Consider the following 57,671-nt stretch of genomic DNA (forward strand, 5'->3'; position numbering starts at 1 on the left):
GCCTCGGAAGAACCAATGGTGTTGGTGCCAACGGCCTGACCGTTTTTCGGCGCAGGCGCGTGCCACAGATCAGCAACCATGTTTACGCAACGCAGGTCAATTGCTGCAGATTGCGGGTATTCTTCTTTGTCGATCCAGTTTTTATTTATCGACAAATCCATCAATTTATGGACATTTTCATCGTCCCAGGTCTGGCAGAAAGTCGCCAGATTCTGACGGGCGTTACCGTCGAGAAATAATTCATCATTGATAATCTGGAATGCGATGTCATCGCGTATTTCATGCAGCGGAAAACGTTTCGATTCCGCGATAGTGGAAATTGCCTTTGCGCCAAAACGTGAATCTAGTAGTTCTGAGCGGAAATCCGTTAACAACTTCTGGTCCATTTCGAACTCCTTAAATTTATTTGAAGGCAATAAAAAAGTAGGATTTATCTGTAATAGACGCAAGGAGTTGCCGGTGTAATTTAAATAACAAAATCCTAAGAGTGAAATAACGTTATTTATATAATCAGTTATCGCTAATAATATTATATTTATAGCTTATTAAAACAAATGTATATTTTGGCATTTCTTTATTAATTTTTATTTTAATTACAAAAAAGTTGGTGACCTTCTGCATTGTTACACAGGTAGCCGCTACTCTTATTCGTAACAACAATGACATATCCTGATTTCTCAATAGATTACATGAATATTCCGAAAGTGAAGAATGACGGGAAACAACATATATAATATTCTCTTTGAATATTAGTGAGTTATATTTTTTCTCCATTAATAAACGTGATCTACCGCACGCTTTGTCGCCCACCAGGCGGAACGAATGACTACCCTTAAAGGAAAGCCCGATAATTAGCGACGAATTTCGGAGGTCGGATCCTTATGCTCAATCAGAAAATTCAAACCCCTAATCCAGACGAACTGACGATCGAAGTCGATCTCTGTTATGAGCTGGATCCGTATGAATTAAAACTGGATGAGATGCTCGAGGCAGAGCCAGAACCCGAAATGATTGAGGGATTGCCTGCCTCTGACGCGCTAACGCCTGCTGACCGCTATCTCGAACTGTTCGAACATGTTCAGTCGGCAAAAATTTTCCCCGACAGTAAAACCTTTCCCGATTGTGCGCCGAAAATGGACCCGCTGGATATATTAATCCGCTACCGTAAGGTTCGCCGCCACCGTGATTTTGACTTGCGCCGATTCGTTGAAAATCACTTCTGGTTACCGGAAGTCTACTCCAGCGAGTATGTATCGGACCCACAAAACTCACTAAAAGAGCATATCGACCAGCTATGGCCAGTGTTAACCCGCGAACCGCAAGATCACATCCCGTGGTCTTCTCTGCTGGCGCTGCCGCAGTCGTACATTGTCCCCGGAGGCCGTTTTAGCGAAACCTACTACTGGGATTCCTATTTCACCATGCTGGGGCTGGCGGAAAGCGGACGCGAAGATTTACTGAAATGCATGGCCGATAACTTCGCCTGGATGATCGAAAACTACGGCCACATCCCCAACGGCAACCGCACCTACTATTTGAGCCGCTCACAGCCACCGGTTTTCGCTCTGATGGTGGAGCTGTTTGAAGAAGATGGGGTACGCGGCGCACGCCGTTATCTTGATCATCTGAAAATGGAATATGCCTTCTGGATGGACGGTGCAGAATCGCTGATCCCCAATCAGGCCTATCGCCATGTCGTTAGGATGCCGGACGGTTCGCTGCTTAACCGCTACTGGGATGACCGTGACACACCGCGCGACGAATCCTGGCTTGAGGACGTAGAAACCGCAAAACATTCCGGTCGCCCCCCCAACGAAGTGTATCGCGATTTACGTGCGGGCGCGGCTTCTGGCTGGGATTACTCCTCCCGCTGGCTGCGTGACGCGGGTCGTCTGGCGAGTATTCGCACCACCCAGTTCATCCCCATCGACCTGAACGCTTTCCTGTTTAAACTGGAGAGTACCATCGCCAACATCTCGGCGCTGAAAGGTGATAGAGAGACAGAAGCGCTGTTTCGCCAAAAAGCCAGCGCCCGCCGCGATGCGGTAAACCGTTATCTCTGGGATGATGAAAACGGAATCTACCGCGATTACGACTGGCGGCGCGAACAACAGGCTCTCTTTTCCGCTGCGGCCATCGTGCCGTTATATGTCGGCATGGCAAACCACGAACAGGCCGATCGTCTGGCAAATGCCGTGCGAAGCCGTTTACTGACACCTGGCGGGATTCTGGCAAGCGAGTATGAAACCGGTGAGCAGTGGGATAAACCCAACGGCTGGGCACCGTTACAATGGATGGCGATTCAGGGATTTAAAATGTACGGAGATGACCATCTGGGTGATGAGATCGCTCGTAGCTGGCTGAAGACGGTAAATCAGTTCTACCAGGAACACCACAAACTGATCGAGAAATACCATATTGCCGATGGTATCTCCCGCGAAGGCGGCGGCGGTGAATATCCGTTACAGGACGGGTTTGGCTGGACCAACGGTGTGGCACGCCGTTTAATTGGTTTATACGGCGAACCGTAATATTTTTTACAGCCAGCCGCTAATATCCTGCTGGCTGTAAAATTATCCTCTTCAGGAGGAGATATTTAACATCATTGCCGCCTGGGTTCGGTTTTTCACTTCCAGACGTCGATAAAGCGATTCCAGATGCGCCTTTACCGTTCCGGTGCTGATATTTAACGCCCGGCCAATCTCTTTATTCGATTCGCCTGCCGCCAGCATGGTTAAAATTTCCCGCTGGCGGGCGCTTAATGATGCGAGATCTTTCGACTCTTTTTCCGGCGCTGTTCGCCAGTCGCCGGGCAGAAACATCATGCCCATCACCGCACTGTTTACCGCCAATACGAACGTCTCAACGGTTGAATCACGCGGCACAATGGCCATCACATTAAAGTGGATAACCTCCTGCAACCATCGTTTGTTGCAATCCGTCGCCGTGATTAACACTTTAATATCAGGAAATTGCACCACGGTTTTTTGCAATAACCACTGGCAAAATTCACCGTCTTGATCGCCATCCAACATCACTAAGGCTTCGGGATAGCTTTCAAGTCTTTGCCATAGCTCATCTGCCTGACTGACGCCCTGAATACCTACCCCTGGAATACGCTGTTGTAAACTGATTTTCATTCCATGAATAAATATTGACTGCCTGTCAAACATGATTATTTGCATTACTGAATCTCCACCTGAATACGTTAAAAAGACTTAAGTAGTGGAAGGGTATTACCCGAGAGACAAAATAAGAATTCGCCATTTGGCGGTGGCCATTCTACAGAGATGAAACGTAGAAAATAGTTACCGATATAAATAGTTACAGCTAAATGCCCGAAATTACATGTCGAGGGCACTATTTAAAAAATTCTTAAGGAATTCCTTATATTTTGCACCGCATTCAGGCAAGTAAAGTAGATTTATCGCTCGTTTTAATAACGTCTACGGTTAAAGAAAATGATTAGATTGCGCACTAATCCGCAATACGCTGTTTGTGCATTTTATGAAATGAGTCAAAATTATGACCTTCTGCTGGTTATTTCTCTATTCAGGGAACGCTAATCCACCCTTTATTCTCTAAAATATCCTCACTTTCTGCGTTGCACCGTTGTGAAATCATGCATTAGATGTTAGAAAAAACAATAAATAATGCGATATGCGCGTTACTGTTTCGCTGTGAACAACAATCGGTCAAAGAAATGGATAAAATTCACGCAATGCAGTTGTTCATCAAAGTCGCGGAGCTGGAAAGTTTTTCCCGCGCGGCAGATTTCTTTGCTCTGCCGAAAGGTAGCGTCTCGCGTCAAATCCAGGCACTGGAAAACCAGCTTGGCACCCAGCTCCTCCAGCGTACCACGCGGCGGGTACAACTGACGCCGGATGGTATGACCTATTATCAACGGGCGAAAGATGTGTTGAGTAATCTCAACGAACTGGACGGCCTGTTTTTGCAGGATACCACCAGCATCAGCGGTAAATTGCGCGTCGATATCCCGGTCGGAATGGCGAAAAATTTGTTGCTGCCGCGGTTACCCGATTTTCTGTATCAGTATCCGGGTATTGCACTCGAATTAAGCAGCAGCGACCGTCAGGTAGATATTCTTCATGATGGCTTTGATTGTGTGGTTCGCACAGGTACGTTACCCGACGATGGACTCATCACCCGTCCACTCGGCAAACTGACGATGGTCAACTGTGCCAGTCCGCACTATCTGACGCGCTTTGGTTATCCGCAAAATCCCGACGATCTGACTTCACACGCGGTAGTGCATTACACGCCACATCTGGGCGTGCACCCATTGGGTTTTGAGGTTGCCAGTGGTCATGGCGTCCAGTGGTTTAAGTCCGGCGGCATGTTGACGGTAAACAGTAGCGAAACCTATCTCGCCGCCGGTCTGGCGGGGCTGGGGATTATTCAGATCCCCCGCATCGCCGTGCGCGAAGCCCTGCGCGCCGGACGGCTTATTGAAGTGTTGCCCAGCTATCGCGCCGCTCCACTCTCCATTTCCCTGGTTTACCCTCAGCGTCGGGAGCTTTCCCGCCGTGTAAACCTGTTTATGCAGTGGGTTGCAGGCGTAATGAAAGAGCACCTGGACTGACCGACTATACTTTTTAAGACAGACAACGACTGAAGGACTAAAGAGCGGATGACGCAGGAAAACGAGATCAAACGTCCCACCCAGGATCTGGAGCATGAGCCGATTAAGCATCTGGATAATAGCGATAAAGGCGGCAAAGTCAGCCAGGTGCTGGAAACTGTCACCACCACCGCCGAAAAAGTCCAACGCCAACCGATCATCGCGCACCTGATTCGCGCGACTGAACGCTTTAACGATCGACTGGGTAATCAGTTTGGCGCAGCGATCACCTATTTCTCGTTTTTGTCGATGATCCCGATTTTGATGGTGTCGTTTGCCGCTGGGGGTTTTGTGCTGGCTTCGCATCCGATGCTGTTACAGGATATCTTCGACAAAATTCTGCAAAACATCAGCGATCCAACGCTTGCCGCCACGTTGAAAAACACCATCAACACCGCTGTTCAGCAGCGTACTACCGTAGGTCTTGTTGGCCTGGCGGTGGCACTTTATTCCGGCATCAACTGGATGGGCAATTTACGTGAAGCGATTCGCGCCCAGTCGCGTGATGTCTGGGAACGTTCGCCGCAAGATCAAGAAAAATTCTGGGTTAAATATCTGCGTGATTTTATTTCGCTGATTGGCTTGTTGATTGCGCTGATTGTGACGCTCTCAATCACCTCCGTTGCCGGTTCTGCGCAGCAAATGATTATTAGCGCATTACACCTTAATAGCATTGAGTGGCTGAAACCGACGTGGCGATTGATTGGCCTGGCGATTTCCATCTTCGCCAACTATCTGCTTTTCTTCTGGATCTTCTGGCGGCTGCCGCGTCACCGCCCACGGAAAAAGGCGCTAATTCGCGGGACATTCATCGCAGCTATTGGTTTTGAAGTGATTAAAATTGTGATGACCTACACCCTGCCATCGCTGATGAAATCCCCCTCCGGCGCAGCCTTTGGTTCCGTGCTGGGGCTGATGGCATTTTTCTACTTCTTCGCCCGTCTGACGCTGTTTTGCGCGGCGTGGATTGCCACCGCCGAGTACAAAGATGACCCGCGAATGCCGGGTAAAACACAACATTAAAATATGCCGGATGCGGCGCAAACGCTTTATCCGACCTACGAATTTATTCGGTCTGGCTCCCCATGGCCGGGTAAGATGCTCCGGCATCGCATCCGGCTATAACGCGCACATAACCTCCTGAAACTCTTCCCCCTGCGCCTCTTCAGTATCGCTTCAGGAGCAAACAATTTCATGCCAACTCATAAGCCCAGCATATAAATCCAGTTGGTAACTTTTATTTAACCTAAAACCAGTTTTATCGACTATTTATGAAATTATGTGAAGCATTTCATAGAAGAAAAATCACCAGCCTAAACATTATCCCCTTTTTGCCTGGTTTTTAGTCGTTTTCGTGGTTTGTTACACATTGAAATATCACTTTTGCTGTGCGTAATATGGCTATTCGTTAGACAAAAAATAAGAAAAGATTATGCAAGCAACAGCCACAACACTCGACAACGAGCAAGAATACACGCCGATCAACTCGCGTAATAAAGTCCTTGTCGCCTCCCTCATTGGCACGGCCATTGAGTTTTTCGACTTCTACATTTACGCCACTGCGGCCGTTATTGTATTCCCGCATATCTTCTTCCCGCAGGGCGATCCGGCGGCGGCGACACTACAGTCGCTCGCGACCTTCGCTATCGCTTTCGTCGCGCGCCCCATCGGCTCTGCCGTGTTTGGTCATTTTGGCGATCGCGTTGGGCGTAAAGCGACGCTGGTCGCCTCTTTGCTAACGATGGGAATTTCGACGGTGGTCATCGGCCTGCTGCCTGGCTACGCAACGATTGGTATTTTCGCCCCGCTGCTGCTGGCGCTGGCTCGATTTGGTCAGGGCCTGGGATTAGGCGGTGAATGGGGCGGCGCAGCGCTGCTGGCGACCGAAAATGCGCCGCCGCGTAAACGTGCGCTGTATGGCTCCTTCCCGCAGTTGGGCGCACCGATTGGCTTCTTCTTTGCCAACGGCACTTTCCTGCTGCTTTCCTGGCTGCTAACCGACGAGCAGTTTATGAGCTGGGGCTGGCGCGTGCCGTTTATCTTCTCGGCGGTGCTGGTGATTATCGGCCTGTATGTTCGCGTGTCGCTGCATGAGTCGCCGGTGTTTGAGAAAGTCGCTAAAGCGAAAAAGCAGGTGAAGATCCCGCTGGGTACGCTGCTGACCAAACACGTACGCGTTACGGTACTCGGCACCTTTATCATGCTGGCGACCTATACGCTGTTTTACATCATGACCGTCTATTCAATGACCTTCAGTACCGCCGCCGCGCCAGTCGGGCTTGGCCTGCCGCGCAATGAAGTGCTGTGGATGCTGATGATGGCAGTAATCGGTTTTGGCGTGATGGTGCCGGTAGCCGGATTGCTGGCTGATGCCTTTGGTCGTCGTAAAAGCATGGTAATCATCACCACACTGATCATCCTGTTCGCACTGTTCGCCTTTAACCCACTGCTCGGTTCTGGCAACCCGATTCTGGTTTTTGCCTTCCTGCTGCTGGGGTTAAGTCTGATGGGGCTGACCTTCGGGCCAATGGGCGCGCTGTTGCCAGAGCTGTTCCCAACGGAAGTGCGTTACACCGGAGCATCATTCTCTTACAACGTATCGTCGATTCTCGGGGCTTCCGTTGCACCGTATATCGCGGCCTGGCTGCAGACTCACTACGGGTTAGGTGCGGTAGGGTTATATCTGGCGGCGATGGCCGGCTTGACGCTAATCGCTCTGCTGCTGACGCATGAGACGCGACATCAGTCGTTGTAATAAGAGTGAAAAGCCTGATGCGCTACGCTTATCAGGCCTGAATTTCCATACAATGTATTGAATTCGCAAGGATTAGTAGGCCGGATAAGGCGTTCACGCCGCATCCGGCATGAACAAAGCACACTTTGCCAACAATCTAAATCTGTTTAATTGCCGGATGCCAGACATCCGGCAATTATCATCACTTCTTCATCTGCGACAAAATCATCCGGCACTGATTAGCTTCACCTTCTGAAGGTGATATCAACGCCAGTAATGCCGCCGCAGGTGTCACCAGCGTTGCCAGTGCCGCCGCAACAGCACCACGGGCAATCAACGGCCCTGCTTTCACCCCTGCCTGCGGATTTTTGAACGTTCCGCGGACATACAGCGGCGAACGCAGCGTGATAATCCGAATACCTTTGCTCTCTGGATCGACAGTTAAATCCAGTTGCTCCGAAGCAAAACTTGCCGTGCCGGTAACATTAATCAACGCATTCTCAGTATCGAAAGCAAAAATCTGCGGACGCGCCACGCCGTTGGCAATATCCAGATTCGCCGCCGCGCAGTTCACCCGCACCTCGTCATCACCAAAAATCGCACCGACAATGTAGTTACCGACGTTCAAGCCGACAATCTCCATCAGGTTACGGCTCACCAGCCCGTCATTCATCAACAGTTTCAGGTTGCCATTACTATTTCCCAGCAGCGCCGCCACCGAGTTGCCGCTACCGCGTAGTTCAGCATCGCCGTTCATTTCACCCAGTGTTTTCTGCATCAGCGCCACATCCGGCATCAACGCTTTCAGTTTCAGCCGACGAGCCTGAATATCCGCCCGACCCTGCATCGGTTTTTTATCCCCTTCCAGATGAATGTTCGCCGCAATACTGCCGCCCGCCATGCCAAATTTCAGCGGTTGCAGGCGCAGGTCGGCGTTTTTGAGGATGATATGGGTAGAAAGATCGCTAATCGGCAGACTGCTGCCATGCTCAATGCGCCGACCTTTAAAACGGACATCGGCATCCATCGCATCCCATTTATCGGTTTCGAAGCGGTCATATGGCAGCACTTTGCCCGCAGGCTGAACATTCTTTTCGCCCTTCTTCTGTTCAGACCGTTTCGACTTTTCCGCACCTTTCCCGGAACCAACGCCAATCAACGGCCCCAGATCTGCCAGCCGTAACTGCCGCGACTCGACGTCACCTTCCAGTTTTGGTCGTGGTTTGCCGGTGGTGTAGACCAGAGAACCGTGAATATCGCTATCACCAATGCGCCCGTTAAAGCCGCGATAATCAAAGACCGACGATTTTTCAGTGTCGATTTTCGCTACCAGTCGGCCATCGGTTTCAAACGGCGGCGTATCGGGCAACAGAACGCCGGTCAGTTCGTAGAGATCACCCAGCGAATCGCCAGAAAATTTAAGCCGTAAATCGACGCCGCCCATTTTCATTGGGTCATTCACCACGCCATCAAAAGCGACACGGGTGTTACCGGAGCGAAAATCAGCCTGCACCGGAAACGGTGTCCCTTCACCACGCAGCGCTAGCATACCGCCAATTTTACCCGTCCCCATGAGTGGTTCGCCGTTATAGCGCCCTTGTGCTTTCAGGCCAAAAACGTAATCGCCCACCTTTTCTTGATCCGTTTTACCTTTCGATCCGGTCACTTCGCTGAACGGCAACGGCTTGCCTAACGGATCAACGAAAATCTCCAGATCCACTTTGCTTACTTTGTCATCAATAGCGATCCGCCCTTGATCGAACAGAATATTATCCAGCCGAAACGACCACGCCGACGGTTTTGCGTTCGCGTCTTTGTTGTCATCGTTGCCGAGGTTGAACGTCCAGTTGTTGTTCTTTTCAGAGAGGCGAATCAGGCGCGCATCAGGCTTTTCCAGCTTGATCCACGGCAACCAGATCGTTTTGGTCAGCAGCGCCAGCGGAGCCAGCGTCGCTTCTACGCGCGGCAAATGCACCATCGTTACTTCGGGAATATCCGGCGGGTTGCCGAGAATGATGTCTTCTGCGTGCACATGAGGCCACGGCACCCAGCTACGCCAGCCGGTTTCTTGTTTTTGCCGCTCCCACACCACGCCCAGATCGCCACGAATAGCGAAGGGGCGATTCAATTCCGCAGAGACTTTCTGGTTGATGGTCGGTTTGAGACGATTCCAGTCAAAAGTCGCAATCAAAATGATCGCCACGACGACCAACAACAAGAAAGCCCCTGAAATCGCAGCGGTTATTTTGCCTGCCTTGCTCATAGTTCGCTTCCTCATGTTCTTCCTGTGCCAGTCCTAAAGATAGTCCAGCCAGGCGAAAAATGAGGCGGCTTACAGAGCCAGCGCCACTGAATCCAGCGTTTCTATCGGCGCAGGGCGCGAAAGAAACCAGCCTTGTGCAGCGAATGCGGGAGAATTTTGCACATCGCCCCATTCTTCCTCAGTCTCGACACCTTCGACAATCACGCCGCGGCAGTAGCGGTTCATCAAATGCAAAAGCTGGGAAAAGAGCGTGCGGCCTTCCGGAGACTGGCGCAGCATCACAAACAACTCGCGAGCGATTTTGATGTAGTCATAACGCACTTCACTTAGCGCAGAAAAGTTTGCCATCCCGGTGCCAAAATCATCCAGCCACAGCGGGCCAAATTCGCACATTGAGGCAAATGTTGAATCTTTCGGCAGGCGGATGTGTTCCACCAGTTCAAAGCGCAGCCAGGGAAGACGGTCAATCTGGCGTAAAATCTCCGGCCGCTGACGCAGGGCGAGAAGTGTAGGGCCATCAATATTAACCGATGCCAGCAGACCGTGCTCAGCAAAGAACGCGGCTTTTTTCGCTAGTAAATCAATCTGTTCTTTCACCACATCCATCCGATGCCTGACGGTGATTTCGGCAAAATAACGATCTGGCGGCAGTCGTTGCAAAGGATTATCGGGATGCGTGACTACCGTTAAAAGCTCCACGGCCATCAATCGCCCGGAAGTCTGGTAAATCGGCTGCCAGGTGTAAGCTCGCTCACATTGCAACCAAAAACGCCGTTCCTGCAAGCTCTCGATGCTTGCTTCAGGGTTGCTTATTCGCTGGATAACCTGCCTTATCATCGAAGATGTCCTGTGTTTAAAAGTGATACTGGCCGGACTCGACAAATATTATCGGCGCGCTACGGCAGAACTTTACCGCCAGAGAGGAGTTAATTTGCCCGCGCAACGACGGAATTTCTCAGGAATACGTTCTGGCTCAAAAAAATAATGGAACAGTGTTTTAATATAGTTGACCAACAAACCACCGCAGCGCAAACTAACGCTAATTTTTTACAGATCAGGTTCACGACTATGTCCAAAAAGATTGCCGTGATTGGCGAATGCATGATTGAGCTTTCCGAGAAAGGCGCAGACGTTAAGCGCGGTTTCGGCGGCGATACCCTGAACACTTCCGTCTACATCGCTCGTCAGGTCGATCCTGCGGCATTAACCGTTCATTACGTAACGGCGCTGGGAACGGACAGTTTTAGTCAGCAGATGCTGGACGCCTGGCACGGAGAGAACGTCGATACTTCCCTGACCCAACGGATGGAAAACCGTCTGCCGGGTCTTTATTACATTGAAACCGACAGCACCGGCGAACGGACTTTCTACTACTGGCGTAACGAAGCCGCGGCCAAATTCTGGCTGGAGAGCGAGCAATCGGCGGCGATTTGTGCAGAACTGGCGAATTTTGATTATCTCTATCTGAGCGGCATTAGCCTGGCGATCTTAAGCCCCACCAGTCGCGAAAAACTGCTTTCTCTGCTGCGCGAATGCCGCGCCAATGGCGGGAAAGTAATTTTCGACAATAACTACCGTCCACGCCTGTGGGCCAGCAAAGAAGAGACGCAGCAGGTCTACCAGCAAATGCTGGAATGCACGGACATCGCTTTCCTGACGCTGGATGATGAAGATGCGCTGTGGGGTCAACAGCCGGTGGAAGACGTCATTGCGCGTACCCATAACGCGGGCGTGAAAGAAGTGGTGGTGAAACGCGGCGCAGATTCTTGCCTGGTGTCCATTGTGGGCGAAGGGTTAGTGGACGTTCCGGCGGTAAAACTGCCGAAAGAAAAAGTGATCGACACCACCGCTGCGGGCGACTCTTTCAGCGCCGGTTATTTGGCGGTACGCCTTACCGGCGGCAGTGCAGAAGAAGCGGCAAAACGCGGGCATTTGACTGCCAGCACCGTGATTCAGTATCGCGGCGCGATTATCCCGCGTGAGGCGATGCCAGCGTAATGGTTTTTGGCGGAGAACGGGCAGATATTCGTTCTCCGTTAATAGTTTCGGCAGTACACTATCGTCCTGTTGGTAATCTTTATGCCGTGACAATATGCCATTTTGCAAAAGGATTTTTGCAGCTTCACTTCTTCTGATCTGCCTGGGTTACGGGCTGCATATTTTATTTCCCCCCTCACAGCCGCTTCGCTTTGATCAGCAAGTCTATATCTGGCAACGCATCTGGACGGCAGAACATAACGAGGCATTAAAACGAAGCCACCCACTTTTCTCTACGCTGCGCATACTCGGGATGCAATTTCATCCGCAGGAAGGCATCCGACATTTTGCGGTGAATACTTCGCTTATTCAGCAAGATGGTCGCCCGGTCTGGCTGGTTGCGAGACTCGACGGTCAGCTTACACAGCTTAATAACCAGCAAATTATCCAGCATATTCAACAAACCCAACGTGAGTGGCAAAAGGCAGGAATTACGCTGGCAGGCGTGGAAATTGATTATGACGCGCCAACAGCAAAATTGCCGGACTATCTGATACTACTTAGTGCGTTACATCAGACGCTTCCCACAAATATAAAACTTAGCGTAACCGCCCTGCCCACCTGGCTTGAATCACCACATCTCGCACGATTATTGCGCATTGCGGATACTTCGGTTTTGCAGGTACATAACGTGCTGTCACCCGAAAAAGGCTTGTTCGATGCCAGCCTGGCGCAACGTTGGGTAAAGCAATATGCCAGGCAAACTACGCATCCTTTTTTCATTGCATTGCCCGCTTACGGTTCCGCGCTCACCAGTGATAATCGCGTTGAGAGCGAAGCTCCGTTATATGTTGCTGGGGAGATGCGTGAACTCAGTGTGTCGCCGCAGACACTTGCCGATTTCATTCAATATTTAAAACAGCAACCGCCACGTGGATTACAGGGCCTGGTATGGTTTCGGCTACCGTTAGCAGGCGATCGTCGCGCCTGGTCACTAACGACGCTGGAAGCCGTGATTCGGCATAAACCACTGACGCCACGCTGGTCGTTAATAATTACTCAACATGCAGACGAGCAACTTTTTGATCTGGCTATTAAAAACAGCGGAAAAATTGATGCGCCGTTGCCGAAACAAGTAATTCTGCCCAATGCCGATTGCCCATTCGTTGATGGAGCCAGCCACTATCAGGTGCAACCTCACTCATCCAGCCTGCATTTTGTAAGGATAAGCGCCAGGCAACTGCGCGCCGGAGAAAGCAGCCCGCTGGGATGGGCGCGCTGCAATCAAAGACTACAAGGAGAGTTTAATGTTATCCCCTAAAATATCGCAGCTTTCCGTTGTTGTATTGCTCTCACTAATTAGCACAAACGTTAATGCCTGTGGACCATTTATTCCCAATCATCTGTTAACTGACCGCAATAACGCACTGCTGGAAATGCCAAATGGCAGTTTTGTCTTTGAAGTACAACAATTGGTTAAACGCGATCCTGGTTTACCAATATGGCAGCCCGTTGAAGCAACGAAGACAGATTCAGATGATGATGCTGAGCCTCCTGCGCAAAATCGGACACTGGAAATCGCACAAAAATTGCAGACGCCATTATCTGATGCGCAGAGACTTTATTATTCAGGAGCTCAGGATTTTCATCAGGGAAAATACGATAGCCCATACTTTCAGCAACTATTGGCCTTGCCGAAAACAGAGCAAGGGGAATGGCGGCTTGCTACGTTATATAGTCTGGCAAGAGGGGGATTTGATGCCGCTGGCGACGATCTCGATCTTATAATCAATAAAGGTGGTTTTAATCAGCAGATTGCTGAGCAGGCCGTACAGCGTTATCTGCAAATCATTGAAGAAGTCCGTAGTGGAGCAGCCGATCCTGAACTGCTCTCTCTCGCCAGTCTCGGTCAGCTTGGGCATTATTATCTGAGAAAAGGCAATATAGCTGCGGCAGTAAAAATTTATGCCCAACAAGCGGCTCAGGGTTCGCCCTCCGGGAAAACTTCGCTACGGATGATTTCGCTGTATATAACCAGGGAGAAAAATTTATCACTGCTGGAGTCGGTTATTGATGCTCCACTGGTTCAGCAACTGGTAATCGCAGAGCTATTTATTCGTCAAGACTGGGGATATGTCAGTGAAGCCTGTACTAAAGACCTTGTAGATTATACCTGTCCGACGCATCGCGACCGTTTAATTAAGTTGCTAAGTCAACACAGGGTTAAAGGATTTAGTTATAGCGATCGACTGGCAGCACTGGCGTATCGGGCAGGAAATTATTCGTTAGCACAAACGCTGTTGCAGGATGCACCAGAAAGTGGCTTAAGCGAATGGTTAAAAGCAAAACTGGCATTACGAGCCGGAGATATTCCACTGGCAACGAGCCACTATGCTCGCGCACTACCGATGAAGTCTGGGGAAGTATGAACCCGGAAAGCCCTTATTATCATGGTGATAAAGTTACCATCCCATCTTGCCGTATTGCCAGTGAGCAAGCGATTGTGGCATTGAAACGCGATGATTATCTTCAGGCCACCGCATTGTTTTACCAGGCTAAAGATCTCTATTGGGCCGATTTAGCCTGGGTTGCAGAAAACGTTTTAACCTTGCCGGAGTTACAGACGTTTGTTGAAAAAAACGTACCAGCACCTCGGCACCCTTTAAAGCCTGTAGATTTAAATAATAGCCGTTACGATTATTATCTTTCGCCAGATATTATTCCAACGGACGTTAAAGTACGTGCGCTATTAGGTAGACGATTAATACGTCATGGTCAATATCAGCAGGCCATCAATTGGTTTGATATTCCTGATCATCGCCAGGGCGCACAAAAACTGGCTAATTTAATGGCAATAGCAAAAAATAAAAATATCCCTGATAAGCAACGCGCGCAGGCGCAATACGAGGCTGCAAGATTATTACGATATAATGGCATCGAACTTATCGCCTACGAAATGTATCCCGACTATGCTATTACCAGTGGCGCATATTCAACACCCTATACCTACACTAATAATGGCAGTTGGATAGGCGAGAAAGAAAACCGTCGTGTTGCTAATGCAGTGCCTGACAAAAATAATCACTTTTTGCATTACCGCTGGCAAGCTGCGGAATGGGCCGGACAATCTGCCAGGTTACTTCACCCCAAAACCCAGGCATGGGCCGCCGTGTTATGCCATGCTGCAAGTTGGGTCAGATATCTTGATCCAGAAACTGAAGCATTAATTTATCAACGCTACGTGAAAAACGGTAAAGCTTTTGACTGGGCGGCACATTTTGGTCGTGATTGCCCAGAACCGGTATTCAGGAAGGAACTGAAGAAATAACCTTGCAGAGATGAGAAGTACTATCTTTATAGGTTAGCGAAAACTGCTGACGCATATCATTCATGCTACGCGTAAATTTAAGTGGATTTTCGCCTTTAATTTCGACCGTGACGAAGGCATTCCCATTATTGTTAAAGAAGTCAAAATAATAATCATGCTGATGTCGACGGTTGGTTTTAAATTGCCGAAATGATAAATAGCAGCGGTCATCGAAGGTAATTAGAAAATCATTTTCGCCGTATTCGTTTATCATCCTGTTTTTCAGGTTACCGCCGAAGAGAATTGTATACTTCGCTCTGTCAGCAAATAATTCAGCATCCGTTTCTCGGTTGATCGTGTTGACGCTGATACCGAATTCTATTTTTATCTTGTCTTTATCGATATTATCTCTTGTACTGACATAAATATTATTCGCATCCCATAGCAAGAGGAAGTTTTTGTTGCAGGAATAGAGACCCGTTAAGCTGAGAATCATTATCAGCAAGAATAGTGTGGCTTTGTAGCGCATTTATATCCCTTTAGCACGTTACGTTCACAAACGTGTGGTTGCTTACTTTTACATAAACCACAGCCGTCAATGATTATCCGCACGCTACTACCGTGCCAGGAAAAATATCTGCGGGTATATCACGGCAACTTATTCGTCACCGTTAATCCCGGCAGCCAGAAGAAAGGCTGCCGGGTTATTTATCACTGTGCGGGTGGAATATCCGTCACTTCAGGATGCACATCATCTGCGGCTACAGATGTGGCGGCAGCCGCCGTAGATGGTGCCATGATTTGATCCCAGGCGGCCTGCAATCCTTTCATGTTAAATTCCGGCTCACCTTTCGGCTGCAGCAGAATTAATGCCATGTCGTTCGACAACTGCTGACGCAGATCCTGATTTAACATTTCTACCGTCAGGCTGTTAAGAAAATCCTGACGCAGTTTCTGATATTGCTCTGGCGCGATATCGACGACCTGATTTTGCAGTGAACGCATCCGCTGCCCCATCAGAATATCGGTATCAGCTCGCGCATAAGCAGCAAACAGTTTCTGTAACTCCAGTTTCTTTTGCGCAACCAGAGCGTTGAACTCTTCTTCTGGCAGGCCTTTATCACGAACTTTCGCCAGTTCACGCGCAACCAGATTCAGGTTGCTGTTCAGTTTGTCGTTTGGCGACTCGATGTTGATGGCACATTGCGCACGCTGATACAGCACACGGCAGTCAAAACCGAGGCCGATATCTTTGCTGTTATTGGCGCTTAGTGCTTGCTGAACATGCCAGAACAGCGCCTCACGAGCCAGATCAGCACGCCAGTAGCGCAGGAGCGCCGCTGACTCACGAATCGGCTGCCACGGCGTATCCCACATAATGGATAACCGGTCCTGACGCACTGCGTCAGTCATAATGCTTACCGCTTCGGCGCGCAGCGGAGAAAGCGTCGGCACTGGTGCCGGTGTTTCACGTTTGCCTTTCAATTCGCCAAAGGTTTTGTTGATTTGGTCGACAACCGAGCGCGCATCAACATTACCCACCACCAGCAGCGTCATAGCATCTGGGGTGTACCATTTCTGGTAGAAATCTTTAATTTTCGCCGCCTCAACGGGTTGTTTCAGCGAATCAGCAGGATCGTGACCTAGCAAGGTAGATCCTTTCAAACGATAGCGCCACCAGCCTTCTTTGGTGTCGGCTGGCCAGGTTGCCACCATGTCCTGGCTTTGCAACGCATGGTTTACCGTTTCTGGCGTGATGGTCAGCTTGCCGGTCGTATTCGCCAGATAAGAGAGCGCTTCTTTCAGCAGGTCGTTACGGTTATTTGGCAAACTAAGATTAAACAGCGTGGTGTCATAAGAGACGATCACCGGCGGCATTGGACGCTTAGGGTCGATCCCCTGTTGCCACAATGAACGTGCCTGTGCTGCTTCCAGGCCACCGCTTTGCGTTAGCGCAATACGAGGAATAGCGTGGCTGTAACCGCTCTGTTGTGTACTTTCAGCGAGCGAACCGGTATTAACCAGCAGGCGAATTTCAACACGATCGCTGGGACGCTGAGGCGTGGTCAGCACTTGCCACTGTAAACCGTTGGAGAGCGTCCCCTGTTGCCATGCTGGATCAGGCTGGAGCGCATCTGCCTGCACATAGCCAGCAGTGGCCATCACCAGCAAACCGCCCGCTAAAAGTCGAATTTTTGTGCCCTGCATGTGAACCCCTGATCAACTATCCTGGTAATAAAAGACTGCCCGTTGTCGGTCAGTCTGAATGACGTTAAAAACACTTCGTGTTAGACCGCAAGAACATGAAAATGTCACGGAGGAAGTGAAATAAACCCGAACTCACCCAAGGGGTCAGTTCGGGCACAGGGGTCAATTATGCGCAAACACCCGCACTCGGGGAAGGGAGTGCGGGCATAAGTAGTGAGATTAAGAGGATAATTCGTGCGTTTTGCCATCCGGCGCACGATTATTCAGCACATCATCCAGTTTTTTGTGGTCCAGTTCTTTAACCCACTTCGCTACCACGATGGTTGCGACACCATTACCGACAAGATTAGTCAGCGCACGAGCTTCCGACATAAAGCGGTCGATGCCGAGGATCAGCGCCAGACCAGCCACCGGTAAATGACCCACGGCTGAAAGCGTCGCCGCCAGCACGATAAAGCCACTGCCCGTTACCCCTGCCGCCCCTTTGGAAGAAAGCAGCAACACAACTAACAGCGTGATTTGGTGGACGATATCCATCTCACTGTTGGTGGCCTGGGCGATAAACACCGCCGCCATCGTCAAGTATATCGATGTTCCGTCAAGATTAAACGAGTAGCCTGTTGGGATAACCAACCCCACCACCGATTTCCGGCAACCGAGTTTCTCCATCTTGTCGAGCATACGCGGCAGCGCTGACTCGGAAGAAGACGTCCCCAAAACAATCAGCAATTCTTCACGGATATAACGGATAAATTTGAAGATACTGAAACCGGTCGCTTTAGCGATTGAACCCAGTACCAGCACCACAAACAGGATACAGGTGATGTAGAAGCAGATAATGAGCTGCCCCAGTTGCACCAGTGTGCCGACGCCGTATTTACCGATAGTAAACGCCATCGCCCCAAACGCACCAATGGGTGCCAGGCGCATGATCATATTGATAATGCCGAAGATGACCTGTGAGAAACTTTCGATAACGTTAAAAATCAGTTGGCCTTTGCTACCCAAACGATGGAGCGCAAAACCAAACAGGACGGCAAACAACAGCACCTGCAGGATGTTACCGCTGGCAAATGCGCCAATAACACTCGCCGGGATGACATCCATAATGAAGGCGACAATGCCCTGATCTTTCGCCTGCGCGGCGTAAACCGCGACCGCTTTCGCATCAAGACTTGCCGGATCGACGTTCATTCCGGCACCAGGCTGCACGACGTTAACGATGATAAGACCAATAATCAGCGCGATGGTACTGACAACTTCAAAGTAAAGCAGTGCGACAGCGCCGGTACGACCGACCGCCTTCATGCTTTCCATGCCCGCAATGCCAGTTACGACAGTACAAAAGATGACGGGAGCGATGATCATCTTAATGAGCTTAACGAATCCGTCGCCAAGCGGTTTCATTTGCTCGCCTATTTCAGGATAGAAATGGCCAAGGAGAATACCAATGGCTATCGCTGTCAGGACCTGAAAGTAAAGGCTTTTAAACAGAGAGGTCTTCATAGGGTGTCCTTTAGTAAAACCACAGGTCTTGTAAGGTTATGGTGTACCTGCGGCCTTAAAATAACACCCAGACAACATCACAGAAATGTACCTGGATCATAATTGAAACAAAAAGGTTAAAAAGTTTGAGCTGGCTCGCACAAACCAGCACTTTTTAAAGTTTTGTAATCAGTTTGGGGTAGTTATTTATCTTCCAGGTAACTCTCTTCGAAGATTTCAATGGGGAGTGGCCGTGCAAAAAGGAAGCCCTGGGCAATACCCACGCCCGCTTTTGCCAGCCAGTCGCGTTGCGCTTCAGTCTCCACGCCTTCGGCAATCATTTGTAGGTTCAGACTTTGCGCCAGCATGATAATTGCGGTAATCATGCTGCTATCTTCTGGCAAGCCTTCAACGAACATTTTGTCGATTTTCAGCACGTCTATTGGCAACGATTTCATATGCTGCAACTGACGTAGCCCTGCGTAACCCATGCCGAAATCATCCAGTGCCACCTGTACTCCGGCATTTCGCAGCGGACGGAGGATCGCCACCGCCGCTTGCGGGTCATCAATACGTCGACTCTCTGTCACTTCCAGAATCAGCGTTCCCGGCTGAATGCGATAGCGGGTTAACAACTCCAGCATATCCGGCACCATATTCGGGTGCATAAGCTGTAGCGCCGAGAGGTTCACCGACAACGGCAGCATAATGCCGCGCTCTTGCCAGGCGGCAAGCAGCCGACAGGACTCCTCCAGCACCCAATGACCAACGGTAACCATCAGTCCACAGGACTCAATTCGATCGATTAGCCCATCCGGCAATTCCCAACTACCATCCGGTTGCTGGATACGCAACAACACTTCCGCACTGACTAATTTGCCACTGGTCATCTCCACCTGTGGCTGCAACCAAATAGCAAACTGATGATTTTCCAGTGCATTAAGGATATCGCTCTCTTCCGTCAGCCGCTGTTGAGCTTCTTCCATCTGCTGCGGATCATAGAACTGAATTTGATTCTTCCCTTTATGACGAGCAGTAAACGCCGCTGAAATAGCACGACCATAAAGTTGTTCGGCAGTAAGATCGCCATAGAACATCGCCACACCAATGCTACAGTGTGGACGCAGTTGAATACGTTCAATTGGCAAACGCTCGCTCATGATAGTAAGCACTTGCTGACCTAATGTGATAGCGTGCCACGGCTCCTGTACGCCGTTAGCGATAACAGCGAAGTCATAGCCGCTGACCTGTGCGAGGATCATGCGTGGCGACAGCACAGATTTGATTTTCTCCACCAGCGTCAGTAGCAGGATTTCCCGCTGCGCCTCTTTCAGCACGCCTGCGGTATCACGCAGCGTTTCACAAGTGATGATCATCAGTGCGGTGGTTTGTTTACGTGCAACCACCTGCTCCAGCATCTCCATCAGCAAGGCTTTGTTTGGCAAATCCGACACCGGGAAGCGCATCGCATTTTCGCACTGTTCTTCATAATGGCGCTGCAACAATTGCTGATTAAGGTTGTAACTGCGCACCAGCATACCGATTTCGTCGTCCTGATGCAGACGCGGCAAGGCCAGTTGATGACCAACAATCTCTTGCGGTGGAATGGCGTTTAGTTCGCGAGCAATATTACGTAAAGGATGTAATATCAGTCGGTTAATGCACCAGCTAATCGCCACCGTCAGGATGAGTGACAAAAGTAAGTAAATGGTCACTAACGTAGAGACGGTGCTCATCACGAACTTGTACATGCGGAAGGAATCTGCCTGTAACACCAGATAGGCAATCGGCTGCGGGGTGGCCGGACGCTCCAGCGAGTAGACGCCCAGCGAGATTTGTACCGGTAACTCAAACAATCGGGTGAACATCACTGGCACCGGGCGCTCTGGAATAAAACTTTTACGTAGCGCCTGGAACTGGTTAGGTAATACAACATCGGCGCGGCTGACCACACCCGCCGGTTTTATGCTGGCAAGAATAGCTTCCGCCTGCGGAATATCACCTTTCAAAATGGCGGAAGATAAGGGTTCGCGGACAGAGCGAGCAATGCTTTCCAGTTGCGTAGCCGTGTTATAGCGGTTCTGCTGTACCAGATGAAACAGCAAAACAGTGCAAAAAACAAAAACGAATACCATGACAACGGCCGCCACCATTGCCATCTGCTTAATTGTTAACGAGCGACTAACGCGCAAATTGTCTCCCCCCGGAAATCCCAGATTGCCGCCCGAGTATACCCGATCGCAGCGGCATTAAGAGAGGCGCTATCTGAAAACTTACCAGTCGGCGTAAGGTATCAGCGGCTGCGGCGGTAAATCCATGTCGCCCTGCCATCCGGCGGCGGAATACCGTACATAGAGCAGGAAATGGCTGGGCGCATAATCTTTCGCCTGCTGGATATCGATTGCCGTACCGACAAACCAGTTGGATGTGACGCGGCGTTCAAGTAATGCCCGCGCCGTGTAGCCAAAGCCCTGACTGCTGCCACCGTCGTTGGTCTGGCCGGCTGCATCGTCTTTCCAGTCAGTCGGGATCAGGTTCATCAGCGGATAACGCGGCATGGTTTTGGTTCGTGAATGCGACCACGAGCCAGACGCCCCCAGCTCCCACGACCAGTTTTCCGTCCGCTCACGCCACATCACCGGTACGGCAAACGACAGGTATTCCTGCGGGCTGTAGTAACCGCCCTGACCGAGTGAGTACCCACTCAGGTCTTTGTCGTAATGCCAGATCATATTGTTCAGACCAATGGTGACGCGGCGATTGTTCTGGTTGATGACTTTATAGTAATAGCCCGTCATCCAGCGCACGCGCCAGTTATCTTCAACATTTTTGCCGGTTAACTGGTCGCCGCTAAGCGATGCCCAGACGCCGTTCGCTTCACCTTTATCGTAGCTCAGGCTTAGCCCCACGCCATCAGCACGCACGCCGCCCCATTTTTTCCCGGTGTTGCCCGGGGAGTCTTTTTGCCCGCCAAAGGCCAGCAAGGAACTGGAGATGGGGCGACGATGGGCGTTAATGGTGTAACCAAGCGGCCCCACGTCGTCGCTGTAACTGATGCCGCCAACGACATCCACCACGTTGAAGCCCATCGGCGTGGTGCCGATATCCCAGCTCCAGACGTCATTGCGCCAGCCGACAGCAACGCTGGCACCGGAATCCGACTGACTGCGATTGCCGCTACAATCCTGTAACGTACAGGTGCCCCAGTTGTTATCCCATTTACCCTCAGCGTCGGCGGAGAAACTGCCAACGTTCATATTGACGAAATCACTGCGGAAGAACATTCGCCCGTCGGAATACGGCGCATCCACCTGCAACATGGTGGTGTGCGCTTTCAGATCAGAATAGCCACCAGTACCGCTCGAACCCCAGTAATCATGTTCGAGGGTGACGTTGAGATCCTGCTGACGATAGAGGTCCGCCGCATCGCTGCGCACGCCGCGTTTCAGCCAGTCGTCCTTCTCGTCATTGCGGGTCAGACGGGTAAAGGTGTCGTTATCCTGCGGACGCGTTGTCGCCACACCGGATGCGACCATTGCGTCTTTGTAGGTTTCCAGCGCCTGCTGCGGTTCCCCCGCCTGCGCTTCAAAACTCGCGCCATCGCGCAGTACCATCGCGCTTTCCATCGACGGTGGTTGAGATTTTGCCTGTGGGATCAGCCTGTTAAACGTCTGCTGCGCCGCCGCGGTATCGCCAAGCTGTGCCTGCACCAGCGCCACACGCCGTTGCGTGTTCAGCGACGCGTTATCGGTGGCGGGCAGTTTCGCCAGTTGGCTGCGCGCTGCCGCTTTGTCGCCTGCAGCAATATCCACTTCCGTCAGGCCAAGAATGGCGTCGATGTTATTCGGCTCGCGCGTCAGGACATTCTGATACGCAGCGCGGGCGGCGGTGTAATCACGCCGTTGCTGCGCCCAGTCGGCCAGCGTGAGGTCAATGCGCGTGGAAGGTGGTTGCTGGCGCAGCATCGCTTCCGCTTCGGCCTCTTTGCCGCTTTCCCGCAGACGGTTAGCGGTTTCCAGCACCTGATCGCTTTGCAGCCGATTAACCAGCTCCTGAATATTGCTGTTCCACTGCGCGCGCGGCAGGCTGTTGATATGCGCCAGCGCCGCCCGCTCCTGATCGTGACCGGAGAGATACAGCCCGTAAGCGTAAACCTGCTCCGGATCGTCTGGTTTCTGCTGTGCCAGATTGCGCATCAGGGTATCGGCCTGGCTACGTTGCCCGGCCTGCCAGAGATCCTGCGACAGCCGGTAAGTAATCCATACACTGCCGGGATCCAGCGCCAGCCGTTGCCGCTGAAGCGCTGCCGCCTGCGCCCATTTGCCCTGATTTTCCAGTGCCTCCGCCTGCTGTGCCAGACGATCGTTTTGCAGGCTGCGTTCGATGTCATCAACGCTGCGCCGCTGGCTGGCCGGGAGCGAGGCAATAAACGCTTCGGCTTTTTCCGGTGACTGCTGGCGATAAATATTCGCCAGTCCGCGCACGGCGTTGGTGTTGCTGCTGTCCATGCGCAGCGTCTGCTGATAATAACGTTCCGCGGCGGGGTAATCTTTGCGCGCCATTGCCACATCACCCAGTCCCAGCACTGCATAGCTGTCGGCGTTATCAACACTGCGCGCCTGCCGGAACAACCGTTCGGCCTGCTCTGGATTATTGGCTTTCAGCGCAGCATCACCCTGCTGGATCGCCAGCCAGTAGCGGTTCACTTTCAACAGGCTGTTCCACTTGTCATTGTTACTGCTGTGCGGGTCCAGCGCGAGGGCTTTTTCCAGATTCACCACCGCATTCGCGCGATCGCCTTTCTGGGAATACGCCTGGCCCAGCGCACCCAAAGCTTCACTGTCTTTCGGGTTAGCGCGCACCGCCTGTTGCAGTTCGGGAATAGCTTTACCCGCCATGCCTGAATCCACCGCGGCTAAACCTTGCGCACGAGCGCGGAAATTAGGATCAGCCAGTTGTTTTTGTTGTTCTGCCAGTTGCGATTGCGCCAGTGCCACACTATCGCCATCGCTAAAGATTGAGAGATATTTTTTCAGCGCCTGCACGCTGGCATCACTGACAGGCATGTCTTTTATCTGTGCGTACCAGATTTTAGCGGCACCCTCTCGCCCGGCGTTGGATTTCGCCATCTGTTCCAGCACGGCAAAACCTTCGTCACGGCGATCGCTGCTAAACAGCAATAACGCCAAATTGTTTTGCAACCCCGTATTGCCCGGTGTATCCGCATTGATGCGTTTTAGCTGATTAATCGCTTCGCCACGACGCGCCGGAATTTTCGCCACTGTACTCCAGTACTCGACGGCAATATCACCTTCCGGCGGCGCTCCGTTAAACAGTTTGTTGTAACCTGCCACGGCTTCTTCTGCGTGCCCCGTGGTGGCCTGTAAACGCGCCTGTTGCAGTGCCTGACGACCATCTGCCGTGGAAAGCAGCATGATGGTACGCGACGATTTATACGCATTTGAACTCGGCGCTAATTGCGACAGTCGGTCGAGCTGTTTTTGCGCCCCGTCAGTGTCTCCCTGACGTAATAATGAACGAAAACGAGCAGCAACCACATCCGGGTTATTCGGATCGATAAGCTCCAGACGATACAGCGACTGCTGCACCAGGTCTTCACGATGGGTAGCTTCGCCCACCCGAACCTGCTCCAGCAACTGTTGCTGGGCGGTTGGTGCCGCCTCGACCATCGGCATCATGGCCAGACCGAGGGAAAGCGTAAGGATATTTAGTGTGAATTTGCGCATTCCAGGCCCCAGTCAGGTAATAACTCACCCTTTGTCGAGAAGCGAAAACGGTGTTGATCCCAGCCTTGTCCAAACAGGGTCAACACATAGTTGTAATAGGCATCGCTACCAGGAAAGTTATCGGCTACGCGCTGGCGCTGTACAGCCTGCGCATCACGGTTCTGAAGAAACGGCAACATAGCCGCAGAAAAACCGACTGGCCCTTTACCCTGCGCTTTCCCCGTCGCGACATCAACTTTCTCCGGTGGATAACCATTTTTCTCGGTAAATGTTGCCATCGGTTTAAAACGGTTGAGCATCCGCGCTTTTTGCGGATCGCTATCCGGCATCATGCCGACCCACATATAGACGCGAATAGCGTCGTAACTGCTGATCAACGTTTTCTCCGGCTTTAACTGCCAACCTTTGTCTTTCTCATAGCGTACCCAGTCTGGTGAAAAACCTTTCGGTGCAGTTTCCAGCAGTAAGCGCTGATTGGTTTCGCGCAGCGTAGTCCACGGCGCGCCAAAGCGGGTGAAATACTGCGCCAGCGTTGGAGGCAGGTAACTCGGGTTAAAGCGCCAGGTGTTATCCTCAGCAAAGCCCACTTTGCCCGGTAACAGCATGGAACCCAACCCTGGCACCGTCACCACTTCTTCTTGCGCAATGCGTTTTAACAACGCGCTACCGATGTCGGTATAGCGTTGCTCTTTCCACAATCGTCCTGCTTCCAGCAGTGACCAGGCCATCCAGATATCGCCGTCAGAGGCTGAGTTACTGTCCAGCACTTCCCACTTCGTGTTCTCTTTCTTGCCCCATAGCCAGGCGGGCAAATGTTCTTTTAATGACCCCTGGGCGAGATTGTTCTGCGTCCAGTCGAGAAGGTTGTCGAAAGCCGCACGGTCGTTAGCCGCCAGGGCAAAGAACATGCCGTAACTTTGCCCTTCGGAGGTGGTAATTTTGCGCGCATCACTGGGGTCAATGACGCGCCCCTCCTGACTGATGTAATCCTTTTTGAACTGCTCCCAGGCAGGCCAACTGCAGGCAGCCTGAACACTAAAGGCAGCCAGCAGCAGCATCGTCACGATTCCACTACGCAAAACATTCATCATCAATTACTCATTATCCGGGTTAAGACGACGACGGCTGATGATACGCAGCAGACGCCACAGTACCCAGGCCAGCAACACCACGCTGATTGCCGCCAGCACCGCCAGCAGAATCGGGTGATTCGCCAGTGCATACCACAAGCGTTCGAACCACGGCAGATGTCCGACGTAATAGATATCACCGACACGCAAACTGTTTACGCCAGATTCACGGATCACCGCTACCGAGCCAAACATGGTGGCGCGTTTGCCGCTGTCGTTCACCGCATCGTTAAGCATTTCATAACCGCGAGGGCTGTCCGCCAGCAGCGCAATCACACTGCGCTGGTCGTTATACGGTGACTGGAAGCCAATCACCGCCGCCATCGCGCCGGAAGACGTCAGCGTTGACTGGGTTTCTGCCGCGCGGTCGTTTTCGTCCGGCACAATCCCCGGGAATGGCGTCTGACGCATCGGCGTTTTCACCCAGCTTTCTGTGGCCTGTACCAACATATCGATCTGCTTATCGTCTTTCAGTTTTTCAGGGATACCGCCGATGATCATGATATCGGCGTCTTTCCCCTGAATGGCGCTGCCGTCATCGGTCACCGTCAGGTTAATCGCCGGGAAGCCCGTCTGTGCGCCAATAAAGCCAACGGTATTGAGCAGCGTTTCCATCTGCGCTTCATTTGGCGTTTTTGGCATCACGGTGATGGTTTGCGACAGATCCGCCATCCGGCTGAACGGGAAGCCCGCGTTAGCAAACGCGCGCAAATCCGGCATCGGTATAAAGTGGTAATACTTCGAGAAGTCGATGGTGGAGTCATCGCCAATCACCACGTGATTCTGCACCGGCTGGAAGGTAATACAGTTATTCACCGAACCGCCCGGCATCGGGTTCATGTATTCAAAGTCAAAGCGTAACTGGTTGGTGGCTCCCAGTTTCAGCGCCGGAATCGAGACATCGGTTTTACCATCCAACAAGCCTTGTAACACAGGTATACGCAGCAGCAGGCGATTTGCCTCCTGTTTGCTACTCAGATTGAAGGATTGCAGGAACTGGTTGTTCAGGCTGATATCCATCCGTGAACTGTCTTTCACCGGCGGCGTGGTGTAGCGATAGTTGATATCCATATCGATACCGGTACTACGCATCAGATAGAGATCCGGCGGCAAGTTTAGCGAGACGTTAATCGCAGCCGGTTCCAGACCGCTGGACTGTAACTGTTCTTCATAGGTTTTCAGCTCGCCAAAGGTGACCGGACGATCGGTACGCACCCAGTTCGGCGCATCGTACGGCTTACGTGGCAGCAGCGGTTTGACTTCTTTCACTTCTACGCTGTCGCCGCGGAACAGAATATTGCCCTGGGCGATACCTTTCGCTGCCTGCAACAGGTCTTTGTCGTCACGACCAAAAACCACCAACAGCTTGACGTAAGGATTTTCCGGATGGTTGATCATCTCAATCACCGGGGCTTTTACTGCCGGATGATCGCGCAGGAAGTCCGGGCGTTTGTCGTTAGTGGCAAAAACAATGGCATTGCGATCAGGAAGTTGATTATAGAGTACCGGGAAGTTCTGCCCACGCCAGCCGGAACGGGAACCAAACCACGAGGCAACAATGGCGGAAGCCTGTTGCAGCCCCACATCCGGCGCACCGGCAAAGACCATCGGGAGCGTATTAGTACGGTTATCGCGTGGGTCGAAGAACGGTATCGGGAAGTGCGACAGGTCATTTTTCACATTCAGTGATTGATACGTCAGATCCAGCCCACTACTGCGTCCGACATCCAGCCAAAGTGTGGTGCTGGCCGGGTTTTCGCACACATCCTGATAATGACCGACAAACTCCAGCCGCACGCGGTTGAAGTCGGTAATAAACAGCGGATTAATCGGCATTTGCGCCAGTGTCTTTTTACCCAACTGTTCTTTGGTCACTGGCAGCACACCCATCAGTTCATCATTCAGATAAACCTTTAACTGCGACTGGACAGGCAGCAATGACGGCGACGGCGTATATTCAAGGTTAAGCATCGCCTTCGTTACCACTTCGTCGCTGCGCATACCAAACTCAATACTGCCGTTCGGGTTGATGCCACGCAGCACCATGCTGCCCGGCGGCGGCGCGATTTGCGCAAAAGTCAGCTTCACATCCCGTGAAGGGCCGTTCTGCGCGACGACTGGCGCATCCGCTCCCTGCACGCCCGGCATCACCTGCCCCACCTGCGGGCTCTGCTCCGCCTGAGTAGGTACGGCTGGCTCAGCATTGATCAGTGGTTGCGTTGCAGGCGTCGCATGCGTCATGTAAGAAGGGAATGCACTCATCCCCATTGCCACTGCACAAATCCAGAATAGTTTTCTTTTCATCGCGTTATCATCATTGTTGAGCCAAAACCTGATCCGATGGTTGTACCGTTTCGCTCCGCTCCGGGCGGCGCGGAATGAACGAAACAACCCAGGAAACCAGAGAAGTCAGCGCGCGGAAAATGCCCTTCACTGAAGAAGGCGCAAACTCCGCCAGATGGCGGTAGCCACGGAAGCCGAGCTTCAGAATATCCAGCAGACTTTCCAGCGGCTTATCTTCCGGGTAGCTGTCCTGCCAGAGCGCCCATGTATCCGCACGGGCAAACGTACACTGCACAAAATCGATATGTTGCTGGGTAGTAAGCGGCATCAATTGCAGCCCAACTTCGTTACCCATCACGCGCGCCACCTGAGTCGGGAAGACATATTCCTGCTGACCGCGTTTGAGCAGTAAGTTCACCTTCTGTCCTTCCAGAATCTGCGCCTGACCGTTGATCTTGATCCCCAGACCGCCGTCAGAGAAGTCCTGAACAGTGCAGGAGAAAAGGTGGCCGTCTTCGCGGGCAATGGCCGCTGGCATCGTCATTTCTACACGATGCGAACGCCGTACCTGTTTACTTTCAACCGATACCGCTACCGCGCCGCCGAGAATAATCAGGTTGTAGAACACCCACACCATACTGACAACCACGGTGAGCATTTCAGTTGGCGGGCCGTAGAAGTAACGCCAGATGCCAACAGCGACACCAAACAGGTTGAGCAGGACGAGGAAGATGTACGGTCGCGAGATCACCCAATCGACATATTCTTCCTCCACCAGGCCGCCTTTGGCGGTGACGTTAAATTTGCCTTTATGCGGGTTAATTAACGCCACCAGCGTCGGCGGCGCGATATACCACGCCAGCACTGTTTCGTAGATTTCACTCCAGAACGAGTGGCGATATTTACCCTGAATCTTCGAGTTGGTCAGGCTGGCATGGATCATGTGCGGCAGCACAAACAACGCGATCATCAACGCGGGTGCGTAGATGATGTAAGCATGAAGCAGCAGGAACGCCAGCGGCGCGGTCAGGAAGATCAGCCGTGGAATGCCCGACAAGAAGTGGAACATGGCGTTGACGTAACACAGCCGTTGCGCGAACTTCAACCCTTTACCGGTAAGCGGGTTATCAAGACGGAAGATTTGCACCATCCCACGCGCCCAGCGAATACGCTGACCGATATGTGCCGACAGGCTTTCGGTCGCCAACCCCGCCGCTTGCGGAATACGCATATACGCAGAGGTGTAGCCACGACGGTGCAAACGCAGAGATGTATGCGCATCTTCGGTCACGGTTTCGACAGCAATGCCGCCGATCTCATCTAACGGCTTACGGCGAATCACCGCACAAGAACCGCAGAAGAAGGTGGCATCCCACATATCGTTACCGTCCTGCACCAGACCGTAGAACAGCGTGCCTTCATTCGGCGTTTTACGAAAACGCCCCAGGTTGCGTTCAAATGGGTCTGGTGAGAAGAAATGGTGCGGTGTCTGCATCATCGCCAACTGCTTCTCTTTCAGGAACCAGCCCATCGTCATTTGCAGGAACGAGCGCGTCGGTACGTGGTCGCAGTCAAAAATCGACACGAACTCGCCTTTGGCATATTTCAGTGCGTTGTTGATATTTCCGGCTTTAGCGTGTTCATGAGTTGTTCGGGCGATATATTTCACCCCAACATTTTGTGCAAACTGACGAAACTCTTCCCTGCCGCCATCGTCGAGGATCCAGATATTGAGTTTATCTTTCGGCCAGTCGATACCCAGCGAGGCGTAAATCGTATTTTTCACCACGCTAAGATCTTCGTTGTATGTCGGCACAAAAATATCCACCGATGGCCATTGCGACATATCTTTTGGCAGCGGTACTGGCTGACGGTTCAGCGGCCATACCACCTGGAAGTAGCCAAGCACCAGCACAATCCACGCGTAAGTTTCCGCGAACAGCAGAATTAAGCCACACACCAGGCTAACCGGATCGTCCCAGTTCAGCGTGGAAGTGTAGCGCCACCAGATATAACGGCACGAAACGGTGAGCGACAGCACAATCAGCATCAGTGCAGAGAAGCGTCCCGGTAAACGCCGCACCATTAGCGCTACACCCCACAGCAACATCAGGAAGATAAACTGTGACAGTGGGTTAAACGGCTGGGTGACGCAAATCAGCGCCAGAATCAGCGAGAACGTCACGATGATGCCAAGAATAAAGCGCCGTGCTCCGGCGCTTATATGGCCCAGCTCTTTTTTCTCATCAAGATGTTGCGTGTTATGACTGAAGCGAGCCGGAAGCTCATCCATCCATTGATGATAACGACCACGAATATTCTGCAAGCGTGAAAACGAACGCCAGCGCGGTTTCGCCGTTTCTCTGCGTGAAGCACTGATTAACAACCAGCAGGTCTGGATTACATAGCGGACCGGATCCAGCGGACGCGGGCGCGCGGCGTTGATATGCGGATAAAGGTTTTTATGTTCTGCTCGAATACGCTGCCAGCGCGGATGTTCCAGCGGAATAAATACCCAGGCGAGAATCAGCCAAAAACAGCCGAGCGTCGCGCTAAAAGGCGACGCGCCGTGACGACGATATTCCCGATAACGCCCGATAAGACGTGCGTTGACCGGCGGGATAAGCAACCACCGGGTCAGAATACTCATGATTCGCTCCCGGCTGACGCTTTCAGCCCGGAATAGTTCAACAGACACCAGTTCGCCAGCGTTAGAATCTCTTCTGCCGCCAACGCATCGCTACGGTATTCGCCCAACGGTTGTTTTGCCGCCAGACATTCAGCCATCGCTTCATCACGATGGATCAACATCGGCAACAAGCGCCGCTGGCTTTGCAACCATAGTTGGTAAATATCATCCTGAACCTGGCTACCTACGCGAAAATCATTAATTAAAATATGCGCGCCAGCAGGTAGTACCTGCTGATGCAGCCGAATATGACAGTTGGCATCCACTTTAACGATTGCCAGGGTGTGATCGCACAGACTCAGCAACTGATGCGTTATCTGCGAGGCGTCGCGTGGTAAATCGATCAAAATCCATTGATAACGCCCGCTAGCTTTCAGTTGCTGAATACCGGTGCAAATCTCGCCCAATCGCGTTTGCCAGTGTTGGGGATTTTCATGTTCTTCGAGAGTCAGTTGACCAAAGGGCAGCAGATCGAGCTGCGAGGTATAACGTAGCCCGGCATCACGCCAGTCCTGACCATCCAGCATGGCTCTTGCCCAGCCCTGACGGTGAGAAAAATCAACGTTAAATGACAGGCGCAGCAAATTGTCCGGGCAGGCATCGACCACCAGGACATTTTCTCCTAACATTTGCAATGACCAGCCTAACGCGGCAGTGATGGTTGTAGTACCCACGCCACCCCGCACCCCCTGCAATCCCAGTACGGCCATTTACCACTCCCCTACTTCTGCTGCGCAAACTCAGCCAACAGCGGCCAGCGTTTTAATGCTGCAGCCAACTGTTCGCGTTGAGAAATATCGGCATAATCAATATCAGGCAGTGAAAAAGCCTGTTTTAGCGCCAAAATATCATTCTGGAAGATATAGCCTATCGCGGGATCAGGCAGAATATCGGGTTCATTGTTATTCATTATGGATGATCCCTATGAAATAAACATATTACACAGTAAGACACTTTCACCGCTTTATTGCTAACGGTGGCACAGAAGTTCGCTCATTTTTTGGCTTTCCGTTACGCAACAGAAAAACTAAAAAACGAAAAGGCTGATATCACAAGGCTTCTGACCTGCTAAATTGATTCACATGCTAAATCTGATAAGTTTTAATTTCAATGGTAGGTTTATTTCTTAGCTTTCGCTAGTAAACTGATAATCAGACAAAATGGCGACTTGAGGGACACTGTGGACCCTGTATTCTCTATCGGTATCTCATCCTTATGGGATGAGCTGCGACATATGCCAGCAGGCGGCACCTGGTGGTTTAACGTCGATCGCTATGAAGATGCTATCAGTCTGGTGAATCAAACCATTGCATCTCAGGCCGAAACCGCGAAAGTCGCGGTCATTAGCATGGACAACGATCCTGACAAATACTTCAAATTAGATGATTCTCAAGGACCAGAAAAAATAAAATTATTTTCGATGCTAAATCATGAAAAGGGTCTATACTATTTGCCACGTGATTTACAGTGTTCTATTGATCCTCAAAATTACCTTTTCATTCTTTTTTGCGCAAATAACGCATGGCAAAACATTCCTGCCGAGCGGCTTCGCTTATGGCTGGAGAAAATGAACAAGTGGAGTAGATTAAACCATTGTTCACTGCTGGTAATTAATCCTGGAAATAATAACGATAAACAATTTTCATTGTTGTTGGAGGAGTACCGTTCGCTTTTTGGACTCGCCAGTTTACGTTTTCAGGGTGATCAGCATCTGCTGGATATCGCCTTTTGGTGTAACGAAAAAGGCGTCAGCGCCCGTCAGCAACTGACCGTCCAGCATCAAAATGGCATCTGGGCGTTAGTTCAGCGTGAAGAGGCAGAGATCCAACCACGCAGCGATGAAAAACGTATTCTCAGTAATATTGCTGTACTGGAAGGCGCGCCACCGCTATCGGAACACTGGAAGCTATTCGACAATAACGAAGCCTTGTTCAATGAAGCCCGTACCGCTCAGGCAGCAACGGTCGTTTTCTCTTTACAGCAAAATGGACAAATTGAACCTTTGGCCCGCAGTATTCATACTCTGCGCCGCCAGCGTGGCAGCGCATTGAAAATCCTCGTGCGGGAAAATATCGCCAGCCTGCGCGCCACCGACGAGCGTTTATTGTTGGCCTGCGGCGCAAATATGGTTATTCCATGGAACGCTCCACTCTCTCGCTGTCTGACGATGATTGAAAGCGTGCAGGGGCAGAAGTTCAGTCGCTATGTACCGGAAGATATCACCACACTGCTGTCGATGACTCAGCCGATTAAACTGCGGGGGTTTCAGAAGTGGGATGTGTTCTGTGATGCGGTTAATAACATGATGAATAACACCTTGTTACCTGCTCACGGTAAAGGCGTTCTGGTGGCTCTGCGCCCGGTGCCTGGCATCCGTGTCGAGCAAGCACTGACGCTGTGCCGCCCTAATCGTACCGGAGATATTATGACGATTGGTGGCAATCGACTGGTGCTGTTTCTCTCTTTCTGCCGGATTAATGATCTGGATACCGCGTTGAACCATATTTTCCCACTGCCTACTGGCGATATTTTCTCCAACCGCATGGTTTGGTTTGAAGATGACCAAATCAGCGCCGAGCTGGTGCAAATGCGCCTGTTAGCGCCGGAACAATGGGGTATGCCGCTGCCTTTAACGCAAGGCTCCACGCCAATCATTAATGCCGAACACGATGGTCGCAACTGGCGACGCATACCTGAACCACTGAGATTGCTGGATGATGCTGTGGAGCGTTCATCATGATGACCATCAGCGATATCATTGAAATTATTATCGTTTGTGCACTGATATTTTTCCCGCTGGGCTATCTGGCTCGACATTCTCTGCGGCGTATTCGTGACACTTTGCGTTTGTTATTCGCTAAACCTCGTTATGTAAAACCGGCCGGTACATTACGCCGTGCGGAAAAAGCCAGGGCAACCAAAAAATGACTCAATTTACCCAAAACACTGCTATGCCTTCTTCCCTCTGGCAATACTGGCGCGGCCTTTCTGGCTGGAACTTCTATTTTCTGGTTAAGTTCGGCCTGCTGTGGGCGGGCTATCTTAACTTCCATCCGCTACTAAACCTGGTATTTGCCGCGTTCCTGCTGATGCCGATTCCACGCTACAGCCTGCACCGTCTACGTCACTGGATAGCCCTGCCAATCGGTTTTGCATTGTTCTGGCACGACACCTGGTTGCCTGGCCCGGAAAGCATCATGAGTCAGGGTTCGCAGGTCGCCGGTTTCAGTACCGATTATTTAATCGACCTCGTCACTCGCTTTATTAACTGGCAGATGATCGGAGCCATTTTTGTATTGTTAGTGGCCTGGTTATTCCTGTCGCAATGGATTCGCGTCACCATTTTTGTCGTCGCCATTCTGGTGTGGTTGAACGTACTTACCCTGGCGGGTCCAAGTTTCTCCCTCTGGCCAGCCGGTCAACCGACCACGACGGTGACAACGACAGGTGGCAACGCAGCAGCAACTGTCGCTGCCGCAGGCGGTACGCCGGTGGTTGGTGATATGCCTGCGCAAACCGCGCCGCCGACAACCGCAAACCTTAATGCCTGGCTGAGTAATTTCTATAACGCCGAAGCGAAACGTAAGTCAACCTTCCCATCTGCTCTTCCGGCTGATGCACAGCCATTTGAATTGCTGGTCATCAACATCTGCTCACTCTCCTGGTCGGACATTGAAGCTGCCGGGTTAATGTCGCATCCGTTATGGTCGCATTTTGATATTGAGTTCAAGAACTTCAACTCCGCCACCTCATACAGCGGTCCGGCGGCAATTCGTCTGCTGCGCGCCAGTTGTGGGCAGACTTCGCACACCAATCTGTATCAACCAGCCAATAATGACTGCTATCTGTTCGATAACTTGTCAAAACTGGGCTTCACCCAGCACTTGATGATGGGGCATAACGGCCAGTTCGGCGGCTTCCTGAAAGAAGTGCGCGAAAATGGCGGTATGCAGACAGAATTGATGGATCAAACAAACCTGCCGGTTATTTTACTGGGCTTTGATGGTTCGCCAGTTTATGACGATACCGCCGTGCTTAACCGCTGGCTGGACGTAACCGAAAAAGATAAAAACACCCGCAGTGCCACGTTCTACAACACGCTTCCACTGCATGATGGCAACCATTATCCGGGCGTCAGTAAAACAGCAGACTACAAAGCGCGGGCGCAGAAGTTCTTTGATGAACTGGACGCCTTCTTTACCGAGCTGGAGAAATCGGACCGTAAAGTGATGGTCGTCGTCGTACCAGAGCACGGCGGCGCGCTGAAAGGTGACAGAATGCAGGTATCAGGTCTGCGTGATATCCCTAGCCCATCAATCACTGATGTCCCCGTTGGCGTAAAATTCTTCGGCATGAAGGCACCGCATCAAGGCGCACCGATTGTTATCGACCAACCCAGCAGCTTCCTGGCAATTTCTGACCTGGTGGTTCGTGTTCTCGACGGTAAAATTTTCACCGAAGACAATGTTGACTGGAAAAAACTCACCAGCGGATTGCCACAAACAGCGCCGGTATCTGAGAATTCAAACGCGGTGGTGATTCAATACCAGAACAAACCTTACGTTCGGTTGAATGGTGGTGATTGGGTGCCATACCCGCAGTAAACTCGAAAAAGGCCGCAGAGTTTTATCCCTGCGGCCTGGTCCGGGCGCAAATTGCCATTACGGCAGCCGACGCCCGCATGGCATGTTACTTCCGCTTATTCAGCCAGCTCACGATCAGGCTGGCGAGAATGCCAGCAATGACCGGAGCCGCTAAATCGTGCCAGAAGGCCATGCCTAACTGCGCGAGCGTCATATAGCCGCCTGTGTTGTAATGACAACGTTTCGCGGCTATTCTTGAGTTGTTTGGGTTCAAGAATGGCCCCCGTGATGTTGTCAGGTATATATCTGCAACGTGCGGGGGTTTTCTCTTTCCAGCAACCAATGCCACCAGGGATAAAGCCCCGCAACATTGCGCCTCACCGGAACCCTCCGGCTTGCCGCTGATTCTACGGCAGCGTATCTGTCCTGAAATCTCTCAATTTTTCACTCTGTGCTGCGCATTCCGCAGAATATTATCGGCTTGCAGCCGTTGCATTTTTCTCACGAAAAAGACCGCAGAGTTTTATCCCTGCGGCCTGGTTCGGGCGCAAATTGCCATTACGGCAGCCGACGCCCGCATGGCACGTTACTTCCGCTTATTCAGCCAGCTCACGATCAGGCTGGCAAGGATGCCAGCAATGACCGGAGCCGCTAAATCGTGCCAGAAGGCCATGCCTAACTGCGCGAGCGTCATATAGCCGCCTGTGTTGTAATAACAACGTTTCGCGGCTATTCTTGAGTTGTTTGGGTTCAAGAATGGCCCCCGTGATGTTGTCAGGTATATATCTGCAACGTGCGGGGGTTTTCTCTTTCCAGCAACCAATGCCACCAGGGATAAAGCCCCCGCAACATTGCGCCTCACCGGAACCCGGTGGCTTGCCGCTGATTCTACTGACGCTTTCTGCCCCTGGTATCTGCCTGTTTTTCACTTTGCGCGATGCATTCCAGCTTATTTTCATGTTTGCAGAATTTTCACTGTCCGCATTACCCGCGATCTGACACCAGGCTGGTAGTGAAATGCGCAATTTTGTAGAATTGCGCCTCCTCGCGATTCTCCCCGGTGAATCTGTTGCCTCATTCTTAGCACACTGCGTATTCGACTTCTCCGCCTGTTGCGCAAGAGAAACGGGGGATAACCATCTTTGCGGGGCTGACTTCTTTCTGGACAGGACTTTATGCAGGACAACACATTACAACTACGCGATCAGAAATTGCCATTTACGCGATACGACTTCGGCTGGGTTTTATTATGCATAGGAATGGCAATTGGTGCCGGAACGGTGCTGATGCCAGTACAAATTGGGCTGAAGGGAATTTGGGTATTTATCACCGCAGCCATTATTGCTTATCCGGCAACCTGGGTAGTACAGGATATTTATTTAAAAACACTTTCTGAAAGTGACTCCTGTAATGACTACACCGATATTATCAGTCATTACCTGGGGAAGAACTGGGGAATATTCCTCGGCGTCATTTACTTTTTGATGATTATCCACGGAATTTTTATCTATTCCTTATCTGTGGTTTTCGACAGTGCTTCATATCTGAAAACCTTCGGGTTGACTGATACCGATCTTTCACAATCTTTAGTCTATAAAGTGGCTATTTTCGCCATACTGGTCGCTATCGCTTCCGGTGGAGAACGGTTGTTGTTTAAGATTTCCGGGCCAATGGTAGTGGTCAAAGTGGGCATTATTGTGGTGTTCGGTTTTGCAATGATCCCCCACTGGAATTTCGCCAATATAACCGCTTTTCCGGAGGCTTCTGTCTTCTTCCGCGATGTCCTGCTCACGATTCCTTTTTGCTTCTTTTCTGCGGTATTTATTCAGGTGCTTAACCCGATGAATATTGCCTACCGTAAACGGGAAGCAAATAAAATACTGGCAACACGACTCGCACTGCGTACTCACCGGATTAGCTATATCACGCTCATCGCAGTAATTCTGTTTTTTGCCTTTTCGTTTACCTTTTCGATTAGCCATGAAGAGGCGGTTTCCGCGTTTGAGCAAAATATCTCAGCACTGGCGTTGGCCGCTCAGGTGATCCCCGGGCATATCATCCATATCACCTCTACGGTGTTGAATATCTTTGCTGTACTTACCGCTTTCTTTGGCATTTACCTTGGATTCCACGAGGCCATTAAAGGCATTATTATCAATCTGTTAAGCCGAATTATTGATACCCAGAAAATTAACTCACGCATGCTGACACTGGCAATTTGCGCTTTTATCGTCATTACGTTGACCATTTGGGTTTCATTTCGGGTATCGGTGCTGGTGTTCTTTCAGTTAGGAAGTCCGTTATATGGCATTGTGTCGTGCCTCATTCCGTTTTTCCTGATCTATAAAGTCGCACAACTGGAAAAACTTCGCGGGTTTAAAACCTGGCTGATTCTGCTGTACGGTATTTTGCTGTGCTTGTCGCCACTGTTGAAGTTGATTGAGTAAAAGCAACGGGGCTACTCACAGCAGCCCCAGACGATGTCGATAGCATTGCAGTACAGCCTGGATACGCTCCTGAGTCACAAAAAGGGTCAAAAAAGACATGTATTCGATATGTAAAACACTAAAAGATTATTTTTGATATGAGACCGGCATGAAAACCGGTCTCATCGGGTGGGTTATACAACTGGCTTCTGCGGATTTTCATCCTGATCAACAGCAAAGCAGGCCACCAGTTGACCGCCATAGTCTTTTAGCTGCGGCTGCAACTGTGTGCAGAGGCCGAAACGTCTACGACAGCGAGCGTTGAAGGCGCAACCCGGCGGTGGATTCAGTGGGCTTGGCAGTTCACCGGTGAGCTTGATGCGTTCGCGACGATCGTCCGGGTTCAGGCGCGGCGTCGCAGAGAGCAGCGCCTGAGTGTACGGATGACGCGGGTTATTGAAGATTTGCTCCTTCGTTCCCTTCTCCACGCAGCGCCCCAGGTACATCACCATCACTTCATCGGCAATGTGCTCCACCACCGACAGGTCGTGCGAGATAAAGACATAAGAAAGCCCCAGCTCTTGCTGTAGGTCCATCATCAGGTTGAGCACCTGCGCACGCACCGAGACGTCCAGCGCGGAAACCGGTTCGTCGGCAATCACCACGTCCGGGTCAAGCATCAACCCACGGGCGATGGCGATGCGCTGACGCTGTCCGCCGGAGAACATATGCGGATAGCGGTCGTAATGCTCGGTTTTCAGGCCGACTTTCGCCATCATCGACAGGGCTTTTTCCCGACGCTGTTCTTTGCTTAAGTTGGTGTTAATCAGCAGCGGCTCTTCGAGAATTTGCCCGACTTTTTTACGTGGATTCAGCGAACCGTAGGGGTTCTGGAAGACGATCTGGATTTTCTGCCGACGCAGTTTCTGCGCCTGCGGATCGTGCTTGAGCAGATCCTGCCCCTGGTAATACAGTTCGCCGCCGGTCGGCGTTTCGATCATCGTCAGCAACCGACCGAGGGTCGATTTACCGCAGCCAGATTCTCCCACCACCGCCAGCGTTTTGCCGCGTTCAAGGGTAAACGAAACGCCGTCCAGCGCCTTCACCAGACGTTCCGGCGCGAACATACCTTTCTTCACCGGATAATGCTTTTTCAGGTCGATAGCCTGCAACAATGGCTGTTGCGAGGTGGCCTCTTGCGTACTCATAGTGTGGGCCTCCCGGCATCATCAAGTGGGTAATGGCATTTGGACTGACGCCCGTCAGCGAGCATATTCAGCGCCGGTTCTTCAGCGCGGCATTTGTCAGTGGCATAGGGGCAGCGCGGATTAAGCAGGCAGCCGTTCGGGCGGTCGTATTTTCCGGGAACCACACCAGGTAACGACGCCAGACGTTCTTTGTCCTGGGCAAATTCCGGCAACGCACGCAACAATGCCTGGGTATATGGATGACGTGGCGCACGGAAGATAGCGTGGGCATCACCCGTTTCCACCACCTGACCGGCATACATCACGATGATTTTATGCGCCGCTTCCGCCACCAGCGCCAGGTCATGCGTAATCAATACCAGCGCCATGTTCTCTTTCTGCTGTAACTCCAGCAGCAGTTCGATGATTTGCGCCTGAATGGTCACGTCCAGCGCGGTGGTCGGTTCATCGGCAATCAGCAGTTTTGGCCGACAGGCAATTGCCATCGCGATCATTACACGCTGGCTCATCCCGCCGGAAAGTTGATGCGGGTAAACGTCCAGACGCGATGCCGGATCGGGGATGCCGACCAGATTCAACAGGTCAATCGCTCGCTGACGGCGGGTGCTTTTGTTACCCCCCTGATGCACCTTAATCGCTTCCATAATCTGGAAACCAACGGTGTAACACGGGTTGAGACTGGTCATCGGGTCCTGGAAGATCATCGCGACTTCGGCACCGACCAGGTTGCGGCGCTCTTTTTCCGAAATACGCTGCAAATCCTGACCGTTAAATTCCAGCTTTTCTGCCATCACGCGACCGGGATAATCAATCAGCCCCATAATCGCCAGCGAACTAACCGATTTGCCAGAACCAGACTCGCCAACAATGCCAACCACTTCGCCCTGTTTCACGCTGTAGCTGATGCGGTCTACGGCGCGGAATGGTGCGCTTTCATCACCGAAATGCACCGATAATTTATCTATATTTAATAACGCCATCTCGAACCTCTTACTGCTTCAGTTTGGGATCGAGCGCGTCACGCAGACCGTCACCCATCAGGTTAAATGCCAGCACCGTCAGCAGGATCGCCAGACCCGGGAAGGTCACGACCCACCAGGCACTTTGCGCGAACTGCAATACATCGGAGAGCATGGTGCCCCATTCCGGCGTTGGCGGTTGCGCGCCCATGCCAAGGAAGCCGAGGGCAGCCATATCGAGAATGGCGTTAGAGAAGCCGAGCGACGCCTGAACAATCAGTGGTGCAAGGCAGTTAGGGAGAATATTGACGAACATCTGGCGCAGCGCCCCAGCCCCCGCCACGCGGGAAGCCGTCACATAGTCGCGGTTCACTTCCACCAGCACGGCAGCGCGCGTCAAACGGACGTAATGCGGCAGGGCGACAAAGGTTAATGCCAGCGCGGCGTTGCCGATAGATGGGCCGAAGATAGCCACCAGCACCAGCGCCAGCAGCAGGCTTGGCAGCGCCAGCATGATATCGACCACGCGCATGATGATGTTATCGACCAGACCGCCAAAGTAACCAGCGATCAAGCCGAGAATAACGCCCATAATCAGCGACAATACCACCACCAGACAACCGACCAGCAGTGACAGCCGGGCACCATACATCAGGCGCGACATCACATCGCGACCGACGTCATCGGTGCCGAGCAAATGCGCCATGCTGCCGCCTTCCTGCCAGGCTGGCGGGGCGAGCAGCGCATCGCGGAACTGCTCCGCCGGGTTATACGGCGCAATCCAGTTGGCAAAAATCGCGATAAACAGCACGATGACCACGTAAACAAGCCCGACGACTGCGCCTTTGTTGCGTTTAAAATAGTGCCAGAACTCCTGTAACGGGGTCATCGGCACCGGTGCAGTAATCACTTTATTTTCAGTAACCTGTGACATGATGTTCCCTTACTTCTTATGACGAATACGCGGGTTCACCACGCCGTACAGCAGATCGACCAGCAGATTGACGAGGATAATCATCGTCGCCACCAGCAATACGCCCCCCTGCACTACCGGATAATCGCGGCGTTGCAGCGCGTCAATCAACCAGCGCCCCAGACCCGGCCAGGAGAAAATGGTTTCGGTCAGAATCGCCCCCGCCAGCAGCGTGCCCACCTGCAGGCCGATCACGGTCACCACCGGCAGCATGGCGTTGCGCAGCGCATGGACGATAATCACCCTAAGGCGGGTCAGGCCTTTGGCGCGAGCGGTGCGGATATAGTCTTCGCCCAGCACTTCCAGCATCGAGGAGCGCGTCATACGAACGATAACCGCCAGCGGAATCGTACCCAGCACCATCGCAGGTAAGATCATATGTGCGACGGCGTCGATAAAGTTACCGTCTTCACCCCAGATGGCGGTGTCGATCAACATAAAACCGGTTAATGGATTAGCGTCATCGAGGAACACCATGTCGCTCACGCGACCGGAGACCGGCGTCAGGTTCCAGTGCACTGAAACCAGCATGATCAGCATCATGCCCCACCAGAAGATCGGCATTGAATAGCCGGTCAGCGCCAGACCAACCGCCGTGTGATCGAAAATGGAACCCCGTTTAACTGCCGCCAGCACACCAACCGGAATGCCGACCGCGGTCGCAAAAATCATCGCGCAGACGCCAAGTTCCAGCGTGGCCTGGAAGCGCGGCACGAACTCTTCCCACACCGGGATGCGGCTTTTCATCGAAATGCCTAAATCGCCATGCATAACGCCCCAAATGTAGTGGAGGTACTGCTGCCACATCGGTTTATCTAAGCCGAGTTCAGCCAGCAGTTGCGCATGACGTTCTGGGGAGATCCCACGTTCGCCCGCCATGATCATCACCGGATCGCCGGGGATCATGTGGACAAAGGCAAAAGTGAGAAGGGTAATACCGATAAACGTGGGGATGACGAGTCCCAAACGTCGGAGAATAAACTGCAACATAACCCGGATTCTCTGTAGTGACGCACAGCCTGGAACTGCGTGTCTGCATTGCTCACCAATCAATTCCTGTCCTTATCGGGCAGGGAATGAAGTATTGCTACCGGATGGCGCTGCGCGCAGAGGCCAGCGCCACCGGGTATACAGATTGTTGACAAAGTGCGCTTTGTTCATGCCGGATGCGCCGTTAACGCCTTATCCGGCCTACAAAATCTTGCAAACTCAATGCATTGCAAAATTCTCGTAGGCCTGATGAGCGGAACGCATCAGGCAGTTTTGCGTTTGTCATCAGTCTCGTATGGCTTTTAATTATTCAATAGAGACGTTTTCGAAGTGATGTTTGCCTAATGGATCAACCACATAGCCTTTAACTTCTTTACGTACCGGTTCAAACACGGTGGAGTGAGCGATGATCAGTGCCGGAGCCTGATCGTGCATGACCACCTGCGCTTGTTTATACAGTTCAACACGTTTGTTGTGGTCGTCGGTAGCACGCGCCGGTTGAATCAGATCTTCAAACGGTTTGTAGCACCATTTTGAGTAGTTAGAGCCTTGTTCAGAAGCAGCGCAGCTAAACAGGGTGGCGAAGAAGTTATCCGGGTCCCCATTGTCGCCAGTCCAGCCCATCATTACTGTCTGGTGCTCGCCATCTTTTGCACGCTTGAGGTACTCACCCCATTCGTAAGTGACGATTTTGGCCTGTACGCCCACTTTCGCCCAGTCAGCCTGAATCATCTCTGCCATGCGACGAGCATTCGGGTTATACGGACGTTGTACTGGCATTGCCCACAGATCGATGGAGAAGCCTTTTTCCAGACCCGCTTCTTTCAGCAAAGCTTTCGCCTTTTCTGGATCGTAGGTGTAGTCCTGAACGTCGTCGTTATAGCCCCACATAGTTGGTGGGATCAGGTTTTTTGCTGCCACGCCAGCGCCCTGATAAACCGCTTTGATGATCGCGTCTTTGTTCACCGCGTAGGTCAATGCCTGACGAACTTTCACGTCATCCAGTGGTTTTTTCTGCACGTTATACGAGAGGTAGCCAACGTTCAGCCCCGGCATCTCCATCAGGTTGATGGATTTATCCTGCTTCATGCGGGCGATATCTGCCGGGTTCGGGTACGGCATCACCTGGCATTCGTTCTTCTGCAACTTAGCGTAACGCACGGAAGCGTCAGGGGTAATAGAGAAGACCAGCGTGTCGATCTGCGGTTTGGTGCCCCAGTAGCCATCAAACGCTTTGTAACGAATACGGGAATCTTTTTGATACTGCTGTAACTGGAACGGGCCGGTGCCGATTGGGTTGAGGTCCAGTTTTTCCGGCGTACCGGCTTTCATCATCGCGTCAGCATATTCTTTTGACAGAATAGAGGCGAAGTCCATTGCCAGGTCAGCCAGGAACGGCGCTTCCGGGCGAGTCAGCACGAACTGAACGGTGTTGTCATCCACCTTTTTCACTTCGCTGATCAGCTCCGGCAAGCCCATGCCTTCGAAGTATTCGTAGCTGCCGCCAGAAACTTTATGGTACGGGTTTTGCGCATTTTTCTGACGATCGAACGAGAACACCACGTCATCGGCGTTCAGTTCACGCGTCGGTTTAAATTCTTTGTTGTCGTGCCACTTCACACCTTTACGCAGATGGAAAGTATAGGTTTTACCGTCGTCGCTGACTTCCCACTTTTCAGCGAGGCCGGGGATCACTTCGGTGGTGCCGATTTTAAATTCAACCAGGCGGTTATAAAGCGGTACAGAAGAGGCGTCATAGGTGGTGCCAGAGGTAAACAGTTGCGGGTTAAACCCTTCCGGAGAACCTTCTGAACAATAAACCAGAGTTTTAGCCTGAACACTTGCTGCAACGGTCATAGCCACCAGGCTGAGACCAAGCTTTAGCATCCCTGACTTTTTCAAGGAAATACGCATTATTCTGCTCCAATTGTGATGTTTGTTGTTTTAACCCTTTGCAGTGGGTTGTCGCCGCCTGACCTTTTTTGTTTTTTGCCCGGTCGGGTCAACGTAAAGAGGTGGGGATGCCGTACTTATTTACATCAGTGTAACAGTGCGGATCCTCCATAAAATGCCCCTCATGACCTACAATCTGTCAACAGAATGTGAAAACGTCAATACAGCCAACCGGGATTTACAACAACGGTGAGATTCCACAAACAAAGATTAAAAAAACTTCGCAAGGCTATTTGCAGCAGAGAAATTTGTGCTATGCCAACATAACCAGAACAATCACCTTAATATTTCGCAACAACTGGTGATTAAGTTTTAGGCAGATAATGAAAAAAATCTGATGGAATGGTGGTTATCTGAGCGATTAATACCGCGAACGTTAAAGCGCACAGCGGAAAATGCCAGCGCCAGCCATAAGTAACGCAAGAAAAGATTTAAGCAAATATAAAAAAAGACAATGGAATATGTCACAAATCCGTTAATGGATAGTGAGATATGGGGCGCAAATTTGGCAGTGAAATGCGTGGTGTGTAGATTGGATAAAGCGTTTACGCCGCATCCGACAATGGGCTGACACATTTGCCTGATGCGACGCTGGCGCGGCTTATCTGGCCTGAGTTCGAGCGGGCACAAATGCAAAAAAGCCTGCTCGTTGAGCAGGCTTTTCGAATTTGGTCGGTGATAGAGGATTACTCGCCACTTCGTGGCTCGCCCTGCGGGCCGTTGCTGGCGCAACGTTCTCTCGCTTCGCTTGAGTCGAACCTCTCTGCCCCCGGAGGTTCTCATCCTCTTCAAACCGCAGAAAGCAAAAAACCAGCCCGTAGGCTGGTTTTTCTAAATTGGTCGGTGATAGAGGATTCGAACCTCCGACCCCTTCGTCCCGAACGAAGTGCGCTACCAGGCTGCGCCAATCACCGAATGCGGGGCGCATCTTACTGCGCAGATACGCCCTCGTCAATCCCTTAATAGCAAAATGCCTTTTGATCGGTGAGAAAGTCGGCAGACCATTTAGTTGGCTGCAACGTCCTTCGCCTGCGGGATATGACACCAGTTGTTGTTTTCGTTAATGCCACCGTCCGGTGAAGTATAACCAAGGCAGCCCATGATGGTATCGTACAGCTCTACATGGCGGCGCGGTACTTTCATTTCCGCTTCTTTTTTCAACTGTGCAAATGCCTGCGCGTTGGCCGGATTTTCCAGATATTTATCCGACATCCAGACCATCATCGGTACACGGAACTGTTCCGGCGGTGCATATTCGCGTGGTGTACCATGCAAGTGTTCGCGCTCGTTAATCGACTCACCGTGATCCGCCGCGTAGAAAATAATAGCTTTCTTATCGCGGAATTTGTCAATCACTGTGTCGATAAAATGATCAACGTAGGTTATAGAGTTATCGTATGAGTTAATCATCGGTGCTCGTGGACATTTACGATCAACTGCATAGCACTCTGGTTTCCACTGGGCAAACTGACGGGGATAACGCTGAGTATAGTTGTAGTGCGACCCTTTGGTATGCAGCACAATCAGATGCTTGCCTTCTGGCTTTTTCTCCAGAGAACGCTCGATTTCATTGACCAGCAACATATCGTCCACCGCTTTCCCGCGGTTACGTGGCTCAGCCGCAATTTGCTCACGATAGGCAATGTTGTCAGCCATGGTATTGCTGTAGAACCACATCTCGCTCTGCATGGCGTACAAATCCGAGCTAAAGCCTAACTGCTTGAGAACTGCGAATACGTTCTGCTCTTTGAGCGTACGTTGTGGGTTATCTTCCGTTCCGCCTTCGCGGACAAACATACAGCGTAGTGATAATTTAGTCGCGGTATCACAAGAATAACCACGGTACATCACCAGATTTTTCTCTTTTGCCAGCTTCGGCGTGGTATCACGCTCGTAGCCCAGCATCCCCATATGATCCCAACGCGTGGTTTCACCAATAATAAAAATTACATAGGTGTCGTCGAGATTTTGCGTCGGGGTATAAGTGAATTTTTTCGCCGGATTCATCAACGAACGATTATCTGAAGATTCATCCACCTGTGCCCAGGCGTACAGCCCCAACGCAGAAAGCCAGTTCGAAGGTAAATACGAGTTCGCCAGCACCCCACCATAACTTGGCATATCCACCCCAGCCATGCGGTCTGCACGCTTTTGAGCGACGTCCATCAGACGGATAGGTCCCCATACCAGTAGACCCGCCAGCAGCACGGTAAGCGCACTACGCCAACGTGTTTTCGGTGTACAAAGCTGACGCCAGAAGGTGTCTTGTGAGCGGTTCATCCAGATAAGTATCAACGGGATAATACTCACCAGTACAATCCATGCGATAAGCGACCAGCCAACTACTTCTTTCGACAAATCGATATCGGTAGTCATCACCGAAGCGACAATCCCATAGCCAATCATGACGTTCATAAATGTCATGTAGTAGCTGGCTCCGGCAGAGACCAGCACCAGCAACGAGGCCAACACTTTCCAGACTGTTCTGCCGAAGAGTGAAATTAAGCGTAAAAAGAAGAAGGTAGCCAGGACAGTACCGGCCAGTTCGATAACCGCCGATACACCATTAAGAAAAGTAAAATTATGCGCATAACCATCGAACCGACGGAAATAGACTGCGCAATTCATAAACAGACCGATATAGACAGCGAGCAAAAAGCTTAGCTTTTGCTGCGTTATCGTTTTGATATATCTCATGCAAACAAACCCTGGAAAAACAGGTGATAACACCCTGCATAATAGCTTTTCAGGCCAGGCAGGGGAAAAGTGCGGAGGTTGTCAGATAAAGAAAATCTGCACACGCAGACAAGTAAACCACAGCAAAAGGAAAAAGTGTGGGGAAAGAGTGTACATGAAGCACAAATTTACAAAAATACAAGTATGAAAGGATACTTTTTGTAAATTGAACGCTTAAAAGGACCAGCTAGCTGGCCCTCGATTTTATCAATGACTCATCCTGAATTGTGCCGATACATTTGATTCATACACAATGAAAAAATACGCCACGCTATCTCAGGACGAGTCTGAAACCCGTCGTTAAACTTAACCATGTACCTCACGAAACGTTCTGAATTCAGGCTGGCGAATGGTCGTTGAAAGCGCCAGCGAAAGAATCAGCAAGGCGAAAATGACGTAGAAGGTTACATAGAAGCCGCCAAACAGTGAGGCGATAATCGAGCCGCAAATACTACCGATACCAAACCCGAGGTAAATCACACCGTAGTTTTTCGCCAGGTTATTAAGCCCGAAGAACTCACTAACCAGTGACGGGAAGACGGTAATGGTGCCACCGAAGTTAAAGGCCACACAGGCAATCGCCGCAAAGAATGTCAGCGCATTGAGTGGAGCAAACAACAGCGCTGCCATACCCACCAGCGAAATCACCTGACCAATGGTGATGACACGAATACGGGCAATTTTGTCAGACAGAATGCCCAGCACCAGACGACCAGAAAGGTTAGCAATAGAAATAACCGTCACTGCGTTAGCTGCTGATACTGCATCAAGATGCGCCAGGCTCTGGGCGATATCTTTCGCCACACCAATGACATACAAACCGCTCATACAGGCAGTCAGGAACATCACCGCCAGCATCCAGTATTGCGGTTTACGCATCGACTCTGCCAGAGTGAAATCATTTTCCACCACGCCATTATGGGTTTTGACTTCCTGCTTCGGCGCGTCTTTCATTAAGGTTGCGCCAAAGACAATCATCACCAGCACAATCGCGCCCCAAATCAGAAAGGTTTTTTCCAGGCCGACCGTCTCCAGCAGATGCGAGTCGATAAATTTGAATCCCAGGCTACCCAAACCATAGGAACCAATGGCGAACGCGGAGATCAAACCTTTACGCTCCGGGAACCACTTCACGCAGTTAGAGAGCGTCAGCAGGTAACCCGCGCCATCTGCCAGACCGACCAGCACACCAGCGCTCAACCACAGCATCATCAGACTGTTGGAATGCGCGGTAAGGAAGAAACCCAGCCCCAGTAAAATGCCGGACGCCATAGTGACGCGTTTTACGCCAAAACGTTCCTGCAACTTACCAGCCACAGAAGATGAGATAGCCAGTCCCAGACTCAACAGGCCAAAGGAGAAAGCGACCTGACTTATCGGCGCATCCAGCTTGGCGGAAAGCGCGCCGTTAAACAGGCTCCAGGTATAAACCGAACCCAATGCAAACTGGGTAATGATAGTACCAATGAGTGTCAGCCAGCGGGTACGCTGATAGTTTGAAGGTGTCATGGCAGTATTCCTGCATTAATAAAAAGGAAAATTCTCTGCTGACAACCATAACGAAGTGCATTTTATGCCAGGGGGAAAACGGCATGAAATGCCATCAGAACGGAATGAAATGCCTCAGTTCAGGAATGAATGACGTGACAAACATTCACAACAATAATTATTGAGTCAGTTAGCACCCACTATCAATACAATGATTGTTATAACCGATCCCGCATTGTAAAAAACAAGTTAAAACCTGGCACTAACCCCCATAGTATACAAATAATCACTATTATTGGCGCTGTTCTCTGCCTGGGATAACGCAGCATAAGCGGCAATATGTTGGTTAAGCAGCATATCGGCGCCTACGGTCACATCAAGCCAGTTGCCGTTCTGATTTGTCGCCGTCATGCGGCTCAAACCTGATTGAGCCTTCCAGATATTTTCACCAAATTGCTGGTTGTAGCTGATTTGCGCCCAGGGGCGGAAATCACCAAGCCGGGAATCAACACGCCAGCCCAACGTACTGACGCTGGCATGCCATAACGGATCGGTCAGTGTTGCAGTGCTGTCGCCAAACTCGTTATACATCGAAGTGGTCGTTCCGTCGTAATGCAATGCGGCGACCGGGCCTGTTGTAACGTGTTCATATAAAGGGAAGTTCCAGCCCATACTCATGCTGCTGGTTACATCCGCGGGAGTTTCTTCCGCCAGATTAACTTCCAGTCCCAGCGCCCTTTGGCTACTTTGAATACGTTGCGACAAAATATCGTTGTAATCAGGTTGGTGATCGCTATCCCAGGTATAACGTTCTGTGGTATGTCCTGGCTGCGTATCAACGATATATTCTTGTTGCCAGGCGTAAGCTGTGTTGAGAAAAAAAGAACTGATTACCACGCTCGCCAGCAGACTTAGGGGCCAGCGACCACCGCATTTTTTTATGATCATTAACACGACTCCAGGGAAGAGCCGAATTCGGCATTATTATTGTCATTGTATGAAGGATATCGGGCATATTAGTCCTGTATTAAATATTGACTTTTTCGCCGGTGCGTCAAGAAAAGCAGGTGAAATTTTTACGAACAGGTGCATAGAGAGGGAAAGTATGGAACGTTGCGGCTGGGTGAGTCAGGACCCGCTTTATATTGCCTACCACGATGAAGAGTGGGGCGTGCCTGAAACTGACAGTAAAAAACTGTTCGAAATGATCTGCCTTGAAGGGCAACAAGCTGGGCTGTCCTGGATTACCGTCCTCAAAAAACGTGAAAATTATCGCGCCTGTTTTCATCAATTCGATCCCGTGAAGGTCGCTGCAATGCAGGAAGAGGATGTTGAAAGGCTGGTGCAGGACACCGGAATTATCCGCCATCGCGGGAAAATCCAGGCCATTATTGGCAATGCGCGCACATACCTGCAAATGGAACAGAACGGCGAACCATTTGCCGACTTTGTCTGGTCGTTCGTAAATCATCAGCCGCAGGTGACACAAGCCACAACGTTGAGTGAAATCCCCACATCAACGCCCGCCTCCGACGCGCTTTCTAATGCATTGAAAAAACGCGGTTTTAAATTCGTTGGATCAACGATTTGTTACTCCTTTATGCAGGCATGTGGGCTGGTGAATGATCATGTGGTTGGCTGCTGTTGCCATCCGGGGAATAAAGCATGATTAGACAAGCACAACGTTCGGAACTGCCCGCAATCCTTGAACTGTGGCTGGAAAGTACAACCTGGGGACATCCCTTTATAGAAGAAAGTTACTGGCGTGACTGCATTCCGCTGGTGCGTGATGCATATCTTGCCAACGCGCAAAACTGGGTATGGGAAGAAAACGGTGAATTTCTCGGTTTTGCCAGCATTATGGAAGAGCGGTTTCTGGCAGCAATGTTTGTCGCACCGAAGGCTGTCAGACGCGGTATCGGTAAGGCTTTGATGCAACATATGCAACAGCGCCATCCTCATTTATTGCTGGAGGTTTACCAGAAAAACCAGCCAGCAATAAGTTTTTACCATGCGCAGGGTTTTCAAATTGTCGACTGCGCATGGCAGGAGGAAACCCAACTCCCTACCTGGATTATGGATTGGCAGGCGGATCAAACGCTGTAAGTTTAAGTTCAGGCCCCGTGTATTTTTCCAGCCACGCCAGCGCCGTGTTACCCGCACAACCATTACCCAGCCGCGAGCTTGGGAAGTCTTTGGTCAGCACATTCACCGCGCCATTTTTACAAATGCCGCCAGCAGTAAAATCCAGATCTGGCCATGCCCCTTCGTGAATGCAAATCACACCAGGCCTGATGCCTTCACTAATCACCGCTCCGGCAAGAATTTGCCCGCGCGAGTTCCACAACCGAACAGTATCGCCATCTTGTATGCCGCGTGCCTTTGCATCGTCAGGATGAATGGTGACAGGCTCACGGTTTGCCACCGCATACAATTCGCGAAGTGAACTGTAATTCAACTGACTGTGCAGGCGATGCGCCGGATGGGCTGAAAGTACCTGCAACTGCTCTGCTTCGGCGTTGCCCCACCACTCATCGGGTTCCAGCCACATCGGATGGCCTGGACAATCCCGATAACCGTAATCCGCAATGCGCTGCGAGAAGATCTCAATCTTACCACTGGTCGTCTTTAATGGGTGTGCCTGCGGGTCGCGGCGAAAATCCGCGAAACGGATAAACCGCTTGCTGTCTGGATTTTCTGACATCTCAATTAACTGATTGGCTTCCCAGAACTCGTCAAACGGCGGTATTTCAACCTGCTGATTTTCTCCACGCTGCCGCGCAACGTTATAGAACGTTTCCAGCCATTGCAGCTCACTCTTCCCTTCCGTAAACCGGGCATAGCCGCCCTTCTCCCAGCGCTCACTTAACTCAGCAAAAACATCAAAATCATTACGCGCTTCACCACGCGGTGGCACCACTTGCTTCATCGGCACCAGATGTTGATTGCTGTAATCGCCGGTCATAGTGAGATCGTTACGCTCAAACGACGTAGTCGCGGGGAGGACGATATCGGCATGTTTCGCCGCCGCCGTCCAGAAACATTCCGATATCACCACCAGCTCCGGTTTTTGCCAGGCGCGAATCAGACGATGAGTATCCTGATGATGGGTGAAGTTAGCGCCGCCCGCCCACCAGATAAAACGAATATCCGGGAAATGTCGGTTCATGCCGTTGTGTTGATACGCGCTGCCAGGGTTTTCTAATGCTTCGACAATGCGGGCTACGGGGATTTTATCTACCGCATCGGTGCCACCCGGCAAACTGCCCTGCATGGAAGGCAGCACCGCAGCGCGGCGGGTCGGGTTGCCGCCATTAGCAAAATGGTAAGAAAGACCAAAACCGCCACCGGGCGTGCCGATTTGCCCTAACATTGCCGCCAGCGTGACTATCATCCAGTGTTTTTGCTCACCAAACTGCTGGCGCTGCATTCCCCATCCAGCCATCAGCATAGTGGTATTTTGGTGGAAAATAGCTGCCAGCTCGCGGATTTTCTCTGCGCCAACACCGCAAATCTCCGCGGCCCATTCGGCATTTTTTGCAATGCCATCACTCTCGCCCAACAAATAAGAGGCGAAGACGTCATAACCTGTGGTGCAACGCGCCAGAAATGCCTCGTCGTGCCAGCCGTTTTCCACCAGCGTGTGAGCTATCCCCAGCATCAGCGCCACATCAGTCCCCATATGCGGAGAGACCCATTCCATTTTATCGCCAAAGAAATCGACGGTTTCCGATCGCATTGGATCAATGCAGATCAGCTTTTTCCCGCTGTCACGCAGTGCGGCAAAGTAAGAAAGTCCCTGCTCATCGGACGCATTCCACGCAATTTTCAGCGTGTTTAATGGGTTAGCACTCCACAGCACCACCACGTCGCTATTTTCCAGCACCAGCGGCCAGCTAGTCTGCTGCTGATAGACTTCGCTGCCACCCACGACATACGGCATGATCGCCTGTGCCGCGCCGGTTGAATAATCGCCCAGATGGCCGGTATAACCGCCTGCCAGCGCCATATAGCGTTGTAACAAGGTTGACGCTTTATGCAGCACACCGTTTGAACGCCAACCGTAGGAACCGGCAAAAATCGATGCCGGACCATAAGCCTCACGAATGCGTTTATGCTGATGGTGGATGAGATCCAGCGCCTCATCCCAACTCACACGAACAAATTCATCCTGCCCGCGAACGCCTTGTGGTTTTTCTGGCGATGCGAGGAAACCTTTGCGCACCATCGGAAATTGCACTCGCGTGTTGCTATGAACCTGGTCACGAACCGCGCTCTGCAAGGAATTTTCCATTTCTGTGGCTAACGCACCACGCGAGCTGAAGACTGTTTCACCGTCGGTTTCAACCAGCATGGGCCCCCAGTGGGCGGCAGTAAGAACGGAATAACGTGAGGATGAGATGGCCAAACCGAAGGCTCCTGAAAGGTTAGATGTATTGAGCAGTTAAATATTACTTACAAATTTCCGAGTATTCCCAGGAATAATCTTCATGTTCACACGGCATAATCTCCCGCCACGAAACCCGTGACCAAGAATAAAAAGGTTATTAAGGATTAACAATGAAGAAACGTGTTTATCTTATTGCTGCCGTAGTCAGCGGCGCTCTGGCGGTATCTGGTTGTACAACTAACCCTTACACCGGCGAACGCGAAGCAGGTAAATCTGCTATCGGTGCAGGTCTGGGCTCTCTCGTTGGCGCGGGTATTGGCGCTCTCTCTTCTTCGAAGAAAGATCGCGGTAAAGGTGCGCTGATTGGCGCAGCGGCAGGTGCGGCACTGGGCGGCGGTGTTGGTTATTACATGGATGTGCAGGAAGCGAAACTGCGTGACAAAATGCGCGGCACAGGCGTTAGCGTAACCCGCAGCGGAGATAACATTATCCTCAACATGCCGAACAACGTGACCTTCGACAGCAGCAGCGCCACCCTGAAACCAGCAGGTGCTAACACCCTGACCGGCGTTGCAATGGTGCTGAAAGAGTATCCAAAAACGGCGGTTAACGTGATTGGCTACACCGACAGCACTGGTGGTCACGACCTGAATATGCGTCTGTCCCAGCAGCGTGCTGATTCCGTTGCCAGCGCATTGATCACCCAGGGCGTGGACGCCAGCCGTATTCGTACCCAAGGTCTTGGCCCGGCTAACCCAATCGCCAGCAACAGCACCGCAGAAGGCAAAGCCCAAAACCGTCGCGTAGAAATTACGTTAAGCCCGCTGTAATCACTGTCATGCCAGGTGACGAAGAAATCACCTGGCATTCTTCGGTTTTCCTGCTTCATTTTTCAGGCTAAGGTGATCGCCTTATCAGTGAATGGAGAGAAGAATGAAGCCGTCCGTTATCCTCTACAAAGCCTTACCTGATGATTTACTGCAACGCCTGCAAGAGCATTTCATCGTTCACCAGGTGGCAAATCTCAATCCACAGACCATCGAACAAAACGCGGCGATTTTTGCCGAAGCTGAAGGTCTACTGGGTTCAAATGAGAATGTTGATGCCACGTTGCTGGAAAAGATGCCGAAACTGCGTGCCACTTCAACTATCTCTGTCGGCTATGACAATTTCGATGTCGATGCGCTTAATGCCCGGAAAATCCTGCTGATGCATACGCCAACCGTATTAACGGAAACAGTAGCCGATACGCTGATGGCGCTGGTGCTGTGTACCGCGCGTCGGGTTGTGGAAGTCGCGGAGCGCGTAAAAGCGGGCGAATGGACCGCCAATATCGGCCCGGACTGGTACGGCACTGATGTTCACCATAAAACACTGGGGATTGTCGGGATGGGACGGATCGGAATGGCGCTGGCGCAACGTGCGCACTTTGGCTTCAACATGCCAATTCTTTATAACGCTCGTCGCCATCATAAAGAAGCTGAAGAACGCTTTAACGCCCGCTACTGTGATCTGGATACATTGTTACAAGAATCAGATTTCGTTTGCCTGATCCTGCCGCTAACTGAAGAAACTCATCACCTGTTTGGCGCTGAACAATTCGCCAAAATGAAATCTTCCGCCATCTTCATTAATGCAGGGCGTGGGCCGGTAGTTGACGAAAATGCACTGATTGCCGCATTACAGAAAGGGGAAATTCACGCCGCCGGGCTGGATGTCTTCGAACAAGAGCCATTGCCCGTAGATTCACCGTTGCTATCAATGACCAATGTCGTTGCAGTACCGCATATTGGTTCGGCCACTCATGAGACGCGTTATGGCATGGCTGCCTGTGCCGTGGATAATTTGATTAATGCGTTGCTGGGGAAGGTTGAGAAGAACTGTGTGAATCCGCACGTCGCGGGCTAAGCCGCGACTGCGTAGATAAAAGCCCGATAACTTCTCGGGCTTTTACCGTTTATTGGGTTGCAGTTACTGCTGCGGTCCAGGCCTGATTAAACGCCTGATGCTGTGCCGGTAATGGCGCGATCAGTTTGTTATATTCACTTGCCTGCTGGGAAGTCGGGAACTGAATGCCGTTCGATACAAAGCTCACCTGAGTACCTTGCTGAGCAATGTAGTCTCCAACCATCACCAGTTGTTGCGTGAAGGTTTGTGCCGCTGGAATCAGCGGTTGCAAGGCATCGGCCGGAGTAGTCACCACTTTAGTGAATGCCTGATCAAAGACCGGTTTCAGATCGTCAGCTTGTTTTAGCGCAGAGTGCGCGGCATCTGCCTGCAACTTCGCATTTTGCAATTGTTGCGCCAGTACGCCCAGAGAACCGTTCATTTCACGCAGTGGACCACTTTGCGTGACGTAATCCTGCGGTACACGAATCGCGTTAACGCTGTCTACAACCGGACGCAGACCGGAATCCATCGCCTGATTAACCTGTTGGGAATAGCCATACAGGATCGCGTAATCAGAGACAAAAGGACCAAATTGTTTTTTCTGATCGGCAGTCAGGGTTGGTAGACGTTCACCGCTACGCATCACAGTATTCTGCAGGAAGTCGATAAACGCTTTACGCTGATCGCCTTCTTTATCAAAACACCCACTCAGGCTAACTACCATTAATAACGCCGCAAGAGGCGCAAACCAGCGAGAGCAGGACTTTCCTGTCGCCATTTTCTTACTCCTTTCACCCAAAAAAAGCGCACAACGACACACGCGTGTCTGACGCAGACAAGGATAGTCCAGGACAGGCCTACAGGATACCCTTTATGTATAATCTTCCTGGGAAAATGATGGAGAAAATGAAGTAAGGTTAATTTGTTGTTTCATTGTTAAAAATTGATATTGCCATTGTGTTTTTGTTGCCAGGACTTTCCTTCTCGTTGGGAGGCCAGATTTTCGAAATCTTTACAAATCACGGCCAGTACGAGATATATCTGCATATATCAGATCGTTAGGTGACTATAAGTCACGGTGACTGACGGGCTGAATCGAATCACACTCAAAGCATGTCTAACTTCTCCCCGCTATGCCTGTTTTCCCGACTATTCTTAATAAGCTTCGATGAAATTCACGATCCCGCAGTGTGATTTGAGGAGTTTTCAATGGAATATAAAGATCCAATGCATGAGTTGTTGAGTAGCCTGGAACAGATTGTTTTTAAAGATGAAACACAGAAAATTACCCTGACACACAGACCAACACCTTGTACCGAAATTGAGCAATTACGCAAAGGGACAGGGTTAAAAATTGATGATTTCGCCCGGGTTTTGGGCGTATCTGTTGCCATGGTAAAGGAATGGGAATCCAGACGCGTGAAGCCTTCCAGTGCCGAACTAAAACTTATGCGCCTGATTCAAGCCAACCCGGCATTAAGTAAGCAGTTGATGGAATAGGTTTTTATTCCCTTTTTTGATGATGACGGTCCTGCTGACAGGGCCGCTTTCTGAACGATTAATCATAAATTTGAAAAATAAATGTTGCATCACCACCCAATGCGTGGCTTAATGCACTCAACGGTTTGACGTACAGACCATTAAAGCAGTGTAGTAAGGCAAGTCCCTTCAAGAGTTATCGTTGATACCCCTCGTAGTGCACATTTCCTTTAACGCTTCAAAAATCTGTAAAGCACGCCATAACGCCGAAAGGCACAATTAATTATTAAAGGTAATACACTATGTCCGGTAAAATGACTGGTATCGTAAAATGGTTCAACGCTGACAAAGGCTTCGGCTTCATCACTCCTGACGATGGCTCTAAAGATGTGTTCGTACACTTCTCTGCTATCCAGAACGATGGTTACAAATCTCTGGACGAAGGTCAGAAAGTGTCCTTCACCATCGAAAGCGGCGCTAAAGGCCCGGCAGCTGGTAACGTAACCAGCCTGTAATCTCTGCTTAAAAGCACAGAATCTAAGATCCCTGCCAATTGGCGGGGATTTTTTTATTTGTCCTGGACTGACCCCATAAAGTTGGACAGTTCATGTTAAGCGGCTTTCAGGGTCTGGGTTCGGTATTCTACCGGACTCAGGCCTTTTAATTTCAGGCTGATCCGCTCGTTGTTATAATAATGGATATAGTCCTCTATCGCCTTCCTCAGTTCATTCAGTCCGGCATGCCTGTCCACTCGCTTCAGGGCATTCATATTGTGATACCACGTACTGCGGGACATACCCGCGGCACGCAGAAGATCACCGAGCGCATGCTTAAGCCTTAGCTCACTGATTATCCGGGCTTTCTGCCGTTTTTCTCGCTTTGAACTAAGGCCTTCAGCTTTTTTAGATAGGCATTCTCTGCGCGAAGGTAACGGAGTTCCGCCCGCAGTTCTTCGGGAGATAACTTTTCCAGTTCTGCATCGGTAAGTGGAGGTGTTTTTTGAGGTTTTGTCATGTCCTTGCTCCGACCTGGTTTTATGTTCAGAAGTCCTTCTTCACCAGTGTCTTTGTAAACCTTCACCCAGTGCCGGACCACGGATTCATTTGAGATATTAAACCGTGCGGCGGCCTCGCGCATGGTAAGTTCTTCACTCAGAGCCTTCAGAACAACCGTCAGTCGAAACTCAGGAGAGTGGCGGTCATTTTTCCATGTAATATCATCAATACCGTGGAGTTGCCAGGCTCTTACCCAGCGTCGCACAAATGTTTCTTCAACACCAAAACGTTCAGCGGTACGACGTGCGCCATCGTGTCCGGCAAGATAATGATTAACGACAGCTAATCTGGTTTCGAGAGAATATTTTGGCTTTGCCATAAAAAACTGCACCTTAATCAGTTGGGTGTCCAACTTTTGGGGTGCAGTCCATCTGGCAGGCTTTTTACTAAAGGAGTTATTACTGCAACAACGAAATATCCGCAACGCGCAGGAACAATTCGCGCAGTTTTTCCAGCATGGTCAGACGGTTGATACGCAGATCTTTATCATCAACCATAACCATCACTTTATCGAAGAAGGCGTCAACCGGTTCACGCAGTTCAGCCAGTTCGACCAGCGCATCCTGGTAACGACCTTCAGCGAAGTATGGCTCCAGCTTGTCGCGCAGTACAACCACCTGCATCGCCAGCTTAATTTCTTCCGGCTCTTTCAGGGTAGATGCGTTCACACGATCGCTCAGGACTTCGTCAGATTTCGCCAGAATGTTGGATACGCGCTTATTCGCTGCCGCCAGTGCAGCCGCTGCTTCCAGAGTACGGAAGTGCGATACGGCCTTCATACGGGCATCGAAATCTGCCGGACGAGTTGGGCGGCGCGCCAGAACGGCCTGGATGGTGTCGACGGTATAACCTTCGTCCTGATACCAGGCACGGAAACGGCCAAGCATAAAGTCGATAACGTCATCGACCACATTAGCGTTGGTCAGCTTATCGCCGTACAGACGCACCGCTTCTTCGGTTAGCGTTTGCAGATCGAGGTTCAGGTTCTTCTCGACGATAATACGCAACACGCCGAGTGCCGCACGACGCAGCGCAAACGGGTCTTTATCGCCTTTCGGATGCTGACCAATACCGAA

General features: G+C 51.1%; 47 protein-coding genes, 1 tRNA gene, 1 other RNA gene and 1 pseudogene (1 of these 50 only partly in view). 19 read left to right on the plus strand and 31 right to left on the minus strand.

The genetic code is table 11. The features are described 5' to 3' along the window. The coding region (locus A1SC_RS07250; RefSeq protein ID WP_016262643.1) for a pyridoxal-dependent decarboxylase at positions 1–386 on the minus strand (386 nt) is incomplete at its 3' end. 495 nt (positions 387–881) lie between these two features. Here A1SC_RS07250 and A1SC_RS07245 point away from each other — a divergent pair. After that, complete coding sequence (locus A1SC_RS07245; protein ID WP_001517298.1) at positions 882–2,531, plus strand: alpha,alpha-trehalase; 1,650 nt, start codon at positions 882–884, stop codon at positions 2,529–2,531. 51 nt (positions 2,532–2,582) lie between these two features. Here A1SC_RS07245 and A1SC_RS07240 read toward each other — a convergent pair whose 3' ends face one another. Continuing rightward, entirely contained in the window at positions 2,583–3,185 is a 603-nt protein-coding gene (locus A1SC_RS07240; RefSeq protein ID WP_001165765.1) for a helix-turn-helix transcriptional regulator, read from the minus strand. 518 nt (positions 3,186–3,703) lie between these two features. Here A1SC_RS07240 and A1SC_RS07235 point away from each other — a divergent pair. From A1SC_RS07235 to A1SC_RS07225, 3 genes are all read left to right on the plus strand, one after another. Continuing rightward, on the plus strand, positions 3,704–4,603 hold the full coding sequence (locus A1SC_RS07235; RefSeq protein ID WP_032141524.1) for a LysR family transcriptional regulator: 900 nt from the start codon (positions 3,704–3,706) through the stop codon (positions 4,601–4,603). Between the two features lie 48 nt (positions 4,604–4,651). After that, complete coding sequence (yhjD, locus tag A1SC_RS07230) at positions 4,652–5,665, plus strand: inner membrane protein YhjD (RefSeq protein ID WP_000191245.1); 1,014 nt, start codon at positions 4,652–4,654, stop codon at positions 5,663–5,665. 409 nt (positions 5,666–6,074) lie between these two features. Next, complete coding sequence (locus A1SC_RS07225) at positions 6,075–7,397, plus strand: MFS transporter (protein ID WP_001149022.1); 1,323 nt, start codon at positions 6,075–6,077, stop codon at positions 7,395–7,397. Positions 7,398–7,578: 181 nt separating this feature from the next. Here A1SC_RS07225 and A1SC_RS07220 read toward each other — a convergent pair whose 3' ends face one another. Continuing rightward, the gene (locus A1SC_RS07220; RefSeq protein ID WP_016262645.1) at positions 7,579–9,639 is read right to left on the minus strand and encodes an AsmA family protein; all 2,061 of its coding nucleotides are present in this window, start codon (positions 9,637–9,639) and stop codon (positions 7,579–7,581) included. Positions 9,640–9,708: 69 nt separating this feature from the next. Beyond that, positions 9,709–10,476, minus strand: coding sequence for a cyclic-guanylate-specific phosphodiesterase (pdeH, locus tag A1SC_RS07215; RefSeq protein WP_000621117.1), 768 nt, complete (start codon positions 10,474–10,476; stop codon positions 9,709–9,711). A 231-nt stretch (positions 10,477–10,707) separates the two neighbouring features. Between pdeH and kdgK the strand changes: the two genes are divergently transcribed. From kdgK to A1SC_RS25930, 4 genes are all read left to right on the plus strand, one after another. Then, positions 10,708–11,637 (plus strand): 2-dehydro-3-deoxygluconokinase, encoded by a 930-nt coding sequence (gene kdgK, locus A1SC_RS07210; protein WP_001517301.1) that lies wholly within the window; start codon positions 10,708–10,710, stop codon positions 11,635–11,637. Between the two features lie 94 nt (positions 11,638–11,731). Then, positions 11,732–12,937 (plus strand): DUF3142 domain-containing protein, encoded by a 1,206-nt coding sequence (locus tag A1SC_RS07205; RefSeq protein WP_001115604.1) that lies wholly within the window; start codon positions 11,732–11,734, stop codon positions 12,935–12,937. Beyond that, positions 12,924–14,045, plus strand: a complete 1,122-nt coding sequence (locus tag A1SC_RS25925; RefSeq protein ID WP_016262646.1) for a tetratricopeptide repeat protein — start codon at positions 12,924–12,926, stop codon at positions 14,043–14,045. Before A1SC_RS07205 ends, A1SC_RS25925 begins: the two co-directional genes overlap by 14 nt. Then, positions 14,042–14,944 (plus strand): hypothetical protein, encoded by a 903-nt coding sequence (locus A1SC_RS25930; RefSeq protein WP_016262647.1) that lies wholly within the window; start codon positions 14,042–14,044, stop codon positions 14,942–14,944. Before A1SC_RS25925 ends, A1SC_RS25930 begins: the two co-directional genes overlap by 4 nt. On the opposite strand, the gene A1SC_RS07200 is transcribed toward A1SC_RS25930, so the two are convergent. The 10 genes from A1SC_RS07200 to bcsR all read right to left on the minus strand — a co-directional run bounded on the left by A1SC_RS07200 (position 14,922) and on the right by bcsR (position 31,375). Continuing rightward, complete coding sequence (locus tag A1SC_RS07200; protein WP_016262648.1) at positions 14,922–15,452, minus strand: hypothetical protein; 531 nt, start codon at positions 15,450–15,452, stop codon at positions 14,922–14,924. The two genes, A1SC_RS25930 and A1SC_RS07200, sit on opposite strands and share 23 nt — an antisense overlap. A 182-nt stretch (positions 15,453–15,634) precedes the next feature. Then, positions 15,635–17,131 (minus strand): M16 family metallopeptidase, encoded by a 1,497-nt coding sequence (locus A1SC_RS07195; RefSeq protein WP_001163174.1) that lies wholly within the window; start codon positions 17,129–17,131, stop codon positions 15,635–15,637. Between the two features lie 219 nt (positions 17,132–17,350). Beyond that, positions 17,351–18,637 (minus strand): C4-dicarboxylate transporter DctC, encoded by a 1,287-nt coding sequence (dctA, locus tag A1SC_RS07190; protein ID WP_000858222.1) that lies wholly within the window; start codon positions 18,635–18,637, stop codon positions 17,351–17,353. Between the two features lie 182 nt (positions 18,638–18,819). Continuing rightward, positions 18,820–20,808, minus strand: a complete 1,989-nt coding sequence (hmsP, locus tag A1SC_RS07185) for a biofilm formation regulator HmsP (protein ID WP_001266370.1) — start codon at positions 20,806–20,808, stop codon at positions 18,820–18,822. Between the two features lie 81 nt (positions 20,809–20,889). Further along, positions 20,890–24,363, minus strand: coding sequence for a cellulose synthase complex outer membrane protein BcsC (gene bcsC / locus A1SC_RS07180; protein ID WP_016262649.1), 3,474 nt, complete (start codon positions 24,361–24,363; stop codon positions 20,890–20,892). Beyond that, a complete protein-coding gene (bcsZ, locus tag A1SC_RS07175) occupies positions 24,345–25,451 on the minus strand; it encodes a cellulose synthase complex periplasmic endoglucanase BcsZ (protein ID WP_001517308.1) in 1,107 nt (368 codons plus the stop codon). Before bcsZ ends, bcsC begins: the two co-directional genes overlap by 19 nt. 6 nt (positions 25,452–25,457) lie before the next feature. After that, positions 25,458–27,797, minus strand: a complete 2,340-nt coding sequence (bcsB, locus tag A1SC_RS07170; protein ID WP_010377576.1) for a cellulose biosynthesis cyclic di-GMP-binding regulatory protein BcsB — start codon at positions 27,795–27,797, stop codon at positions 25,458–25,460. 10 nt (positions 27,798–27,807) lie between these two features. Next, positions 27,808–30,426 carry a UDP-forming cellulose synthase catalytic subunit gene (gene bcsA, locus A1SC_RS07165; RefSeq protein ID WP_000025929.1) on the minus strand — a complete coding sequence of 873 codons (2,619 nt, stop codon included), beginning with the start codon at positions 30,424–30,426 and terminating at the stop codon, positions 27,808–27,810. After that, on the minus strand, positions 30,423–31,175 hold the full coding sequence (gene bcsQ / locus A1SC_RS07160; RefSeq protein ID WP_000279553.1) for a cellulose biosynthesis protein BcsQ: 753 nt from the start codon (positions 31,173–31,175) through the stop codon (positions 30,423–30,425). The genes bcsA and bcsQ overlap by 4 nt, the downstream gene beginning before the upstream one ends. 11 nt (positions 31,176–31,186) lie before the next feature. Beyond that, complete coding sequence (bcsR, locus tag A1SC_RS07155; RefSeq protein ID WP_001063312.1) at positions 31,187–31,375, minus strand: cellulose biosynthesis protein BcsR; 189 nt, start codon at positions 31,373–31,375, stop codon at positions 31,187–31,189. A 258-nt stretch (positions 31,376–31,633) separates the two neighbouring features. Here bcsR and bcsE point away from each other — a divergent pair, with 258 nt between their 5' ends. From bcsE to bcsG, 3 genes are read left to right on the plus strand one after another with little or no spacing between them, the layout of a single operon-like run. Further along, the gene (gene bcsE / locus A1SC_RS07150) at positions 31,634–33,205 is read left to right on the plus strand and encodes a cellulose biosynthesis c-di-GMP-binding protein BcsE (protein ID WP_077767238.1); all 1,572 of its coding nucleotides are present in this window, start codon (positions 31,634–31,636) and stop codon (positions 33,203–33,205) included. Beyond that, complete coding sequence (gene bcsF / locus A1SC_RS07145) at positions 33,202–33,393, plus strand: cellulose biosynthesis protein BcsF (protein ID WP_000988302.1); 192 nt, start codon at positions 33,202–33,204, stop codon at positions 33,391–33,393. The genes bcsE and bcsF overlap by 4 nt, the downstream gene beginning before the upstream one ends. After that, entirely contained in the window at positions 33,390–35,069 is a 1,680-nt protein-coding gene (gene bcsG, locus A1SC_RS07140) for a cellulose biosynthesis protein BcsG (protein WP_000191615.1), read from the plus strand. The genes bcsF and bcsG overlap by 4 nt, the downstream gene beginning before the upstream one ends. 85 nt (positions 35,070–35,154) lie before the next feature. On the opposite strand, the gene A1SC_RS22795 is transcribed toward bcsG, so the two are convergent. Next, positions 35,155–35,262 (minus strand): type I toxin-antitoxin system toxin Ldr family protein, encoded by a 108-nt coding sequence (locus A1SC_RS22795; protein WP_000170974.1) that lies wholly within the window; start codon positions 35,260–35,262, stop codon positions 35,155–35,157. A 372-nt stretch (positions 35,263–35,634) separates the two neighbouring features. Beyond that, on the minus strand, positions 35,635–35,742 hold the full coding sequence (locus tag A1SC_RS25215) for a type I toxin-antitoxin system toxin Ldr family protein (protein ID WP_000170974.1): 108 nt from the start codon (positions 35,740–35,742) through the stop codon (positions 35,635–35,637). A 74-nt stretch (positions 35,743–35,816) separates the two neighbouring features. Between A1SC_RS25215 and A1SC_RS25510 the strand changes: the two genes are divergently transcribed. Further along, positions 35,817–36,047, plus strand: coding sequence for a hypothetical protein (locus A1SC_RS25510; protein ID WP_166697530.1), 231 nt, complete (start codon positions 35,817–35,819; stop codon positions 36,045–36,047). A gap of 176 nt (positions 36,048–36,223) precedes the next feature. Then, complete coding sequence (locus A1SC_RS07135; protein ID WP_001153786.1) at positions 36,224–37,495, plus strand: SLC5/6 family protein; 1,272 nt, start codon at positions 36,224–36,226, stop codon at positions 37,493–37,495. Positions 37,496–37,668: 173 nt separating this feature from the next. Here A1SC_RS07135 and dppF read toward each other — a convergent pair whose 3' ends face one another. From dppF to A1SC_RS07090, 10 genes are all read right to left on the minus strand, one after another. After that, complete coding sequence (dppF, locus tag A1SC_RS07130; protein WP_000107039.1) at positions 37,669–38,682, minus strand: dipeptide ABC transporter ATP-binding subunit DppF; 1,014 nt, start codon at positions 38,680–38,682, stop codon at positions 37,669–37,671. Further along, entirely contained in the window at positions 38,679–39,662 is a 984-nt protein-coding gene (gene dppD / locus A1SC_RS07125; RefSeq protein WP_001196443.1) for a dipeptide ABC transporter ATP-binding protein, read from the minus strand. Before dppD ends, dppF begins: the two co-directional genes overlap by 4 nt. A 10-nt stretch (positions 39,663–39,672) precedes the next feature. Continuing rightward, positions 39,673–40,575: a dipeptide ABC transporter permease DppC gene (gene dppC / locus A1SC_RS07120; RefSeq protein WP_000084684.1), complete on the minus strand. Its 903-nt coding sequence runs from the start codon at positions 40,573–40,575 to the stop codon at positions 39,673–39,675. 9 nt (positions 40,576–40,584) lie between these two features. Next, positions 40,585–41,604: a dipeptide ABC transporter permease DppB gene (gene dppB / locus A1SC_RS07115; protein WP_000938852.1), complete on the minus strand. Its 1,020-nt coding sequence runs from the start codon at positions 41,602–41,604 to the stop codon at positions 40,585–40,587. Positions 41,605–41,910: 306 nt separating this feature from the next. Next, positions 41,911–43,518 carry a dipeptide ABC transporter substrate-binding protein DppA gene (gene dppA, locus A1SC_RS07110; RefSeq protein ID WP_016262652.1) on the minus strand — a complete coding sequence of 536 codons (1,608 nt, stop codon included), beginning with the start codon at positions 43,516–43,518 and terminating at the stop codon, positions 41,911–41,913. Positions 43,519–44,226: 708 nt separating this feature from the next. Continuing rightward, positions 44,227–44,361: non-coding RNA, RtT sRNA (locus tag A1SC_RS22920), on the minus strand. A 33-nt stretch (positions 44,362–44,394) separates the two neighbouring features. Further along, a tRNA-Pro gene (locus A1SC_RS07105) sits at positions 44,395–44,471 on the minus strand. 91 nt (positions 44,472–44,562) lie between these two features. Then, complete coding sequence (gene eptB, locus A1SC_RS07100; protein WP_001269273.1) at positions 44,563–46,254, minus strand: kdo(2)-lipid A phosphoethanolamine 7''-transferase; 1,692 nt, start codon at positions 46,252–46,254, stop codon at positions 44,563–44,565. A 345-nt stretch (positions 46,255–46,599) separates the two neighbouring features. Beyond that, positions 46,600–47,802: an L-lactate MFS transporter gene (locus tag A1SC_RS07095; RefSeq protein ID WP_001517314.1), complete on the minus strand. Its 1,203-nt coding sequence runs from the start codon at positions 47,800–47,802 to the stop codon at positions 46,600–46,602. Positions 47,803–48,030: 228 nt separating this feature from the next. Continuing rightward, positions 48,031–48,729 (minus strand): autotransporter outer membrane beta-barrel domain-containing protein, encoded by a 699-nt coding sequence (locus A1SC_RS07090; protein WP_016262653.1) that lies wholly within the window; start codon positions 48,727–48,729, stop codon positions 48,031–48,033. 157 nt (positions 48,730–48,886) lie between these two features. Here A1SC_RS07090 and tag point away from each other — a divergent pair, with 157 nt between their 5' ends. Both tag and A1SC_RS07080 read left to right on the plus strand, forming a co-directional pair. After that, positions 48,887–49,450: a DNA-3-methyladenine glycosylase I gene (tag, locus tag A1SC_RS07085; RefSeq protein ID WP_016262654.1), complete on the plus strand. Its 564-nt coding sequence runs from the start codon at positions 48,887–48,889 to the stop codon at positions 49,448–49,450. Continuing rightward, positions 49,447–49,887: an N-acetyltransferase gene (locus tag A1SC_RS07080; RefSeq protein WP_016262655.1), complete on the plus strand. Its 441-nt coding sequence runs from the start codon at positions 49,447–49,449 to the stop codon at positions 49,885–49,887. Before tag ends, A1SC_RS07080 begins: the two co-directional genes overlap by 4 nt. Here A1SC_RS07080 and bisC read toward each other — a convergent pair. Continuing rightward, positions 49,856–52,189, minus strand: a complete 2,334-nt coding sequence (gene bisC, locus A1SC_RS07075; protein ID WP_016262656.1) for a biotin sulfoxide reductase — start codon at positions 52,187–52,189, stop codon at positions 49,856–49,858. The two genes, A1SC_RS07080 and bisC, sit on opposite strands and share 32 nt — an antisense overlap. A gap of 152 nt (positions 52,190–52,341) precedes the next feature. On the opposite strand from bisC, the gene A1SC_RS07070 reads away from it, so the two are divergent. Both A1SC_RS07070 and ghrB read left to right on the plus strand, forming a co-directional pair. After that, a complete protein-coding gene (locus A1SC_RS07070) occupies positions 52,342–53,001 on the plus strand; it encodes an OmpA family lipoprotein (protein WP_000747625.1) in 660 nt (219 codons plus the stop codon). A gap of 103 nt (positions 53,002–53,104) precedes the next feature. Further along, on the plus strand, positions 53,105–54,079 hold the full coding sequence (ghrB, locus tag A1SC_RS07065) for a glyoxylate/hydroxypyruvate reductase GhrB (RefSeq protein ID WP_001517319.1): 975 nt from the start codon (positions 53,105–53,107) through the stop codon (positions 54,077–54,079). Positions 54,080–54,128: 49 nt separating this feature from the next. On the opposite strand, the gene A1SC_RS07060 is transcribed toward ghrB, so the two are convergent. Continuing rightward, positions 54,129–54,839, minus strand: coding sequence for a DUF3053 domain-containing protein (locus tag A1SC_RS07060; protein ID WP_000190515.1), 711 nt, complete (start codon positions 54,837–54,839; stop codon positions 54,129–54,131). A gap of 431 nt (positions 54,840–55,270) precedes the next feature. Here A1SC_RS07060 and A1SC_RS07055 point away from each other — a divergent pair, with 431 nt between their 5' ends. Then, positions 55,271–55,561 carry an HTH-type transcriptional regulator gene (locus A1SC_RS07055; RefSeq protein ID WP_001517320.1) on the plus strand — a complete coding sequence of 97 codons (291 nt, stop codon included), beginning with the start codon at positions 55,271–55,273 and terminating at the stop codon, positions 55,559–55,561. A 281-nt stretch (positions 55,562–55,842) separates the two neighbouring features. Then, positions 55,843–56,055, plus strand: coding sequence for a transcription antiterminator/RNA stability regulator CspE (gene cspA / locus A1SC_RS07050; RefSeq protein ID WP_000014594.1), 213 nt, complete (start codon positions 55,843–55,845; stop codon positions 56,053–56,055). 95 nt (positions 56,056–56,150) lie between these two features. Here cspA and A1SC_RS25225 read toward each other — a convergent pair. The 3 genes and pseudogenes from A1SC_RS25225 to glyS form a co-directional block, all read right to left on the minus strand. Next, positions 56,151–56,252: pseudogene (locus tag A1SC_RS25225) on the minus strand (IS3 family transposase); the annotation flags it as partial. A 137-nt stretch (positions 56,253–56,389) separates the two neighbouring features. Then, positions 56,390–56,914 (minus strand): helix-turn-helix domain-containing protein, encoded by a 525-nt coding sequence (locus A1SC_RS07045; RefSeq protein WP_016262657.1) that lies wholly within the window; start codon positions 56,912–56,914, stop codon positions 56,390–56,392. A 79-nt stretch (positions 56,915–56,993) separates the two neighbouring features. Continuing rightward, a protein-coding gene (gene glyS / locus A1SC_RS07040) for a glycine--tRNA ligase subunit beta (protein ID WP_001291753.1) crosses the window boundary here: on the minus strand, positions 56,994–57,671 show its 3' end. Its footprint extends 1,392 nt past the window's final position; 678 of the gene's 2,070 nt are visible here — the last part of the coding sequence; the start codon falls outside the window, past its right edge — the gene reads right to left on this strand; its stop codon occupies positions 56,994–56,996.

Source organism: Escherichia sp. KTE52 (assembly GCF_000408325.1).
In the GTDB taxonomy this organism is placed as follows: Bacteria; Pseudomonadota; Gammaproteobacteria; order Enterobacterales; family Enterobacteriaceae; genus Escherichia; species Escherichia marmotae.

Excerpts from the sequence above, each read along its gene's own strand:
- dppB (WP_000938852.1), bottom strand. The coding sequence starts at position 41,604 with ATGTTGCAGTTTATTCTCCGACGTTTGGGACTCGTCATCCCCACGTTT.
- A1SC_RS07060 (WP_000190515.1), bottom strand. The coding sequence starts at position 54,839 with ATGGCGACAGGAAAGTCCTGCTCTCGCTGGTTTGCGCCTCTTGCGGCG.
- A1SC_RS25215 (WP_000170974.1), bottom strand. The coding sequence starts at position 35,742 with ATGACGCTCGCGCAGTTAGGCATGGCCTTCTGGCACGATTTAGCGGCT.
- A1SC_RS25925 (WP_016262646.1), top strand. The coding sequence starts at position 12,924 with ATGTTATCCCCTAAAATATCGCAGCTTTCCGTTGTTGTATTGCTCTCA.
- bcsG (WP_000191615.1), top strand. The coding sequence starts at position 33,390 with ATGACTCAATTTACCCAAAACACTGCTATGCCTTCTTCCCTCTGGCAA.
- dppC (WP_000084684.1), bottom strand. The coding sequence starts at position 40,575 with ATGTCACAGGTTACTGAAAATAAAGTGATTACTGCACCGGTGCCGATG.
- bcsC (WP_016262649.1), bottom strand. The coding sequence starts at position 24,363 with ATGCGCAAATTCACACTAAATATCCTTACGCTTTCCCTCGGTCTGGCC.
- A1SC_RS22795 (WP_000170974.1), bottom strand. The coding sequence starts at position 35,262 with ATGACGCTCGCGCAGTTAGGCATGGCCTTCTGGCACGATTTAGCGGCT.
- pdeH (WP_000621117.1), bottom strand. The coding sequence starts at position 10,476 with ATGATAAGGCAGGTTATCCAGCGAATAAGCAACCCTGAAGCAAGCATC.
- A1SC_RS07245 (WP_001517298.1), top strand. The coding sequence starts at position 882 with ATGCTCAATCAGAAAATTCAAACCCCTAATCCAGACGAACTGACGATC.
- A1SC_RS07095 (WP_001517314.1), bottom strand. The coding sequence starts at position 47,802 with ATGACACCTTCAAACTATCAGCGTACCCGCTGGCTGACACTCATTGGT.
- dppF (WP_000107039.1), bottom strand. The coding sequence starts at position 38,682 with ATGAGTACGCAAGAGGCCACCTCGCAACAGCCATTGTTGCAGGCTATC.
- ghrB (WP_001517319.1), top strand. The coding sequence starts at position 53,105 with ATGAAGCCGTCCGTTATCCTCTACAAAGCCTTACCTGATGATTTACTG.
- A1SC_RS07070 (WP_000747625.1), top strand. The coding sequence starts at position 52,342 with ATGAAGAAACGTGTTTATCTTATTGCTGCCGTAGTCAGCGGCGCTCTG.
- kdgK (WP_001517301.1), top strand. The coding sequence starts at position 10,708 with ATGTCCAAAAAGATTGCCGTGATTGGCGAATGCATGATTGAGCTTTCC.
- eptB (WP_001269273.1), bottom strand. The coding sequence starts at position 46,254 with ATGAGATATATCAAAACGATAACGCAGCAAAAGCTAAGCTTTTTGCTC.
- A1SC_RS07090 (WP_016262653.1), bottom strand. The coding sequence starts at position 48,729 with ATGATCATAAAAAAATGCGGTGGTCGCTGGCCCCTAAGTCTGCTGGCG.
- A1SC_RS07135 (WP_001153786.1), top strand. The coding sequence starts at position 36,224 with ATGCAGGACAACACATTACAACTACGCGATCAGAAATTGCCATTTACG.
- dppD (WP_001196443.1), bottom strand. The coding sequence starts at position 39,662 with ATGGCGTTATTAAATATAGATAAATTATCGGTGCATTTCGGTGATGAA.
- A1SC_RS07220 (WP_016262645.1), bottom strand. The coding sequence starts at position 9,639 with ATGAGCAAGGCAGGCAAAATAACCGCTGCGATTTCAGGGGCTTTCTTG.
- dppA (WP_016262652.1), bottom strand. The coding sequence starts at position 43,518 with ATGCGTATTTCCTTGAAAAAGTCAGGGATGCTAAAGCTTGGTCTCAGC.
- dctA (WP_000858222.1), bottom strand. The coding sequence starts at position 18,637 with ATGAAGACCTCTCTGTTTAAAAGCCTTTACTTTCAGGTCCTGACAGCG.
- cspA (WP_000014594.1), top strand. The coding sequence starts at position 55,843 with ATGTCCGGTAAAATGACTGGTATCGTAAAATGGTTCAACGCTGACAAA.
- A1SC_RS07080 (WP_016262655.1), top strand. The coding sequence starts at position 49,447 with ATGATTAGACAAGCACAACGTTCGGAACTGCCCGCAATCCTTGAACTG.
- A1SC_RS07205 (WP_001115604.1), top strand. The coding sequence starts at position 11,732 with ATGCCATTTTGCAAAAGGATTTTTGCAGCTTCACTTCTTCTGATCTGC.
- bcsR (WP_001063312.1), bottom strand. The coding sequence starts at position 31,375 with ATGAATAACAATGAACCCGATATTCTGCCTGATCCCGCGATAGGCTAT.
- yhjD (WP_000191245.1), top strand. The coding sequence starts at position 4,652 with ATGACGCAGGAAAACGAGATCAAACGTCCCACCCAGGATCTGGAGCAT.
- tag (WP_016262654.1), top strand. The coding sequence starts at position 48,887 with ATGGAACGTTGCGGCTGGGTGAGTCAGGACCCGCTTTATATTGCCTAC.
- A1SC_RS07200 (WP_016262648.1), bottom strand. The coding sequence starts at position 15,452 with ATGCGCTACAAAGCCACACTATTCTTGCTGATAATGATTCTCAGCTTA.
- bcsF (WP_000988302.1), top strand. The coding sequence starts at position 33,202 with ATGATGACCATCAGCGATATCATTGAAATTATTATCGTTTGTGCACTG.
- bcsQ (WP_000279553.1), bottom strand. The coding sequence starts at position 31,175 with ATGGCCGTACTGGGATTGCAGGGGGTGCGGGGTGGCGTGGGTACTACA.
- bcsZ (WP_001517308.1), bottom strand. The coding sequence starts at position 25,451 with ATGAATGTTTTGCGTAGTGGAATCGTGACGATGCTGCTGCTGGCTGCC.
- A1SC_RS07045 (WP_016262657.1), bottom strand. The coding sequence starts at position 56,914 with ATGGCAAAGCCAAAATATTCTCTCGAAACCAGATTAGCTGTCGTTAAT.
- A1SC_RS07055 (WP_001517320.1), top strand. The coding sequence starts at position 55,271 with ATGGAATATAAAGATCCAATGCATGAGTTGTTGAGTAGCCTGGAACAG.
- bcsA (WP_000025929.1), bottom strand. The coding sequence starts at position 30,426 with ATGAGTATTCTGACCCGGTGGTTGCTTATCCCGCCGGTCAACGCACGT.
- A1SC_RS25510 (WP_166697530.1), top strand. The coding sequence starts at position 35,817 with ATGTTGTCAGGTATATATCTGCAACGTGCGGGGGTTTTCTCTTTCCAG.
- A1SC_RS25930 (WP_016262647.1), top strand. The coding sequence starts at position 14,042 with ATGAACCCGGAAAGCCCTTATTATCATGGTGATAAAGTTACCATCCCA.
- A1SC_RS07240 (WP_001165765.1), bottom strand. The coding sequence starts at position 3,185 with ATGCAAATAATCATGTTTGACAGGCAGTCAATATTTATTCATGGAATG.
- bcsB (WP_010377576.1), bottom strand. The coding sequence starts at position 27,797 with ATGAAAAGAAAACTATTCTGGATTTGTGCAGTGGCAATGGGGATGAGT.
- A1SC_RS07235 (WP_032141524.1), top strand. The coding sequence starts at position 3,704 with ATGGATAAAATTCACGCAATGCAGTTGTTCATCAAAGTCGCGGAGCTG.
- A1SC_RS07195 (WP_001163174.1), bottom strand. The coding sequence starts at position 17,131 with ATGCAGGGCACAAAAATTCGACTTTTAGCGGGCGGTTTGCTGGTGATG.
- A1SC_RS07225 (WP_001149022.1), top strand. The coding sequence starts at position 6,075 with ATGCAAGCAACAGCCACAACACTCGACAACGAGCAAGAATACACGCCG.